A 53,960-nucleotide genomic window follows, 5' to 3' on the forward strand; every position below is an offset into this window, starting at 1 on the left:
ATCCTGGACCTGCACGGCGCTCCCGGCGGCCAGACGCCCAACGACCACACCGGCTGCGCCGGCCAGAACAAGTACTGGACCGACGCCGACGCCCAGGAGCGCACGCGCTGGCTGTGGCAGCAGATCGCCACCAAATACAAGGACGAGCCGGTGGTGGCGGCCTACGACCCGCTCAACGAACCCTGGGGCTCGACGGCCGAGGCCATGGTGACGCGCGTCGAGGACCTGTACAAGACCATCCGCGCCATCGACGCCAAGCACATCGTGCTGCTGCCCAGCCACTACGGCAGCATCGACGGCTATGGCAGCCCGACCGCCAAGGGCTTCACCAACGTCGCCTTCGAGATCCACCCCTACCCCGGCCTGTTCGGCGACCGCCCCGGCGACACGCCCTACATGGTCCACCGCGACTGGCTGCGCTGCGGCCCGACCGGCACCACGGGCGTCTGTGCCTACAACAAGCAGGTCAGCGACCTGAAGATCCCGCTGCTCGTCGGCGAGTTCCAGCCCTGGCAAGGCGCCGGCCTGGACCTGGGCGGCCAGATCGGCCGCGCCACCTACGACACCTATGCGAGCTACGGCTGGGCGTCGACGTCCTGGTCCTACAAGCTGGTCAGCCCGGCCGGCGGCTCGGGCAAGGGCACCTGGGGCATGGTGACCAATGCCGCCAACACCAACTTCGACACCGGCGTCGGCCTGGTGGCCAAGGCCAGCACCTGGGACTGCGCCGGCTGGGACGCCAGCTTCGCCAATGCCTGCGCGGTCAAGGCGCCCACCATCAAGGTCGGCGGCACCGGCCCCAAGACCTATTACTTCGTCATCAAGAGCGGCGCGTCGGGTGGCAGCAATCCTGACGTCAGCTTCGACAAGATCAGCATCACCAACACCGCCACCAATGCCGAGGTCATCACCAACGGCGGCTTCGGCTCCAACGCGGGTTGGACGACCCTGACCGTCAGCGGCAAGCTGGGCCTGGACTTCAACTACGCGGCCGCAGGCAAGACCCCGACCGGCAGCGAAGGCGGCGTGCTGCGCGTGACCCGGCCCGACGGCGTCACCGGCGAGATCAACGGCGGCGTCTACCAGGCCATCACGCTGCAGGGCGGCCAGACCTATGCGCTGAACGGCGTCTTCAAGGACAACGGCAGCGCCAACACCTGGGCCGAGATGTATCTGCTCGACAAGGAGCCGGTGCAGGGCAAGGACGTCATCGACATGAACGGCAAGGTCGACTTCACGGTCGCCACCGTCACCGAGATCGAGAACCTGTTCAAGTCCTACGCCACCCAGACCCTGGAGGTGCACTCCGGCCTGGCGCAGTGGATGACGAGCGCGGCCGCACCGGAAGTCTTCCAGCTGCCGGCCCGCCCGGCCAACCTGAAGCTGGCCGAAGGCGCAGGCGGCAACGCCCTCAGCTGGGACGCGAGCACGGATGCCAAGGTCACGGGCTACAACGTCTATCGTTCCACGGGCGCCGGTGGCAACTACACCAAGCTTGCCGACAAGGTCACGGCCAACAAGTACACGGACAGCACGGCGGTCAGCGGCACCACCTACTTCTACGCCGTCACTTCACTGACCGCCGTCAACGAGAGCTACTACAGCGACGCCGCCAGCACGGTCATCCAGGCCGTCCCGGTGCCTGCGACGCTGCAGGCCGAGGCCTTCACGGCCATGAGCGGCGTCGAGCTGGAGAACTGCAGCGACACCGGCGGCGGCCAGGACGTCGGCCACTTCGATGCAGACGACTACATCGAGTTCAAGATCAGCGTCGCGACCGCCGGTAGCTTCACCCTCGACCTCCGCCTGGCCACGGCCAACGGCAGCACGGGCTTCGAAGTCTGGGTGGATGGCGCCAAGGCGGTGGACGTGATGGCAGTGCCCAACACCGGCGGCTGGCAGACCTGGATCACCAAGACCAGCGCGCCCTTCGCCATGACGGCGGGCAACCACACGCTGCGGCTGAAGTCCGTTGGCAAGGAGTGGAATATCAATTGGCTGAAGGTGAGTGCACAGTAGGCCGGAGGGCAACGCGGCGCGTTGTTGGTTGCGTTTGCGTAGCGCGCGTCTGCCCGGTGCATTGCCGGGAGTCCGTCCCGGCGGCCGGGTAACTTTCTTCTGCGGGGCCAGAAGAAAGTCACCAAAGAAGAGGCCCTGAACCGCACACCAGCACCACGACGCCATGAACGGCGCGCGAAAACATCCGCCGGTATTGCGGGAAGACGCGACCCGCTTCGCTCTCGCTGCTGTCCCTATGAGCAGCACCAAAGATCGGAGCACCAGGCCGCTGAACGCGCGGCTGCACGCCGGGCTCACCAGAAAACCCAAAGACAGCGTCGCTCGGGCGACGCGACGAGCATCACCGTTCGGTACGTCGCCCCAGCGACGCGGTATTCCCTGATGAGCCCGGCGTGCAGCCGGCGTTAACGGGCGTGAAGTGGCGATTAGTGATGCACGTCATAGGGACAGCAGCGAGAGCGCAGCGGGTCGCGTGTAGGCGCGGCCCAGTCCGAGCATCGCGAGCGCATGCCGCCACTCGAGTGCGGATTGCATTCAGCGCTCCTCTTTTGGTGACTTTTCTCTGGCGCGTCAGAGAAAAGTTACCCGCCATCGCGGGGCGGATTCCCGCGGCACTGCATCGAGTCGAAAGGACAAGCGCAAAAGCATCCACAGTCAAAAAGGCTGATCGCCCTGCACCGTCGTTCGATGCAGCCTCCGCCGCAGGTGGTCAGGGCACCCAGCCGCCAAATGCATCACCGACCGGTTGTCCCAAAACACCATGTCGTGCGGCTGCCAGCGATGCCGGTACTGCAACTCCGGCAGCGTGGCATAGCGGAACAACTCCTCCAGCAACGCGCGGCTCTCGCTATCAGGCAAGCCCACGATGCGCGTCGTGAAGTGCTCGCTGACGAACAACCCGAGCTGCCCCGTCTCCGGATGGGTGCGCACCACCGGCTGCACGGCCGGCTTGACCTGGGCCACCTGCTCGTCGCTGAGCTTGGGGCGCCAGGGGCTGCGCTCGCGCAGTTCCTCGTACTTGGCCAGGTAGGAATGCTCGGCCTTCAGGCCCCGCACCCGCGCCTGCAGCTCAGGCGGCAACGCATCCCAAGCCGCATGCTGGTCGGCGAACAGCGTGTCGCCGCCCTCGCTCGGCAGCTCCTGGGCCAGCAGCAGCGAGCCCAGGCTGGGCTTTTCCTTGTACGACAGGTCGGAATGCCAGAAATGGCCGGCATCGCCGAGGCCGACCGGCTGGCCGTTCTCGACGATGTTGGAGACGATGAGGATCTCCGGGTGGCCCTTGAGGTGGAACTGGTGCAGCACATGGATCTCCAGCGCGCCGAAGCGGCGGCTGAAGGCGATCTGCTGCTCCGGCGTGATGCGCTGGTCGCGGAAGACCAGCACATGGTGGTCCAGGTGGGCGCGATGGATGCGGCGAAAGTCCGCTTCATCCAGCGGCTGATTCAGATCCAGCCCAACCACCTCGGCGGCAAAGCTGCCGGGCAGCGGGCGGATCTCCACGCGGGTGACGGTCTCGATGCTCATGCTCTGGCCAGGCGGCGCACGACCGACACGAAATGGTCGATCTCGTCGCAGGTGTTGTAGAACGCGAATGATGGCCGAACGGTGGCCTCCACGCCAAACCGGCGCAGGATGGGCTGGGCGCAGTGATGGCCGGAGCGCACCGCAATGCCCTCCTCCGCCAGCGCCTTGCCCACCGCCGCCGTCTCGTGACCAGCCAGCACGAAGCTCAGCACGCTGGCCTTGTCGGCCGCCGTGCCGATGAGGCGCAGGCCCGGGATGGGGCGGATGGCCTCGGTGGCGTAGGCCAGCAGGTCGTGCTCGTAGCGGGCTATTGTGTTCAGGCCCACGCGCGACACATAGTCCAGCGCGGCGCCCAGCCCCGCGGCATCGGCGATGTTGCCGGTGCCGGCCTCGAACTTCGCCGGTGCCGGCTGGAACACGGTGCGCTCGAAAGTCACGTCAGCAATCATGTTGCCGCCGCCCTGCCAGGGCGGGATGGCGTCCAGCACTTCCTTGCGACCGACGACGGCGCCGATGCCGGTGGGCCCGAAGATCTTGTGGCCGCTGAAGATGAAGAAGTCGCAGCCGATGGCCTGCACGTCCACGGCCAGATGCGATACCGACTGCGCGCCGTCCACCAGCGTCGTCACACCCTGGCGCTGCGCGATGCCGACCAGCTCCTGCACCGGCACCACTGTGCCGAGGGCATTGCTGACCTGGGTGACGGCGAGCAGCTTGGCGCGCGGGCTGCCGAGCAGCTTCTGCGCTTCGGACAGGATCACCTGGCCGCTGTCGTCCACCGGAATCACACGCAGATGCGCGCCCTTGCGGGCAGCGAGCTGCTGCCAGGGCACGATGTTGGCGTGATGCTCCAGGTGGGAGACGACGATCTCGTCACCGGCGCCGACGTTCTGCTCACCCCAGGTGTTGGCCACCAGGTTGATGGCCTCGGTGGCGCCGCGCACGAAGATGACCTCGTCGGCCGAGCGCGCATTGACGAACTTCGCCACCGTCTTGCGAGCACCTTCGTAGGCATCCGTCGCGCGCGCGGCCAGCGTATGGGCGGCGCGGTGGATGTTGCTGTTCTCGTGCTCGTAGAAATGGCTCAATCGGTCGATGACGGCCTGGGGCTTCTGCGTCGTGGCGGCGTTGTCGAACCACACCAGCTGCTTGCCGTTGACGCGCTCCGCCAGGATGGGGAAGTCGCGCCGGATGGCGTTCACGTCGAATGGCACGCGCTGGCTCTGAAGCTGGTGCTTGTTGGGCACCTCGCCGGCGTGATGGCCATTCACGCCGGGGTGGCGCTGCAGGTCCAGCACATACAGCGACGACTGCGCCGCCGGCTCGACGAAGTAGTAGCCCGAGGGCACAGCTTCGCGCTGCGGCGGCGCGATCTGCTGCGGCACCCCCAGCAGCTGGCTGCCGGCGCGGCCGTCGATGCCGGGCACGCTGGTCAGCAGCACATCGGGCACGCCATTGCCGGCCTGCGCATGCGGCGCACGGGCGGGCGACGGGCGCAGCAATGCGGCGACGTGGTCCGGGCCGGTGGGCGCGAGGTTCAACCCCGGCGCCGCAGCGCCAAAGCCGCCGAACTGCGTGGTGGTGGCCTGCGGCAACGGACCGCTGGGCAAGCCGGGCGGCAACGGGTTGGCCGGCACATTGAGGCCGCCAGCCGACTGCACCGGCTGCGCCGAAGGCAGCGAGCCGGCATTGAGGCTGCCGAACAGCTCGTTGGCCAGCCGACCCAGCGCTGCAACGTCGAAAGGGCTCTCGACCACGTCAGCGGTAGGTGTCAGGGTACTCATGGTACTTGCCCACTTCCACGTCTTCGAGCACGGCCAGCGCATCGTCGCTGTGCACCGCCAGCGAGCAATACAGGCTGATCAGGTAGGAGGCGATCGCGTTGCGGTTGATGCCCATGAAGCGCACCGACAGGCCCGGGCCCTGCTCGCCAGGCAGGCCCGGCTGGTAGAGGCCCACCACGCCCTGGCGCTTGTCGCCCACGCGCAGCAGGATGATGCTGGTCTTGCCGTCGTTGACCGGCACCTTGTCGCTGGGGATCAGCGGGATGCCGCGCCAGGTCAGGAACTGGCTGCCGAACAGGCTGATGGTGGGCGGCGGCACACCGCGGCGCGTGCACTCGCGGCCGAAGGCGGCAATGCCCAGCGGATGGGTCAGGAAGAAGGCCGGCTCCTTCCAGACCTTGCTCAGCAGGTCGTCCAGGTCATCGGGCGTCGGCGCGCCGGTGAGGGTCGAGATGCGCTGCTCGTCGGCGACATTGGCCAGCAGGCCGTAGTCGGGGTTGTTGATCAGCTCGGATTCCTGCCGCTCCTTGATCGTCTCGATGACGATGCGCAGTTGCTCCTTGATCTGGTCGTGCGGGCTGCTGTAGAGGTCGGACACGCGGGTGTGCACGTCCAGCACGGTGGCCACCGCATTCAGGAAGTACTCGCGCGGGGCGGCGTCGTAGTCGGCGAAGGTGACGGGCAGCTCGGCCTCGTCGCGCTTGGCGCAGGCGACCTTGACGGCCTCGGGGTCGGCCACCTTGTTGAGGCGGTAGATGCCGGCTTCGACCGGGATCCATTGCAGCAGATGCGTCAGCCAGCGCGGCGTGATGGTGGAGAGCTGCGGGACGGTCTTGGTCGCGTTCGCAAGCTGCCGCGCGGCGGTATCGCTGAGCGCGAGTTGGGGAGAGTCAGCCATGGGGAAAGGGCTCCTGGGGGCGTGGGTGGGGTGAAGAGATCAGGCGGTGAAGGCCTGGAAGGCTGAGTTCGGGTCGGCCTGCGAGGCGGCCTGGGAGATGCGGCTTTCCGGCGGCAGGCTGCGGGTCAGCCAGACGTTGCCGCCGATGACCGAGCCGCGGCCGATGGTGATGCGGCCCAGCACGGTGGCCCCGGCGTAGATGACGACGTCGTCCTCCACGATGGGGTGGCGTGGCTGGCCCTTGTGGGCATGGCCCGCCTCGTCGGTGGGAATGCTCTTGGCGCCCAGCGTGACGTTCTGGTAGATGCGCACCCGCTGGCCCAGCACCGCCGTCTCGCCGATGACGACGCCGGTGCCGTGATCGATGAAGCAACCTGCGCCTATGGTGGCGCCGGGATGGATGTCGATGCCGGTCTGGGCATGGGCCAGCTCCGAGATGACCCGTGCGATCAGCGGCAGTTGCAGCCGGTAGAGCTCATGCGCCAGACGGTGGCTGATCAACGCATGCAGGCCCGGGTAGCAGAGCAGCACCTCGTCGACGCTGCGCGCGGCGGGGTCGCCCTGGAAGGCGGCGATGACGTCGCTGTCCAGCAGCTCGCGCACGGCGGGCAGGCGGGCGGCGAAGCTCGCCACGCGCTCGGCCGCTTCGTTGAAGGGCGGTGCTTCCGTGCCGCGCAGCCGCGCGTCATGGCCCAGTTCCAGCGCCACCTGCTGGCGCAGCCGCGACAAGGCCGCGCCCAAGGTGTGACCGACGTAATAGTCCTCGCCCTCGGGCTGCAGGTCGGGCGGGCCCAGGCGCATCGGGAACAAGGCACCGGCCAGTTGCTGCACAACCACGGCGAGCAGCTCACGCGACGGCAGCTCGCGGCCGCCAGCGTCCCAGCGCCGGTGCTCCTCGCGCCAACGCCGGCGGGCGCCGCGCAGGGCCGAGACGATGCCCGAGAGGTCGTCGATCACGTCGGTCATGTCATTGCTTCCCGGCTTTGCGGGCCGAGTGCCGGGCCGCTCCCAAGCCGGCCCGCGTAGGGCGATGTGCTTGCCGGTCGATCCGGCAAGCATCGCCGTCCCCGCGGGGGACCGACCGGGCTTGCCCGCGTTCAGCCGGGCGAGACTGGGCGAGGGGCAGCATCATTTCAGTCCTGCACCCACGGCAGGCTGTGAAAGCGCCAGCCATTGAAATGGCCGCGCTGCTGCTGGTCGTCGCTGTCGCCTTCGAAGCCTTCCTGCACATTGAAGACGTTCGTCAGACCCGCCTTGGTGGCGGCCTCGGCGGCCAGCGCCGAGCGCTTGCCGCTGCGGCACAAGAGCAGCACCGGCAGCTCGTTGCCCGACTTGGCACCGACCTTGGCGTCCAGCTCCTTGGCGAAGCGCGGATTCCGGTTCAGCGAGGTGCCGGTGGCCCAGGCCACATGCAGGCTGCCCGGCACATGGCCGACGAAATGGCGCTCCTCGGTGCTGCGCACGTCGACGAGGACGGCCCGGCCCGCCTGGACCAGGGCCCAGGCGTCACGCGGCGCGACGCTACCTGCGAAGGGCAGCGCAGCGGCCTGGGCGGCCTCGCGGGCGCGGGCCAGGACTTCGGGTTCTTCAACGGCAAGGGTGCTCATGTCGGCTCTCATGCGAAAACCGAGCAAGGCTAGGGTTCAGCGCTTCATCGGCAAACGAAGCAAAACGCGAACGGTTATGAGATTTGCAAACAAGGCTTCAGGGCAGCACCGCCGCGCCCAGTTCGGGAAAGACCTTGCCGACCTTGCGCAGCAGATAGTCCCCATAAGTGCCGCTGAACTCGTGCACGCTGGCGCCATCCCAGCGCGTGGCGCGGTCATCGGGCGCGGCGGGCAGGCCTTCGATGGCTGCGGGCGTGGAGAAGAAATTGGGGTCGAAGAACAGCGGCACCGAGATGCGGTCGCGGCCCCCAGCATGTCGCCCAGATTGCAGACGAAGGTGCCCGGCAGCGGCGGCGCATCGACCCAACCCTGCGGCGTGTGCACCTCCAGGCCGCCCGTGTCATCCTGGTAGAGCAGGGTCAGGAGGCCGTAGTCGGTGTGCTCGCCCACGCCCCAGCCGGCAGCGTTGGGCGCAGGGCGGCTCGGGTAGTTGAAGAGGCGCAGCAGCAGCAGCGGGTCGCGGGTGTAGCGCTGCTCGAAGTAGTCGGCCGGCTGGCCCAGGCTCAGCGCGATGCCGCGCAGCACCGTGGCGCAGACGGCCGCGCCGGCGTCCAGATAAGCCAGCACCGTCTCGCGCAGTCCAGGTGTGTCGGGCCACAGGTTGGGGCCGTGCAGTGGCGTGCCGGCCTGCACCAGCGGGTGGTCGGGGGGCAGTTCGCTGCCCAGATACAGACCTTCCTTCCAGTCCGGCCGGCCCGACGTCAGCTCGCCGCCGGCACGGAAGTAGCCGCGCCAGGCCCGCCCGCCGGCGCTCATGGGCCAGCGCAGCTTGTCGCTTTCGGCCCGGGCGAAGAAGGCGCGTGCCAAGGCCTCCAGGCGGGCCGTGAGCTCGGCCGGCAGGCCGTGGCCGGTCACATAGAAGAAGCCATGGGCCAGGCAGGCGCGGCGGATCTCGGCGACACAGTGCTGCAGCGCCGCTTCGCCGGCCGACGAATCCCGCAAGGGAGTGAGATCGATGACGGGCAGGCGGTCAGGGGAGGACGGCATGGCGAGTCAGAAAAAAGCCCTTCGACCGGCAGGCCGGCTGAAGGGCTGAATCCACCCATGCGGGAGGAGGAGACCAACGAGGAGCCATGACCTTACCGCTCGCGCCACGCGCTTTCCAATCAAGTTTGCAACTGAAGTCATAACGAAATCGCTGCTGAGGTTTCAGCGGCCGTGGTCTCCCGCCTTGCGGTAGTGCTCGGCCAGCACATCGCGGCCGAAGTCGCCATCGAAATCGCGCCAGACCGAATGGACATGGTTGCCGCCCGAGTTGTCGAACTCGATGAGGAAGGCAGCGCCCTGGATGCGGAAGTAGAAGGGCTGGCCCGGCTGCGTCGAGCCGGCCCAGCCCATGCGGATACCGTCCAGCGGCGCCCTGCGCACCCGCTCCAGGCGGGCCTGGGCGAGATCCGGCTGCAGATGGTCCGCAAACGCGGCGATCAACTTCAGCACCTGGGCCTGCTGGCCGGCCTCCATGTCGGCAAACGGCAGCCCCACCGCGTCCAGCGGCTTGGCGCGCGGCGCGTTGCCGCTGACGATGTCGCCGAAGCTGCGGCTGCTGAAGACGGCGCTTGATCGCTGTGCCGGCGTCAGGCTGGCCAGCCATTGGCGGGCCAGGTCCTCCTCGTGGCCCAGCAGCCGGAAACCCCGCTTGGGCTCGGTCGCCGGGTTGGCGCCGAAGAACTGCGGCAGCGTGGCCACATAGCGCTCGCCGGCCAGGCTGAAATGCAGGGACAGATGATGGCCCTCGATGCGCCAACCCCAGGCCGCGGCGCCAGGCTCGCCGTAGAGGGCGATGGCGTAGTTCTCGGGATCGCGAAAGCTGCTGCCCGAGCCCTCCAGCTGGCGCAGCGCGATCTCCAGCGCCATCAGCGCCCTCACCTTGTCCAGCCCCGACTCGTTGAGCGCCGTGCGCAGCAGTGCCGTCGTCGCCTCGCGCTGGATGGTGGACATGGATTTCCAGGCGATGCCATCGCGGCGGCGCGGTGTGTAGTGCCAGTCGCTGCGTGCGGGATCGGTGAAGGGCTGCAGCAGCTCGTGGCGCTGAGCGGCAGGTGTGGCCTGCAGCAGCTGCCTGGCAGCCCCGACGGGCGATGGCGGCTGTGCGTGCAGCGGCGATGCCGAGAAGGCGGCGAGGGTGGGGGCCAGCAGCAGGAGAAGGCGGCGCTTCATGCTGCCAACATAACGTAACCACCCCGTCGTCGACCAGGGGTCAAGATGCAACTCACGCACAAGGAGCCCCCATGACCGCCAAGAACACCATCTGCCTCTGGTTCGACAAGGAAGCCGTGGACGCCGCGCGCTTCTATGCCGAGACCTTCCCCGACAGCAGCATCGGCGCCATCCACCACGCGCCCGGCGACTATCCCGACGGCAAGCAGGGCGACGTGCTGACCGTCGAGTTCACCGTCTTCGGCATCCCTTGCATCGGCCTGAACGGCGGCCCCGTCTTCAAGCACAGCGAGGCCTTCTCCTTCCAGATCGCCACCGACACCCAGGAAGAGACCGACCGCCTGTGGAACGCCATCGTCGGCAACGGCGGCCAGGAGAGTGAATGCGGCTGGTGCAAGGACCGCTGGGGCCTGTCCTGGCAGATCACGCCGCGCGCCCTGACCGACGCCTTCACCGACCCCGACCCGGCGGCCGCCAAGCGGGCCTTCGAGGCCATGATGACGATGAAGAAGATCGACATCGCCAGGATCGAGGCCGCGCGGCGCGGTTGAAGGGCACCGGCGGGGCTTCAGAATCCCGCTCATGAGATCCACCCTCGCTGCCGGGGCGCTGCTGGCCGGCCTGCTGTCCGGCTGCGCCCATCCCCCGGGCCTCGCGCCCCAGCCTCTCGCCGAGGCCGACGCCGCCGTCGAGCGCTTCATCGCCCAGGGCCAGTTGCCCGGCGCTGCCGTCTGGATCGAGCGCGTTGGCCACGGCAGCCACCACCGCGCCTACGGTCAGCGCGCCGTTGATCCGCAGCCCGAGCCGCTGGATGAGACCACCGTCTTCGACGCCGCCTCGCTGACCAAGCCCGTCGTCACCGCCACCCTGGTGCAGCTGCTGCGCGAGCGCGGCCAGCTCGACGTCGAGGCGCCGTTGCAGCGCTATCTGCCGGGTTGCGGTGGCGAGGCCAAGGCAGCCATCACGCTGCGCCAGTTGCTGACGCACAGCTCCGGCCTGCCATCGGGACTGCCGCGCAACGGCGCCGGCGACTGGGCCGGCAAGGACGACGCGCTGCGCATCGCCTGCGAGCTGACGCTGGCCGCTTTGCCGGGCACGCAATTCCGCTACTCCGACGTCAACTTCATCCTGCTCGGCCTCATCGTCGAACGCGTCGCCGGCCTGCCGCTGGAGCAGTTCGCCGACCAGTCGCTGTTCCAGCCTCTGAGCATGAAGGACAGCGGCTATCTGCCGCTGCGCCGCATGAGCGCCGCCCGCATCGCGCCGACGGAAAGGATGGCCGACGGCCAGGTGCTGCGCGGCGAGGTGCACGACCCGACGGCGCGCAAGATGGGCGGCGTCGCCGGCCATGCCGGTCTGTTCACGACGACGGCCGACCTGGCCCGCTTCGCCCGCATGCTGCTGGCCGGCGGCGTCGCCGCGGATGGCCGGCGCCTGCTGTCGGCTGAAAGCGTGGCCCTGCTGACCACGCCGCAGTCACCGCCGGACATCGCCGAGAAGCGCAGCCTGGGCTGGGACATCGCCTCGCCCTATGCCCGGCCGCGCGGCAGTCTCTACCCGCCCACCAGCTTCGGCCACACCGGCTTCACCGGTTGCGCCTTCTGGCTGGACCCGGGCAGCCACAGCTTCTTCGTGCTGCTGTCCAACCGCGTGCATCCAACAGCGGGCACCAACGTGCTGCCGATGTATGGCGAGCTGGGCACGCTGGCGGCGCGCGCGGCCGGCCTGTAGGCGGGGCTTCAGTCGATGTCGCGCGACGGCAGTTGGGCCGCGGCGCCCGACTGGGTCTTGCCGTCCAGCACGCCGCAGTCGTGGTCCTGCACATCGTGCTCGGCCGAGCCGCTGGTGCGGTCGCTGCCGTCCCAGCGCGTCGCCATCAGCGCAAAGCCCGGCTTGCCATCCTTGAAGACCATGCCGACGACACTGATGCCCACGAGGCTCATGTCGGCGGCGGCGCCCGGCACCTGGGCCACCACCTCGGCGACCGGATTGATGCCGTCCAGCGTCTCGGCGTCCACCCGCCGCACCGACCAGGTGTGGCCCAGCCAGCCGCCCTGCAGCGGTGCCCAGCTCGTCGAAAGGTCGACCTGCGCCAGGCGAGCGCGCAGCTCGGGCCGCACGCAGGAGATGTGGATGTGCAACTGGTCCTGGCTGCGCCGCGGGATGGGGTTGAGGGCCAGCGAGACCGTGTCGCGCGGCAGGGGTTGGCCGTGCAGCCTGTCCAGCAGGTCCCGCGACTGCCAGGCCAGCGCGAAGAAGTTGGGCGTGTCGGCGTTCAGCAGCAACGGGCTCTCGATGCCGGGGATGCGCGCCGTGGGCAACAGCAGGTACTGCAGCACACCGCGGCGATCCTTGATCAGCGCCCAGCCGTGGTCGCGGTCCCCCGGCAGCTCGACCCGGGCACAGGGCGCCGGCATCTTCCCCGCACCGACTGCCGGCACACAGGTCGTGTCGGTGATTCTCCAGAGGGCATCCCGGTCGGCCAGGGCCGGGCTGGACGCGGCGGCAAGCAGGGACAGGGCGGCGGCAAAAAAGGTCGTGCGCATCGTCATGCAGGGAAATTTGACTGAATAGTACAGATCGCCACCGCCGAGGCGAAGTCGCCGCTGTCGCCGCCTAGACTGCCGGCACCCTCCAAGCAAGCAAGGACGAGCCGTGTTCAATCACATCATGCTGGGCAGCAACGACCTCGAAAGGTCGCAACGTTTCTACGACGCCGTGCTCGGCGTCCTGGGTGCCGGCGAGCCCTTGCGCAATACCGCGGCCTCGGGCCACACCCGCCTCTTCTACCGCCACAACGGCAGCACCCTGGCCATCAGCGAACCCATCAACGACGAGCCGGCCAGCTTCGCCAACGGCGGCACCGTCGCCTTCAAATGCGACTCGCCGGAGCGGGTGAAGCAGTTCCACGACGTGGCGGTGGCCCATGGCGGCACCTCCATCGAAGAACCACCGGGGCTGCGCGAGCACAGCCTCGGCAACTTCCACCTCGCCTATGTGCGCGACCCCGACGGCAACAAGCTCTGCGCCATCTACCGCGTGCCGGCGGCATGAGCATGGACAGGCGACTCGTCCTGAAGGGGCTGCTGGCGGCCGGCACGCTGCCCGCCTGGGCGGCCGACACGCCACGCGTTGCCAATCCGGGCGTGCAGCTCTACACCGTTCGTGACGAGCTCAAGCGCGACTTCCGCGGCACGCTGAAGCGCGTCGCCGAGCTCGGCTACCGCGAGGTGGAGTTCGCCGGCTATTTCAACGAAACGCCGCGCGGCATCCGCGCCCTGCTCGACGAGCTCGGCCTGGCCTCGCCTTCGGCCCACGTCGACGACCGCCTGTTCGGGCCGGATGCACAGGGCATCATCGACGCGGCCCTGGCCGTCGGCCACCGCTATCTGGTCTTTCCCTGGGTCGACGAGAAGCAGTGGCGCGACCTCGAGGGCTGGAAGCGCCGTGTCGACAGCTTCAACCGTGCCGGCGAGCTGTGCCGCCGCGCCGGCCTGCAGTTCTGCTATCACAACCATCACTTCGAGTTCGCCAGGCTGCAGGGACAGCGGCCCTACGACCTCCTGCTGGACCGCTGCGATGCCCAGCTGGTGCGGATGGAGCTGGACCTCTGCTGGGCCGTGGCAGCGAGGCAGGACCCGCTGGCCCTGCTGAAGGCCCATCCGGGGCGCTTCCCGCTCGTGCACCTCAAGCAGCTCAAGGCCCTGCCGCCTCTGCAGGGCGACGATGTGCTGAGCCTGAAGATGGAAGACGCCTTTGCCCAGATGACCGAGGTCGGCTCCGGTGCAGTGGACTTTGCCGGCCTGCTCGCCGATCCGGCCAGCCGCGGCATCCGCCACTTCTTCGTCGAACATGACCAGCCGAAGCAGGCGCTGGACAGCATCGCGACCAGCCTGCGCTGGCTGCGCACGCTGAAGGCCTGACGGCGCCAACACAGCCCGCACTAGCTCAGTCGTTTTGCTTCGTTGGCGCGCGGCGGCCCGCTGCCTAGAGTGGCAGGCATGTCCCTGGTCGCCGCTTCGCTCACCCCGCCGCCCGTGCTCATCCTGCAGCGCGTCGGCCAGTCGCGCGGTGCCCGGCCGTTGTTCGAAGGGCTGGACCTGGCCCTGCATCCCGGGCAACTGCTGTGGGTGCAAGGCGCCAACGGCAGCGGCAAGACCAGCCTGCTGCGCCTGATCTGCGGCCTGAGTTCGCCGCGCGCGGGGCGGGTGCATGTGGAGCGCGAGCTGCTCTATATCGGCCACCGCCCGGGGCTCAAGGATGTGCTGACCGTCATCGAGCAGCTGCGCAGCAGCGCGGCTCTCGCCGGGCGGCCCTGCACGGAAGGCGAGGCGCTGGCGGCTCTCGCACCCGTCGGGCTGGACGAAGCCGCCGGCCTGCGCCTGGCCCAGCTGTCCGAAGGCCAGCGCCGCCGCGCTGCCCTGGCCCAGCTGTGGCTGCCGCGCGTGGCGCCGCTGTGGGTGCTGGACGAGCCGCTGGCCGCACTCGACGCCGCCATGGCCGACCGCCTCGCCCAGCGCCTGGACCGGCAGGCCGACGAGGGCGGCAGCGTCGTCTTCACCAGCCACCAGGCCCTGCCGCTCAAGCGCAGCGTTCGCAGCCTGCTGCTCGGGAGGCCCTGATGGGCGCCGCCCTCCAAGCCGCCGCGGCCCTGGCCCGGCGGGAGTGGTCCAGCACCTGGCGCCAGCCGGCCGAATGGCTGACACCGCTGGGCTTCGTCGTCGGCGTGGCTGCCATGTTCCCCCTCGGCCTCGGCCCCGAGCCGGCGCGGCTGCGCGAGCTGGCGCCCGGCCTGCTGTGGATTGCCGCGCTGCTGGCCAGCCTGCTGGCCCTGCCGCGCCTGTTCGCGCCCGACCTCGCCGACGGCAGCCTGGAGCAATGGTGGCTGTCGCCGCTGCCGCGCCCGCTGGCCGTGGCGCTGAAGCTGGCCGTTCACTGGGGCCTGGGCAGCCTGCCGCTGGTCCTGGTCACGCCGCTGCTGGCCCTGGCCTTCGGCATCGAGGACCCGGCACCCCTGGCCCTGAGCCTGCTGCTGGGCACGCCGGCCCTGGCCCTGCTCGGCGGCCTGGGCGCGGCCCTGGTGCTGCATGCACGCGCCGGCGCTGGTCTGCTGGCCCTGCTGCTGCTGCCGCTGGAGGTGCCGGTGCTGGTCTTCGGCACCGCGGCGGCCAACGGTGGCGCGAATGCCGACACGGCCCTGCTGCTGCTCGGCGCCTGGCTGGCCCTGCTGCTGGCCCTGGCGCCCTGGGCCACTTCGGCCGCCCTTTCACTGATGTTGGATTGAATGAGCAAGCCCCATCCGCTGTGGCGTTATGCCAGCCCCGCCCATTTCCTGCCGCTGACCGGCCGGCTGCTGCCCGCCTTGTGGCTGCTGGCCGCACTGGGCATCGCCGCGGGCCTGGCCCTCGGCCTCTTCATCGCGCCCACCGATGCCCAACAGGGCGAGGCTTACCGCATCCTCTATCTGCATGTGCCGGCCGCCTGGATCGCCATGGTCTGCTACGGCGCCATGGCCTTCTGGGCGCTGTGGGGTCTGGCCTGGAAGACGCGCCTGGCCTTTGTGCTGATGCGGGCCCTGGCGCCCACCGGCGCGCTGTTCGCGCTGCTGACCCTGCTGACCGGCTCGCTGTGGGGTCGCCCCACCTGGGGCACCTGGTGGGTCTGGGACGCGCGCCTCACCTCGGCCCTGCTGCTGGCCCTGCTCTACGTCGGCTTCATCGCCCTGACCTCGGCCGTCGACACGCCCGACGACCCGCGCCGCGGCGACCAGGCCGGCGCGCTGCTGGCGCTCGTCGGCGCGCTGAACCTGCCGGTGCTGTACTTCTCGGTCAGCTGGTGGAACACGCTGCACCAGGGCGCCTCCATCAACACCCGCGGCAGCGCCATCGCACCGGAGATGCTGGCCGGGCTGCTGTTGTCGACGCTGGGCTTCTGGGCCTATGCGGGTGCGGCCGTGCTGAAGCGCGCCCGGCAGCAACTGCAGGCGCGTGTCGAGTCCGAGGCCCGCTGGCCGCGGGCGATCGGGAGCCTGGCATGAGTGAGCTCTTCGGCGCCCACGCCTTCTACGTCTGGACGTCGCTGGCGGCCGTGGCCGCCGGCATCGCCATCGAACTCTGGTCCCTGCGCAGATGAAACCCCGTCACGCCCGTCTCGCCGGCCTGCTCGCCATGCTGGCCCTGCTCGCGCTCGCCGGCGGCCTCGTGCTGAAGGCCTTTCGGCAGAACCTGGTGTTCTTCGTCACGCCCAGCGAGATAGCTCGCGGCGAAGCGCCGGCCGGCACGCGCTTTCGCCTCGGCGGCCTGGTGCAGGCGGGCTCCGTGCAGCGTGACGGCAGTGAGTTGCGCTTCACCGTGACCGACGGCGCCCAGGCCATCAACGTCAGCTACCGCGGCCAGCTGCCGGACCTGTTCCGCGAAGGCAAGGGCGTCGTCGCCCAGGGCAAGCTCGCCGGCCTGAACTTCATCGCCGATGAGGTGCTGGCCAAGCATGACGAGAACTACATGCCGCCCGAAGCCGCCGCGGCCCTCAAACAGGCGAGCGCGCGATGACACCCGAGCTGGGTCAGTTCGCGCTGCTGCTCGCCCTCGCCGTCGCGCTCGCGCAGGCCGTCTTGCCGCTGTGGGGAGCCCAGGCCGGCGACACGCGCTGGATGGCGCTGGCGCGGCCTTTTGCCTTCGTCGGTTTCGGCCTCATCAGCGCGTCCTTCGCCGCTCTGGTCTTCAGCTTCATCCAGGTCGACACCTCGGTCGCCTATGTCGCCGCCAACGCCAGCCAGGAGCTGCCGCTGGGCTATCGCATCACGGCCAGCTGGGGCGGCCACGAAGGCTCGCTGCTGCTGTGGGTGTGGGTGCTGTCGGCCTGGGGCGCGCTGGTGGCGGCCCGCAGTCATGGCCTTCCTCCAGCCTTTGCGGCGCGCGTGCAAGGCGTGCTCGGCATCGTCGCGGCCGGCTTCCTCGCCTTCATCGCCTTCACGTCCAACCCCTTCGCCCGCCTGCTGCCCGCACCGCCCGACGGCCGCGACCTCAACCCGCTGCTGCAGGACCCCGGCATGGCGGCCCACCCACCCCTTCTCTACATGGGCTATGTCGGCTTCGCGGTCGGCTTTGCCTTCGCGGTGGCGGCCTTGCTGGAGGACGAACCCGACACACGCTGGACGCGCTGGGCCCGGCCCTGGGTGCTGGCCGCCTGGTCGGCGCTGACCGGCGGCATCCTGCTCGGCAGCTTCTGGGCCTATTACGAACTGGGCTGGGGCGGCTTCTGGTTCTGGGACGCGGTCGAGAACGCGGCCTTCATGCCCTGGCTGCTGGGCACGGCGCTGATCCATTCGTTGGCGGTGGCCGAGAAGCGGCCGGGCTTCCTGCGCTGGAGCCTGCTGCTGGCCCTGCTGGCCTTCTCGCTGTCGCTGCTGGGCACCTTCCTTGTGCGCTCGGGCGTGGTCAGCTCGGTCCATGCGTTCGCCAGCGACCCGGCTCGCGGCCTTTTCATCCTGGCGCTGCTGGCCGTCTCGGTGGGTGGCTCGCTGGCCCTCTATGCGCTGCGCGTCGGCCGACTGCCCGCAGCCGAAGGCTATGCCCTGGGCTCGCGCGAGTCCCTGCTGCTGCTGAACAACCTGCTGCTGGCGACGGCCACCGGCACCGTGCTGCTGGGCACCCTCTACCCGCTGGCGGCCGAGGTCATCAGCGGTACCCGGCTGTCGGTCGGTGCGCCCTATTTCGACACCGTCTTCCCTCCGCTGATGTTGCCCCTCGTGGCTCTGCTCGTCATCGGACCGCTGGCGCGCTGGCGGCTGGCGGCCCTCGATGCCGTCAAGCCGCTGCTGCCGCTGGCCGGAGCCGCGCTCGCCAGTGCGGCGGGTCTGGCCCTGGCGCTGCAGGGTTCGCTGTGGATGGCCGCCGGCATCGCCACCGGCCTGTGGGCCCTGGGCGGCACGCTGGCCCTGGCCTGGCGCCAGCGCGCGGCCTGGCGGCAGGGCCTGCAGCTGTGGCTGGCCCATGCCGGCGTGGCCGTCTTCGTGCTGGGCGTGACCCTGGTGCGCAGCCTGGAACAGTCGCACGACGTGCAACTGGCGCCCGGCGAGCAGGCCCGCGTCGCCGGCCATGTGCTGCGCTTCGAGAAACTGGAGGCCACCGAGGGGCCCAACTACCGTGCGGCTCAGGCCACGCTGAGCTGGCATCGCGGCGGCGCGCCGGTCGTGCTGCAACCCGAGAAGCGCGTCTACGCCCGACGCCAGATGGCCATGACCGAGGCCGCCATCGCCCGCAGCCCCTGGCGCGATGTCTATGCCAGCCTCGGCGACGCTGATGCCGACGGCCGTTGGGCGCTGCGCGTGCAGGTCAAGCCCTTCATGGCCTGGGTCTGGATCGGCGCGCTGCTGATGGCGGCCGGCGGCTTCTGGGGCGTGCTGGCCCGAAGCCGTCGCCCCCGTGAGCAGTCCGCCGCCACCTCGCCCCTCGTCGCTCCCACCTTGTCCACGCCATGAAACTCACCGCCCTGGTTCCGCTTCTCGGCGCCACCGCCCTCGTCGCCCTGCTCGGCCGCGGCCTGCTGCAGCACGACGCGCGGGCCGAGCCAACCTCGCCGCTGGTCGGCAGGCCCGCGCCGGTCCTCGATCTGCAGAAGCTCGACGGCGACGCCGCGCCTCAGCCCGGGCAGGTCTGGGTGCTGAACGTGTTCGCGTCCTGGTGCGGGCCCTGCCGCGCCGAGCTGCCGGTGCTGGGCCAGCTGGCCGAACAGGGCGGCGTGCGCATCGTCGGCCTCGACTACCGCGACACGCCCGAGCTGGGCCTGGGCTTCCTGAAGCGCCACGGCAACCCCTATGCGCTGACCTGGCTGGACGCCCAGGGCAAGGGCAGCCTGGCCTGGGGCATCACCGGCGTGCCCGAGACCTTCGTCATCGACAAGCACGGCATCGTGAGGCTGCGGCACACCGGGCCGGTCACGGCGGAGGACTTGAACCAGCGGCTGCTGCCACTGATCCGGAGGCTGCAAAGTGCGTAGCCTGCTGCTGGGCTTGCTCATCGCGACTGCCGCGCACGCCGACGACCTCGACAGCCGCGTCGAGCGCCTGGCCCAGGAGCTGCGCTGCGTCGTCTGCCAGAGCCAGAGCGTGGCCGAGTCCAATGCGCCGCTGGCCGTCGACATGAAGCGCCAGCTGCGTGAAGGCCTCGCGGCCGGCCGCAGCGAGGAGGAACTGCGACAGGACCTGGTGCAGCGCTACGGCGAGCAGGTGCTCTACCGCCCAGCCCTCCATGGCGGCACCCTGCCCCTGTGGTTCGGGCCGCTGGCCCTGCTGGCCGTCGGTGGCCTCGTCTACTGGCGCAACGCGAAGCAATGACCCTCGCCTTCGTCCTCGCCGCCGCCACGCTGGCCTTGCTCGCCCTGCTGCCGCTAGCCCCGGCCTTGCTCAGCGGCCCCAGCCCCCGCGCCTGGCGCACCACGACTGCCTTGGGCCTGGCACTGCCGCTCACTGCCGGCCTGCTCTACGCCCAGCTCGGCCGCCCCGACGCCATCAACCCGCCGCCCACCAACCCCGTGCAGCAGATGGTGCAGCGCCTGGCCGAGCGCCTGCAGCGCACCCCTGACGACGCCGAAGGCTGGACCCTGCTGGCCCGCGCCTACGAGCAACTCGGCCGCCCGCAGGACGCCCTGCCCGCCTACGCCCAGCTGGAACGCCTGCGCCCCGATGATGCTCAGCCGCTGAGCCAGCACGCCGTCACGCTGGCCCTGGTGCAAGGCAAGGGTTTGGATGGCGAGCCCGAGGCCCTGCTGCAGCGCGCCCTCAGGCTCGATCCCCGGCATGTGCCGACGCTGGCCCTGCTCGGCAGCGCCGCGCACGAACGCGGCGACACCGCGGCGGCCGTCGGCTACTGGCGCCGCGTGCTGGCCGAGGTGCCGGCGGACAGCGACATCGCCGCCTCGCTGCGCGACAGCATCGCGAAGGTTCAGGTGCGGTGAGGAGGGCCTACATTGCGGCTGGTCTTCCCTCCGGAGCCTCCGCCATAGCCACGCCGCCGCAACCCATCGCCTTCTGGCAAGCCCTGCGCTTCTGGCTCAAGCTGGGCTTCATCAGCTTTGGCGGGCCGGCCGGGCAGATCGCCATCATGCACACCGAGCTGGTCGAGCGGCGCCGCTGGATCAGCGAGAAGCGCTTTCTGCATGCGCTGAACTACTGCATGCTGCTGCCCGGCCCCGAGGCCCAGCAGCTGGCCACCTACATCGGCTGGCTGATGCACCGGACCTGGGGCGGCATCGTCGCCGGTGCGCTGTTCGTGCTGCCCTCCCTCTTCATCCTCATCGCCCTGTCCTGGGTCTATCTCGCCTACGGCAAGCTGCCCGTCGTGGCCGGCCTGTTCTACGGCCTCAAGCCCGCCGTGACGGCCCTGGTCGTGCATGCGGCCCACCGCATCGGCACGCGGGCGCTGAAGAACGGCTGGCTGTGGGGCATCGCCGCCGCGGCCTTTGCCGCCATCTTTGCGCTGGACGCGCCCTTTCCGCTGATCGTGCTGGGCGCCGCCCTCATCGGGCATTTCGGTGGCCGGCGGGCCCCGCAGGTCTTTGCGCTTGGCGGCGGCCACGGTGCAGCCCGGCAAAGCTACGGCCCGGCCCTGATCGACGACGACACGCCGACACCGGAGCACGCCCGTTTCAGCCGCGGCGGCCTGGCCCGCGTGCTCGCCGTCGGCCTGGGGCTGTGGGCGGCCGCCATGGCCGGCCTGGTCGCGGCCTACGGCTTGCAAGGGGCGCTGACGCAGATGGGCTGGTTCTTCACCAAGGCGGCGCTGCTGACCTTTGGCGGCGCCTACGCGGTGCTGCCCTATGTCTACCAGGGCGCCGTCGAGCATCACCACTGGCTGACGGGCACGCAGATGATCGACGGCCTGGCCCTGGGCGAGACGACGCCGGGCCCGCTGATCATGGTGGTCGCCTTCGTCGGCTTTGTCGGCGGCTGGACGAAGGCCCTGTTCGGTCCCGACGCCGTCTTCCTGGCCGGTGCGGCGGCGGCCAGCGTCGTCACCTTCTTCACCTTCCTGCCGTCCTTCGTCTTCATCCTGGCCGGCGGCCCACTGATCGAATCCACCCATGGCAAGCTGCAGTTCACCGCGCCGCTGACCGCCATCACGGCCGCCGTCGTCGGCGTGATCCTGAACCTGGCCTTGTTCTTCGCTTGGCATGTGCTCTGGCCCCAGGGCTGGAGCGGGCACTTCGACTGGATCTCGGCGCTGATCGCCGCCGGCGCCAGCGTCGCGCTGTTCCGCTTCAAGATGGGCGTGATGCCTTTGCTGGCCCTGTGCGCCGGGCTGGGCTTTGCCTTGACGCTCGCGGGCGTGGCCGCTTGAAGCCAGGCGCCCGGCCTAGCGCAGCAGCGCCTTCGCCGCCTCGATGCGCAAGGCCAGCTCCACCGTCTCGTCGTTGAGCACCTGCTGCAGGAACCGCCTCGGGTCCACATCCCCCGTGGGCTGCGTGACGAGCATCGGCGCCACGGTCACGGGGCGGACGTCCTGCACCAAGGCATCAAAAGCGTCTGGCTTGATGCCCTCCAGCCGCGCCAGCAGGTCGGCCTGGCCGTCGCCGCCAGGCGGGATGTCCAGCCAGGGCGTGTCGACGAAGACCGGCGCAAGGTCGGGCGCGACAAAGGCCGACCAGTTGCCCGTCTGCGCCTGTTCCGCAGGCACGAGACCCGCGGCAAAGCCGGCGGCCGAAGGGCTCAGGCGCAGCCGTGCCGGCATGGCGATATCCGGCAGATAGCGCGCCTGCAATTGGGCCAGGGCCGCCGCGGCACGGTCTGCACTCACCGGCTGCCGCAGCGAGAACCACAGCTGCAGTCCGTCGAGGCCCGACACCGCGATGGCGGGAGCGGGCCACCCCAGATCGAGCTGCACACCACGCCAGACCTTTGACAACGCCTCCCAATCGGCCGGTGCGGCCAGCTCCAGCACCATGGCCCGCACCTGGCCGGCCTCGTCCATCAGGCGGCCGCCTTCCTCTGGCGAGGTCAGCAGGTACAGGCGATGCAATTCGGACTGCAGGCGGTTCATGTCGCAAGTCGGTTCAGGGGCAGCCAATCTACCGCAGCGGCGCCTCAAGAAGAGACGGCGTCTGCAAACCCAGCGCCTGGGTGTCGGCGCCCATCGCCTCGGCAATCAGCCGCATGTCGTGGTCGCTGATGGCAAACAGACCAAAGCGGAAGGTATAGCCCCAGCGGGCGCGGTCCTGGATGAACTCGAAGCGGTCGAGCAGCGGCGCGATGGGCGCTTCGGTGGCGGGCACATAGTCCACGTCCTTGCGGAAGGGAACAAAGCCCCCGCCCATGTCGAAGGCGTAGGGCTCGCCGGCCTTGACAACGCCCAGGGACACGAAGGCCTGCAGCTTGTCGCTGCCCCCCATGGTGACGGTGGGCGCGTAGTAGGCCACCCGGTCGCCCGGCTTCACGCGCCGCAGCGGCGCGACCTTGCCATGGCACACCTGCATATAGCCGGCGCCCCGCTCCGCACAGCCCCGGCGTGCATGGGTGGCACTGGCCACGGCAATCCAGTTGCCACGAGGGGCGATCGCGGCGGGGGCGGCCAGTTCGGCCCACAGGGCGGCCTGCATGGAGGTCTGGCCCTCGGGGCCACTGGTGGCGTTTCTCATGGGATCACCCGGCATTCGATGGAGAGGCCGAAATGATGGCCAGGGGCACGACAAGCGCGTGTCAGCAGGCGAAGGCCAGGCGCCTCAACCCGCCTCCGCTCCCTAGGGTCAACACCGAGCCAGCTATGCCGGATCGGGCCGGAGCCCTGCCGCTGCCGGCATAGCGGATCGCTTTCGCTGCCACACATCCGAAAACAAGATAGCTGCGGGCAAATAAGTCATACGTTTGGCATGTAACCGCTCCGTACCATTTTTTAGCCGGTCCCGCAGAGGGCCGTCTTCATTAGAAAAGTCCTACGGAGACCTCATGCTCAAGACCCATTTCAAGCCGAACCGGCTGGCCCTGCTGCTGCCTGCTTTCGTGCTGCTGCCCGCCGCCGCCCAGACCACGCCCGCAGACAGCGACGCCAAGCTCGACACCGTCGTCGTCAGCGGCATCCGCGCCTCGGTGCGCAAGGCCCTGGACACCAAGGAGGCCTCCAACAGCATGGTCGAGGTCATCGCCTCGGAGGACATCGGCAAGCTGCCCGATACGACCATCGCCGAATCCCTGGCCCGCCTGCCCGGCCTGTCCGCCGGCATCGACCGCGGCAACGCCAGCCAGATCGTCGCCCGGGGCCTGGGCCCGCGCTTTGTCGGCGCGACGTTGAACGGCCGCGAGTTCGCCTCCTCCGAGCCCGACCGCGCGGTGCGCTTCGAGATGTTCCCGGCCGAATCGGTGTCGGGTGCCACGGTCTACAAGACGCAATCGGCCGAGATCGTCGAAGGCGGCATCGCCACCACCATCGACCTGCAGACCGTGCAGCCCCTGGCCTACCGCGAACGCACCGTGTCGCTGAAGGCCGATGCGCTCTACTACCAGCTCGGCAACGACATCCAGGGCGCCAAGAAATACGCGCCGCGCCTGGGCGGCATCTATGTCGACCAGTTCCTGGACCGCACGCTGGGCGTGGCCCTGGCCTTCAGCTACTACGACCAGCCCTCGCTGGAGGACCGCGTCGACAACTGGGGCTTCAACGAGGACCACTCCGCCGACGTGACCGGCGACGGCAAGGTCGACAAGACGCCCTGGGGCTTCCAGAACGGCGTCAAGAAGGGCACCGACAAGCGGTCCAGCCTGCTGGGCAAGGTCGAATACAAGCCGAGCGGCGCCGTCGCCCTCACCGGCGACGTCTACGCGGCACGCTCCAACATCCTGGAGCCGACGCTGGTGCATGTGGAAGGCAATGTCGGCAACTGGGACGGCTGGCAGAGCGGCAACTTCAGCAAGGTCACGACCGACGGCGGCTATGTGACCGGTGCGACGGTGTCGGGCGTCAACCTCGACAACCTGAACGCGCGCTGGAAGCAGAACATGCGCAACTTCGCCGCCGGCCTGAACGGCAAGTTCAAGCTCGACGACTGGCAGCTCGATGCCGACCTCGCCCGCTCCACCGCCGCCCGCGACACCATGTGGACCGCTGTGCAGATGAGCATGCTGCAGCCCGGCAGCGTGACCTGGAGCTTCCCGCGTGACGGCTGGATGACCTATGGCTTCAGCGGCGACTCGGGCAACCCATCCGCCTTCTCCACCAACGTCACCGAGCAATGGGGGCCGAGCTACGTCGGCAAGCTGAACGACTCGCTGAACTCCCAGCAGTTCAACGCCAGCCGCAGCGTCAAGTGGGGCGATGTCAGCAAGCTCAAGTTCGGCCTGCGCGCCACCCAGCGCGACAAGTCCTATGCCCAGACCTCGTGGAACTACGCCGGCGCGGCCACCATCCCGACCAGCGCCTTCCAGCGCGTGACCGTCGCCGGCCGGCCCGACTTCATCGAGTTTGCCGAAGGCTTCGACAGCGCCGTGCCCCAATACTTCGGCGCCAGCACCCTGAACGCCGACGGTCGCAGCCCGACCGCCAGCGACCTGGTGCAGAACAGCTGGCGCGCCAAGGAGAGCAGCAGCGCCGCCTTCGCCCAGGCCGACCTCAACGGCAGCGTCTTCGGCGACCTCAGCTACCGCGGCAATGTCGGCCTGCGTGCCGTGCATACGAGCCAAACGGGCTATGGCATGGAGCAGGTCAACGGTGGCGCGCCCACGCCGGTGTCGGCCGGCACCCGCTACACCCGCTTTCTGCCCAGCCTCAACCTCATCCTCAACCTGGATGCGGAGGACGTGAACCAGCTGCGCTTCGGCGTCTCGCGCGCCATGGCCCGCGCACCGCTGGACGTGATGAACGCGGCCCACACCGTCAGCATCGACCCCAATGGCGTCAACCCGACGACGGTCTCGGGCGGCAACCCGCAACTCAAGCCCATGATGGCCAGCCAGGTCGACCTGACCTTCCAGCGCTACTTCGACAAGGACAGCCTGGTCTCCGTCGGCCTGTTCTACAAGAACCTCAGCGACTACATCGGCATCGCCTCGGTGGCCGGCACCTTCAATGGCAAGGCGGCCTACTACACGAGCCAGGTCAACCGCGACGGCGGCAACGTCAAGGGCGTGGAGCTGGTCTACCAGCAGGCCTTCACCGCCCTGCCCGCGCCTTGGAACAGCCTGGGCCTGATGGCCAACTACACCTACAGCGACAGCAACATCAAGGAGAACGGCGACCGCAGCGGCGGCACGTTCACGCCCATCGCCACCAACGGCCTGATGAAGAGCAACGGTGGCCTGACGCTCTGGTACGCCCGCAACGGCTTCGAGGCCCGCCTGGCCGCCAACCACCACTCGGCCTACAACCGCGCGCCGACCTGGGACTCGACGGCCTTCCAGCTCAACGGTGCCGAGACCTGGGTGTCGGCCAATGTGTCGCAGCAGATCACCTCCCAGCTGCAGGTCCGCTTCGGCGTCGAGAACGCGACCAACCAGCGCGTCACCTACACCGACCCGCTCAACCCCTGGCACCAGAGCAATTTCCAGTTCGGCCGGCGCTTCAATGTGGGGGTGACGTACAAGCTGTGATGACGCCGGGCCGGGCAGCGCCGGCATGCCTTAGCCTTGCTGCATGTTGAGAACGCTCGCCCTGGCCCTGCTGGGCCTCTGCCTGACACAGGCAGCCCGCTCCGAAGAGACGGAGCCGCTGGAATGCCCCCAATGCGGCACCTGGGCCATTCACATGGCTTCTCCCTCCGGCTACATCGGCGATGAGATGGTGGTTTCTGCCACCCAGGTCTCATTGCCGGGCTGCGGCCAGTTCGATGCGGAAGTGCAGAACTCCCAGATCACGATGGAAGGCCCGCACCGCAGCTACAAGCTCACGCTGGCTCTCAGGCCGACGAGCTGGACTCCGCTTTGCGAGGTCGAGGAACGGAGCACCCTGAAGATGGAGGCCACCATTTCCGTGGGCTACCTGGCAGACGGGAGCCTGGGGGAATTCAGCGTCTACAACGACAAGTCGCCACAGGCCGTCTACAGCGCGATGGCCTGGAACTACGCACGCTACAGCCCCTGCGACTCCGGCGCGGCGTATGGTTCCAGCGCCTGCCTGGAGCTCGCCAACGCAAGGCTCATCAAGACGCTGGCCTACGAATCGGTCTCGGTCTTTTCGGGGAAGAAGTCTGGCAGCCAATTCAACGCGGCGCGATTTGCCGCTGCCGTCTTCGACTTTTGCTTGATCCGCGAGCGAGAGAGTGGCTTGGGCGGCTGGCCTACCGTCTGGGCCCTCAGCTGCCAACATGAGCGTCTGCAGACCAAGCTCAACGAACTGCGGGTATGGAATGACTGCCGCTTCAAATCGAAGTCATCCACCTGCAAGCCCGTGGACGAGCGTTTCGACAAGTCGCCCAAGCAGGATCGATAGCCGCCGCCGCGATAGTATTGACTCTCCTAACGCCGTATCGGGACGCCATGAAACGCCCTCTCGTGACCGCCCTCCTGCTCGTCGCCGCCCTGGCCTGCTACGGCTTGGGCCTGGGGGCCGAAATTGCCTTGCTGCTGTTCGCCGGCGCCGTGCTGGAGTTGTGCTTCTGGGCCCGCATGGTGCCGGGTTTCGGCTTGCTGTCGCGCAAGCCCGGGCAGCGCAAAACGCCCTAGCCCGAGCCCAAGGTCTGAATGGCCCGCACCAGGGCCGAGAACTCCACCGGCTTGCGGAAGTGCGCCTCGAAGCCGGCCGCCAGCGCCTTGCGCTGATCGACGTCACGCGCAAAGGCCGTCAGCGCGAAGGCGCGGATCTGGCCGCCCTCGCTGGCCGGCAATGCGCGGATGTGGGCCAGCAGCTCGAAGCCGGTCATCTCGGGCATGCCGAGATCGGAGATCAGCAGCTGGGCGCCCGAGGTCGGCAGCAGCTCCAACGCCTGGGCGCCGCTGGCCGCCGCCAGCACCTGTGCCCCCTGAAGCTCCAGCGCGCGCGTGACCATGTCGCGCACCGCCTCGTCGTCGTCCACCACCAGCACGCGCAAGCCGGCCAGCGAGGTGCGATCGACCGCGCCGGCCTCCGGCGAGGCACTGGCGACATCGCGCGTGCTGATCAGCGGCAGGGTCACGCTGAAGCGTGCGCCCCGACCCTCGCCTTCGCTGTGAGCCCTCACCTGCCCGCCATGCAGCTCGACGAGATTGCGCACGATGGACAGGCCCAGCCCCAGGCCGCCGTGGCGGCGCGCCATCGAGCCGTCGGCCTGGCGGAAGCGGTCGAAGACAAAGGGCAGGAAGGCCGGCGTGATGCCGATGCCGCTGTCCTCGACGCCGATCTCCACCGCGTCATCGATACGGCGTAGCGTCACCCTCACCTCGCCGCCGCGCGGCGTGAACTTGATGGCGTTGGACACCAGATTGGCCACCACCTGCTGCAGCCGGGCGGCGTCGCCCATCACGGCCGCACCATCGTCCAGCGCGACATCCGTGCTCAGGCGCGCGCCGGCGCGCTCGGCCGCCGGCGCCAGCAGCTCCACCGCTGCCAGCGTGAAGCTGGCCGCCGACACCGGCGCCACTTCCAGGGCCAGCTTGCCGGTGGTGATGCGGCTCATGTCCAGCAGGTCTTCGATGAGCTGGGTCTGGGCCTTGGCGCTGCGCTCGATGACGTCGATGCCCTTCTTCAGGTCGGCATCCTGGTCGCCGAACTTGCGGCGCAGGATGTGCACCCAGCCGGTGATGGCGCTCAGCGGCGTGCGCAGCTCGTGCGACAGCGTGGCCAGGAACTCGTCCTTCACCAGGCCCGCCTGCTCCGCGGCCAGACGCGCCGTGCGCTCGCTCTCCAGCAGTTGGGTGCGCTCATGGGTCGCGGCCAGCGAGGCCGTGTACAGGCGCGCGTTGTCGATGGCAATGGCCGCCTGGGCCGCGATGCCCTCGGCCAGGCGCTCGTGACGCTCGGTGAAGACTCCCACCTCTTCATGCCCGAAGAAAAGCCCACCCAGCACCTCGCCCGAGCGGCTGGTGACCGGCACGGCCAGGTAGCTGCGCACCGGCAGATGGCCGGCCGGCTTGCCGTGATGCGGCCCCCACTGGCCGTAGCGCGGGTCGGCCATCACGTCGTCCAGGCGGATGGTGGGCTCGCCGCGGAAGGTGGGACCGAACAGCGGCGTGGGCCGCGGGTGGCCGAAGTTCTCGAACTGCTTGCGCTCGGCACCCGACAGCGAATACAGCAGATAGGCCTCGCCGTCGTCGTGCACGCCGTTGTAGAAGAAGGCGCCGAACTGCGCCCCCGTCAGTTCGGTGGCCGCATCGGTCACACGTTGCACCAGGGCCTGGATGTCCAGCTCCGCGGCCAGCGCCGCCCCGGTGCGGTTCAGCGTCTCCAGCGTACGCGCCTCCTCGCGCAGTGCGGCCTCTGCGCGGGTGCGCTCCAGCGCCTCCCAGCAACGCGCGACGACGGTCTTGACGAGGGCGATCTCCTCGGCCGTCCAGTGGCGCGCCTCCTTCTGATGCACGGCCATGCCGGCGACAAAGCGGCCGTCCTTGTGCAGCGGCACGCAGATGACGGACTGGATCTGCGTGAGTCGGTAGGCAGAAAGATCGGTGCCGGCTGTGGCCGGGTCGAGGTCCACGTCGTGGTTGACATAGGCCTGGTCGGCCCGCATCAGTTGCAGCACCGTGTCGCCGAAGTCGCTGAAACGGTAGCTGCCGACGATGCTGGACACGCCGTCGTTGAAATCGCCGATGAGGTCGAAGCTGTCCTGGTCGTCGCGTACCGTCGCGTAGGCACAGCGGTTGGCGCCCAGGTGCCGGCACAGACTCTCCGCGGTCGCGTTCATGACCTCGGCCGGGTCGGTCATGCCGCGCGTTGCCTGGGCCAGGGTGTCCAGGAAAGCCAGCCGGCGCGAGGTCAGTACCTTCTCCGTGGTCTCGGCGAAGGTCACCAGCAGGCCGCGGGCCTGGCCGTCCTCGTCGCGCACGGCGCTATAGGAGAAATTGAAGTAGACGTCCTCGAGATAGCCGAACCGGTTGATGGTCAGCTTGAAGTCGTCGAAGCCGACGGGCTGGCCGGTCAGCACCTGCTGCCACATCGGCCCGATGCGCGGCCAGATCTCGGCCCAGGTGTCAGGCGCCCTGCCACCCAGGGCCGTGCCGGCCTTGTCACCCAGGATGGGCCGGTAGGCATCATTGAAGATCTGGATGAAGTCATCGCCCCAGGCCAGGTACATGGGCAGCTGGCATTCCAGCACCGTGGCCACCGAGATGCGCAGCGAGAGGGGCCAGCGAGCCATCGGGCCGAGCGGCGTCGTCTCCCAGGGGAAGGCTCGCACCTGGGCGGCCATGTCGCCGGGAATATGGGCCAGCGCTTGCATGGCGGGAGACGGGTCCATGAGGCTCCAGGGTCGGGCCCTTGCGGGGTCAGGGTCGGACGAGTGTAGGTGGCGCTCGCGGCGATCGCCGCAAAGGCATCAGTAGGTTCGCTCCAGTAACGGGAAGCGTCGGCGCGGCTGGCAATCGAGGAAATCGGGCATCTGAATTGCCCCCGTTTGCAGGCCAGCGGCGGCATCGGCACGGCCCTGCTGGCCAGCACCTTCAGTGCCTGAACAGCAAGGAGCAAGTCATGAACATGCGTCGATTCACTTCATGGCAGACCCCGGTCCGCACCGCCGTTGCAGCCGCAGCCGTGGTCGCCATCGTCTTGCCCATCACCGCGCAAACGCAGACGGCCACCGAGATCTACCAGCAGGAACGCGCCAATTGCCTGGCCGGCAAGACCCAGCAGTCGCAGGCCGACTGCCTGTACGAAGCTCGCTCGGCGCTGCGGGACAGGCGTGCCGGCGGACTGGAGCCCGGCGAGTCGAACGCGACCGCCATGCCCTCCAGCAACCCCGACAGCACGGATGCCTTGCCGCCGCGCGCGGACCGTCACTGAGCCCTTTTGTCCATCCTGCACGCGCCGCGATCGCTCAACGCCTTGGGTGCTACGCGGCCGGCGCGGCCCTAGAGTTGCTTCCAACCCTGGAGGCAAGCAAGCATGTGGAAGACGCTTGATGGATGACACTGATGCTGGCCTGGCTGGTCGGAGCCATCCCCTACAGCGCGACGGCTAGCATTGCGCTTCCTAATGGCAGGTCAGTCCGTGGAAGAAAACGAATTTCCATTTCAAGCGCAATCCGAGCAAGAGATGCAGCGAGTCCGCGAGCAGCTCAACCTCGCCGCGGGCGACATTTATGAAGACTGCGCCTACCACCCAGTCCTCTGTGTGAACGTGGACTACACAACCGACGACATCCAGGGCATCTCACTCGTTGACGGAACCCACCCACGCTCGTGCAGCTTGCGCCACTGCGGTATTCGCAAACTGACCGTCGAAGAGGCTTGGCACATTCGTCAGCACGGGCCGCATGACCCGGCCGCTCGCGAATCGATTGCCGCTGAGCGGAGGTGGTGGCGTGGCTAGGCAAACGCGATCTTTGACCGTCTCCGATGTGTTGACCCTCGCAAATTTGCGCGCTGCCTGTGTTCTTGCCGCGAGCATCCTTGTCTCTGGGTGCAACGAATCGCTGCCACTCAGCCTCGACAAGGGGACAAGCGCCCACGCGTACTGCCTTTCCGGAGTCCGCCGAGATGTGGGCATCCAGCCCGGAACTGAAACCCATCAAGCGCTTGCGGCCTGGATTACCGAGAACCGGGGCGGATGGGAGCCCTATCTCGCCACACCACCAGCGCTTGGGGTCATCGTGCGTGCTGACGGCTTCAGCCTACAGTTCGTCGGCTCGGTCGTCATCGCGCATGTCGAACAAGGCGTCCTGACAAAGACCGCGCAAGAGAGCAGCTACGCCTTTCTCAGCTCACAGTGCGGCAACTGAGCAGACCCCGGGGTCTCAGCTCCCCGGCCTGTCCGCCTGCACCTTCGGATTGATCTTGTAGCTCTTCACATCCTCCGTGATCGGCAGCATGGTGGCGTCCCAGGCGACCCAGTCGGCGCGCAACTTGGCCAGCCTCTCCGGTTCACGCTCCGCCAGGTTCGCGCGTTCGCGCTGGTCCTGGGCGAGGTTGAACAAAAACTCGTTGCCGTTGATCTGCAGATACTTCCAGTCGCCCTCGCGCAGCGCGCGCTGGGCGTTGGACTTGTAGCGCCAGAACAGCTTGCGCTCGACAGTCGCGGCCTGGCCGAGCACCTGCGGCAGCACGCTCACGCCGTCGCTCGGGTAATCGGCTCGCGGCGCGGTGCCGGCGGCGGCGAGCAGGGTGGGCAGCCAGTCCATGCTGATGACGACTTGGTCGCTGACCTGGCCCGCCTTCACACGCGCCGGCCAGCGCAGCAGCGTGGGCACGCGGATGCCGCCTTCCAGCAGCTCGGACTTCTGGCCGCTGAAAGGCCAGGTGTTGGAGAAGCGCTCGCCGCCGTTGTCGCTGGTGAAGACGACGATGGTGTTCTGCGCCAGCCCCTGCGCCTCCAGAGTAGCCAGCACACGGCCGACGGCGGCGTCCAGCGCGCCGACGATCTCGCCGTATTTCTTCAGGCTGCCGCCGTCGCTGTGGTTGAGGGTCTTCAGCTGACGCGACACGGGCTCGTCGCCTGGCCCCTCCCAAGGCCAGTGCGGCGCGGTGAAGTGCAATGACAGCAGAAACGGTTGGGCCGCGGTCTGCCTGCGCAGAAAGGCCTGGCCATGCTCGGCGATGAGGTCGGTGTAGTAGCCGGCCTTGTCGACGCGCACCTCGCCTTCGAAGAGGTCGGGCGACAGGTTGGCGCCGACGCCGGCCTTGTGGGTGAAGTAGTCGACCGCGCCGCCGGTGTTGCCGAAGAACTCGTCATAGCCGCTCTTCAGCGGGCCGTACTTGGGCAGGGCGCCGAGATGCCATTTGCCGAACAGCGCGGTGCGGTAGCCGCGCGCCTTCAGCAGCGAAGGCAGCGTGGGGTGGTCGGGAGGCAGGCCGAGCTGGTCGCCGCCGACGGGTTCCTCCAGGCCCCCACGCAGCCGGTACTGGTAGCGCCCGGTGATGAGGCCGAAGCGCGTGGCCGAGCAGACGGCCGAATTGGCATAGCCCTGGGTGAAGCGGATGCCCTGGGCCGCGAGCTTGTCGAGATTGGGTGTGGCGTAGTCGCGCGCGCCGTAGACACCAAGGTCGGCGTAGCCCATGTCGTCGGCCAGGATGAAGAGGATGTTGGGCGGCGTGTCTGCTGCGCGCGCCGTGGCCGGCAGCAGGGCGAGTGCACCCAGGCCTCGAAGCAGGCCGCGTCGGGAAGGAGAGCTCATCGGGTCAAGAGAAGATCACCGGCAGGGAGACTTGGACTTCATCGGCGCCACCGGCCGTGCAGCGCATGCGCTTGACCGCCGCCTGGACGTATTTGTGGTACTCCTTGGGGCCCGAAGTCGGCGTGACTTCGACGACCTGGTTGCCGCGGATCTTGATCAGCGTCTGCACCGTGCCTTTGATGCCGACGCGGTCGATGGCTTCCTCCAGCGCCGAAGCCAGCACGGCCTCATAGCCGGGGCAGGCCAGGCTGATCTCGCGCTTGACGATGGCCGGTGCCGGCGGCGGCGCGGGCACCGGGGCAGGCGCGGGCGCTGCCGCGATGACGACGGGCTCCTTGGGCGGCGTGGCCTGCACGACCTGGATGGGCGGCGGTGGCGGCGTCACGGCGGGCACGATCTCGGGCGGCGGCGCATAGGCCGGCGGCGGCACCACCTTCTGCACCGGCTCGATCTTGACGACCTTGGGCGGCGGCGGGGGCGGTGGAGGCGGCAGCACCTCGGGCACCAGGGCCATGTCGATGGGCTTCTTGATCGCTTCGATGGCCTTGGACGCCAGGCCGCTGCTGATGCCCCAACCCAGCACGATGTGCAGGCCGATGACGAGCGCGATGCCGGTGCCGCGGTTGGCATTGGCCGGCGGCTTGAGCTGCGAACGCAGCGGTGCCGTGGTGGCCAGCGGCGCAGGGGCGACCAGGCGGCGCGGAGCGGGGCGCGCGTCATCCAGCGTCAGGCCGCCGGAGATGCCGGGAGAGAGAACTGCACTCATGGATGGAATCTCCTACTGCGAGTCGTCCAGGAACTGTTCGCTGCCGGTCACGCCGAGCTTGGTCAGGCCGGCCTGGTGGGCGGCCGTCATGACGGCAGCGAAGTCGTCGTACTTGGCGCCCGGCTGCGGGCGCACATGCACCTCGGGCTGCGTGGCCTGCTGGCCGGCGGCGTTGAGGCGCTCACGCAACGCGGCTGGGTCGGCGACAGCCTCGCCGTTCCACAGCACCACGTCGTTCGGCGCGATGTCCAGCCGCACCACCTCCGGTGGCACGGGCGGCGGCACGCTGGGCGGCGCGATGGGCAGGTTGAGCTTGACGCTGTGCAGCTGGACCGGGATGGTGATGATGAGCATCACCAGCAGCACCAGCATGACGTCGATCAGCGGCGTGGTGTTGATGTCGGGCACGGGCAGGGCCGACGTGATCTGGCGGCGCGCACGGGCCGCCTTGCGCAGGGGGCCCGCACTCACAGCGCCCTCGCCGGCGGTTCGGTGATGAAGCCCACCTTGGCGATGCCGGCACGCTGGGCGGCCAGCAGCACGCGGCCCACGGGTGCGTAGTCGCTGCCGGCGTCGCCGCGCACATGCACCTCGGGCTGGGGCTGCTGCTGGGCGATGCCCTTGAGCCGCTCGAACAGCGCGTCCTTGTTGGCCACCGGCGCATCGAACCAGTAGAGCTTGCCCTCACGCGACACCGTGATGACGACGTCCTTGGGCTCGCTCTCGCGCACCTCGTTGCGCTGCTTGGGCAGCTCCACGGGCACCGAGAAGTTCACGACCGGGATGGTGATGAGGAAGATGATGAGCAGCACCAGCATGACGTCGACCAGGGGCGTCGTGTTGATGGACGAGACCGCCTCGTCGGCGCCTTGGGCAAGCTGGATGGCCACGGCTTGTTCTCGTTTCTGCTCAGGCCAGCGCGGGCGTCAGGCCGACGGGCTGTTGCTCGGTGGCGGCAGGCTCTTCATGACCCGAGCCCAGCAGCACCGAATGCAGCTCGCCGGAGAAGTCGCGCACCTCGTCCAGCACCAGGGCATTGCGGCGCAGCAGCGCGTTGTAGCCCAGCACGGCCGGCACGGCGACGGCCAGGCCGATGGCCGTCATGATCAGCGCCTCGCCCACCGGGCCGGCCACCTTGTCGATGGAGGCCTGGCCGGCCACGCCGATGGCAGTCAGCGCGTGATAGATGCCCCAGACCGTGCCCAGCAGGCCGACGAAGGGCGAGGTGGAACCCACGGTAGCCAACAAGCTCAGGCCGGTGGACAGCTGGCGCTGCACGCGCTCGGTGGCGCGGTGCAGGGACAGGTCCACCCAGTCGGCGAAGTCGACCTTGGCGCGCAGGCCGTGGTGGCGCTGCGTGGCCTCCAGGCTGGCTTCGGCGATGTAGCGGAAGGGGCTCTTCTCGGACAGCTTCTCGGCGCCCGCCTTGACGGTGCCGGCGCTCCAGAAGTCCTTCTGCGCGGCACGCGCCTGGGCGCCCAGGCGGGCCTGCTGCAGCAGCTTGGTGATGATGACGTACCAGCTGCCCGCGCTCATGGCGACGAGGGTGAAGAGCACGGCCTTGGTGATGGCGTCGGCCTTCTCCCAGACGGAGGCGATGCCATAGGGGTTGTCGCCCTGGGCATGGGCGGCACCGGCAACCAGGAGCAGGGCAAGCGGCGCGAGGACGCGACGGGCAAAGATGGAGGTGTTCATCGGCTTTGGTGGGATTGAATCTGGGGGACCGGGGCAGTGTGCGCAGCGCCCGCCGGAGCGCGAACTAAGCTTTTCGCGTTAGCTCATGCTGCGGCGTGAAGACGCACGTCCTGGTGGCTGGGCTCGTGCGCCACCTCGTGCACCACGTCGTGCACCACATCGTGAGAGATGCGCGCAGGCGTGGCGCGCGGCAGGGGCAACAGGTCCAGGCGCTTGAGATGGGTGCGCAGCACATTGCGCGTGATGCCGAGCAGTGCCGCCGTGTGCACCTGGTTGTGGTGGCAGTGGCGGTAGGCCGCGCGGATCAGCGCAGACTCGACACGTGCGTGCAGGGCCTGCGGCGCCTCGTCGAACAGGCGCTCGAAGACGCGCTCCAGCACCTCCTCTTCGTCGACGACCGGGGCAGCCACCACGGGCGCTGCGATCTGCGGACGCGCCACCGCATGCAGCTGCAGGTCGTCGCGCGTCACGCGGCCGTCGCGGCAGATGATGAGTGCGTAGTGGATGACGTTTTCCAGCTCGCGGATATTGCCGGGCCAGGCATAGCTCAGCAGGGCCTCGCGCGCGTCGCTTCCCAGCCGCACATCGGCCAGGCCCAGGCGGCGGCTGTAGACCTCGATGAAATGCTCGGCCAGCGCCAGGATGTCGCCCGGGCGCTGGGCCAGCGGTGCCAACTGCAGCGTGGCGACGCTGAGGCGGTAGTAGAGGTCGGCGCGGAAGTGGCCGGCGGCCACGGCCTGCTCCAGGCGGACGTTGGTCGCAGCCACCAGGCGCACGCGCACATCGATGGGCTTGCGCGAACCGATGCGTACCACCTGGCGCTCCTGCAGCACACGCAGCAGCTTGACCTGCACCGACAGCGGCAGGTCGCCCACCTCGTCCAGGAACAGCGTGCCGTCGGCCGCGGCCTCGAACCAGCCCGCGCGAGCGCTCGTCGCTCCGGTGTAGGCACCAGCCTCGTGGCCGAACAGTTCGGCCTCGACGAGCTGCTCGGTGAAGGCGCCGCAGTTGACCGCCAGGAAGGGGCCGCGCCGGCCGCTGCTGTTGTGGATGTGGCGGGCGATCAGCTCCTTGCCCGTGCCGGTCTCGCCGATGATGAGGACGGTGGCGTCACTCGCCGCCACGCGTTCGGCCTGGGCCAGCAGCGCGCGCGACGCCGGGTCGTCGAACACCAGCGCCTTGGCGCGGATCGACAGCACCTGGTGCTGGGAGTCGGGGAAGGTGAGCAGGCGTGTCATTGGCCGGCACTCTAGGCAGCCACCCGCAAAGAGGGAACGCCGCTTTGCGCAGATGCATATGCGCTTGGCGCGGTGACCTGCGGCATGGGCGAGCGCAAGCGTCACACTCAGCCCCATGACCCGTCGCTTCGTCGCCATCGCTGCCCTGCTGGTTGCCGCCGTCTCGCTGGCCACCTGCACCGTCCTCAGCCGCATCTCCGACGGCCATCTCGACATCGAGCGGGCCGAGCTGCAGGAACGCATCGCGCCGCGCTTCCCGACCCACCACTGCAAGCTCCTCATTGCCTGCCTGGACCTGTCCAACCCCGTCGTCGTGCTGACCGAGGGCGACGACCACATCGGCATCACCGCCGACGCCAAGGTCGTGCTGGGCACGCGCGAGCGCATCGGCCGCGTCGGTTTTGCCGGCCGGCCGCGCTATGTGCCGGAGCAGGGCCAGCTGTTTCTCGACGACCTGCAGATCACGACGCTGGAGCTGGCCGGCTTTCCGGAGGAGTACGCCGCCCTCGTCAAGCTGCGCGGGCCGAGCCTGATCAGCGCGCAGCTGAAGTCGCACCCGGTCTACACCCTGGACACCCACACCACCAAGGGCGCGCTGGCCAAGTTGACGGTGCGCGACGTGAAGGTGGTGAATGGCAAGCTGAGGATCAGCTTCGTCCCCTGAGAGTCCCGGCGATGGCGTTTCGCCACAGGCTCCCGGCCCCGGTTGTCTTCCCGCCGCCTGCTGGGCATCATGGGCCTCAGCGACCGCCAGTCGCGGCGGACGCATGGCAGCCACCTGAGGGAGACCGATATGGGAATGAACATTGCAACGATGCCGGGCAGCGGCGATGCCGAGACTCTGATGGACGTCAACACGACGCCCTTGATCGACGTGATGCTGGTGCTGCTGGTGATGTTCATCATCACCATCCCGGCCCAGCTGCATTCCATCGGCCTGAACATCGGGCCTGGCGACAAGACCCAGGCCCGGCCCGTCGTGCACATGGTCGCCATCGATTTCGACGGCACGGTCTACTGGGACAACCAGGTCCTGGCCAGCCGCGCCGAGGTCGACGCCCGGATGCAGCAGGTGGGCGCCCTGGCCGAGGCCGCCCAGCCCGAGGTGCACATCAAGCCCAGCAAGCTGGCGGACTACGGCGCCTTCGCCGCCGTGATGGCCTCGGCCCAGAGCCACAACGTCAAGAAGCTGGGCGTGGCGGGCAACGAGCAGTTCCGCAGCTAGGCGTCCACCTACTGGCCGCGCCTCTGCTGGCCTTCGCGGTACAGCAGGGCGCCCACCTCGCCCAGCACCGCGATGTCCTCCTCCGACAGGCGGCTGCGACATCGCTCTATCCAGGCCGCCAGGTGCGCGATTGCATCGTCCAGCCCGGCGGGGTCGCCCTGCGCTTCAAGCCGTTGAGCCTTGGTGGCGAACAACTCGATGATGGGATGAAGCATACGGAACTCCGTGTCGTGCAGGCTCCGCCCAGACTTGTTCGCCGCGGCAGCGCCAGAGGCGCCTATGGCAACATGAATGAGAGCAAATCTCCAGCAAATGTTGTGGATAGACAGACCGCATGAAATCCAGCTATGTGCTCGACGCGCTGAGCGCCGCCTTCTTCGCCCTGGCCGCCCTGCCCTCTGTGGCGCAGCCGGTCTCCAACCTGAAGTTCCCGAAGCCGGATGCGCCGCCCAAGCTCATCGACGGCACGTGCGGAACCGCGACCTATCCCAAGGCGGCCGAACAGGCCGGCCATGAAGGCGTCGTGCTGCTGTTGCTGACCATCTCCAACCAGGGTGTGGTCACCGGTGCCGAAGTGGTGCGCTCGAGCAAGTCGGCCATCCTCGACACCGAAAGCCGCTTCATCGCCGCCCAATGCCGCTTCGTGCCGGCGCTCAAGGACGGCAAGGCCGTCTACAGCCAGAAGACACGGGAGTTCGTGTGGCGGCTGGAGACGGTGGCGCCGGCGGCAAGTGGGGCGAGCGGCGGCGGTTGAGCCGCACCCCGTTGTAGCCACCGGGCGGGCTGATCAGCCCCCCGTCGCGGCGAAACGATCGCGCAGCGGATCGAGCAGCGCGCCGTAGCGCAGCCCCGGCGTCGACGCGACGCGCATCGGCTGTCGCACCTGCAGCGCGCTCGGCGTGCGGATCGCGCGCGCCGTCTCGTGAAAGCGCAGGCAGGCCGGCTCGAAGTCCAGGCCGCAGGCGGCCAGCAGCGCGTGGATGCCGGCGTTCGGGTCGGCAACGAGGTCTTCGTACCGTTGCACGACGAAGCGGCCCGGGTAGCGCTCGGCCCAGAAGCGGGCCAGCCCATCGTAGGCGCGCCAGTACGCCGCGAGCCCGTCGAAGCTGTACGTGAAGTGCACCATGCCCGGCCCGAAGAGCTGCTTGTAGCAGGACCACGCGGTCTCCACCGGGTCGCGGCGGCAGTCGATGATGCGAGCCCCGGGCAGCATGCGCATCACGGCGCCGGCATAGAGCCAGTTCTCGGGCAGCTTGTCGGTGGCGATCGGCTTGGTGGCACGCCAGCGCGCGCTCGCCCGCAAGTAGGCGTCGCCGAGCCGCCGCCAGTCAGCGTCGCTGGCATCGGCCACCCAGGCCGGGAACGGCTTGCCGCGCCGCCGGGATTCGGCGTCGAGCAGCTGCGGCAGGTAAGGCAGCTCGCTCGCGCCTTCGACCTGCGAGTGGCTCGCCAGAATCTGCTCGACCAGCGTCGTCCCCGACCGCGGCAGTCCGACGAGGAAGATGACCTCGCGCCCCGGCCCGTCCTGCGGTGGCGGCGGTGCGCCGGCGAACGCGGCGCGGATCGAGTCGACATAACGCGCGAACGCCGCGGTGTCCCACGGCCGCGACGCGCGCGCCGCATCGTTCGCCGCGCACAGGACCCGGAACGCGTCGGCGTGCCGGCCCGCGCTCTCCAGCGCATGGCCGAGGGCGAAGCGCAGGAGCAACCGCTCCTCCGCCTGCATCGTTGCCGGCGGCGCGGCGGCCTTCGCCTCGAGCTGCGCCAGCTCGTCGGCGGTCATCGGCACGACCTTCAGGTCGGCCAGCATCCACCACGCGTGCGCGACCAGCTCGCCGCGCGCGATCAGGTGCCGGCAATCCGCGGCCGCGACATCGCCATGGCCAAGCGCCGTGGCGCAGCGTGCGCGTTGCAACCGGGCGAGCGGCGCCGCCGGGTCCAGCGCGACGGCGCGCTGCACGGCGCCATACGCCGCCGCCGGCTCGCCGGCGTTGTCGTGCTCGAACGACAGCCCCAGCCAGTCGGCCGACGTCGTCGCGTAGGCCTCGCCTTCGCGCAGCGTCGCAACCACCGCAGCATGGTCGTGCGCGTGCTCCTGCGCGGCCGCGAGCTGCGAGCGGAGGTCGAAGTCCTCGGGCCGCTGCGCGAGTGCGCTCGCGAGGTCCTGCGTTGCACCTGCCCAGTCGTCGTTGCCGGCGCGGCAGACCGCGCGCAGACGCAAGACCTCCGGGTGATCCGGCGCGCTGCGCGCCAGATCGAGCAGCAGCAGCTCCGCGTAGGTGCGGTCGCCCGCCTCCAGCGCCTGCGTGGCGCGGCGCAGCTGCTGCACGTCGGCAGGCTTGAGCCCGCGCAGCGGATCGCTCGACACGGGGCGATTCATGCCAGTCTCGCGACGAGACGCGCCGCTGCCTGCTCGGCCGGCTCGTCGACCGTACGGACGACGATTTCGGGGGCCGCCGGCGGCTCGTAGGGGCCGTCGACGCCCGTCAGGCCCGCAAGCGCGCCGCTGCGCGCAAGCCGGTAGAGGCCCTTCGGATCGCGCGCCTCCGCCACCGCGAGCGGCGTGTCGACGAAGACCTCGACGAAGCGCCCCGGCTCGAACCTCGCACGGGCCCGGTCGCGGTCGGCCTGGAACGGCGAGATCAGGGCGACGACGACGGTGATGCCTGCGTCGGTCATGAGCCGCGCGACCTCGGCGGCGCGGCGCACGTTCTCGGCGCGATCGCGGTCGGAGAAACCGAGGTCGCTCGACAGGCCGCGGCGCAGATCGTCGCCGTCGACGACGACCGCCGCCTGCCCAGCGGCGCGCAGCTGGCGGCACACCGCCTGTGCGATCGTGGACTTGCCGGCGCCGGGCAGGCCGGTCAGCCAGAGCACTGAGGCGCGCGGCGATGGTTCGCCGCCGCGGTCATCGGGTATGGGTCGTGACGTCATGCGGCGGATTGTCGGGCAGCGCGCGGCAGGCTCGGCGGCCATCGCCGCGACGCGTCTCACCGCGCCGGCGGTGCTGTCTGTGGGCGTGGAGTTCGATGCCACCAAGGCCGCAACGTCGCTGCGCGCTGTGGCCTGAGCAACGGACTGCTCTCAGGCCTTCGGCGAGCCCTCGTCCGTACGTATGGCGGGCTTGGTCCACAGAGCGATTCCGCCTGCAACCGCACCAATGCCCAAGAGCCCGACCACCGCGCCGGCCGCATAGGTTCCGTAAGGCTCAGGCAGCCATGAAAGCAACGCGGCGATTGCGTCCAACTGCGGCGGCAGAAAGAACGGCCAAATGCCGGAGAAGGCTCGCGCGGCTCCGGCAAGCAGATAGAGCCCGATGGCAACGCACAGCAGGCCGCCGCCGGCGGTGCTGGTTGGTGGCGGCCGGGTATCGTCAGGCTGACTCATGCTGGCGCGAGGAGCTAAGACGCGTCGCTTTCCGCCTGGCGCTCGCGCGCTGAAAGGATTTCCAGCAGCCAGGCCCTCGCGGCGCTCGGAAGCGCAATGAATGTCATGGCCAGCGCTCCGAGCGTAAATACAAGACTCAGCCCCGGATGCTTGATCGCAACATCAATGGCCACAAAGAAGCCGCTCAGGACTGCGCTCCCAGCGAAGAATTGCAACCACTCCATGGGAGTGCGTGGTCCATCGTCCTTGCCGAAGAAGTTGCCATGCCAGGCAGAGATCGCGAACGGCACGGTAAAAAGGCACCCAGCGATTGCTAGAAACCAAAAGCCTTTGCCTGAATCGACGATGGCCGCCACAACGGTCACTAGAGCGACGAGAAGGGTGACGCCAAATATTGAAGCGATGACCCGCAGCCGCTGCGTTGGAGGGACTTTGTCCACGTGGGGCAATTCAATGGTCAAGGTGTGTAGCCAGTACGGGGATGGCGGCCCTAAGCCTAGATGCCAGCCGAAGCACGGCGCCGACAAACGCCACCACGAGCACAAACAGAGTGGTGACCGCAAAGAATGCCAGCAGCAGAGCTTCTTTGAAGAACAAGGCAATGAACCCCAAAACGTCAGGGTACTTCCCATTGGGGAACGGGTACGACCAGTAGCCAACCATGCAAGCAACCATGACGAGCAAAGCGGCAACGAGTACCAAGACGCCCTTGGCAGTGCTCACGCCATGTGTCGATGAATCGGGCATGGGATGGGTGTAGGGCCTAGCGTTTGAGCTGAGCCGCGAGCGCCGGTATGAAACTTGGCCTGTGAGGCGGATGATGAACCACAGCGCCTCGCGGGCCATGTGCCATGCCGGCGTGAGTCGGCTCCAGCGAAGGGCTAGGCATCTGGTTGCTGGTTCCAGTACAGAACATCGAGCTCGTACCGATGTCGGCCTTTGCGCTTGGAAACTGCGAGCGCGTTTGCCTGTAGCTCGGCGCTGAGGGCCGGGGAGAGGGTCTTGATCTTGAATGTCTTCGCGTGTTTAGTTCCGCCAGCGGCGTCGAGCTTTGCGACCACTTGACGATCAAGTGGCACCTCTAGAAATGGCTCCACGGCTGCGAGCTTGAAGGCCGGGTGCAAGTCCTTGTTCATCACGCACATGCGGAGGTAGATGTTTAAGACCTTCCGTGCAGCACCCCAGTTCGGCTTTCCATCGTCCGGCCTTGGCAGATCCTTTGCGAGTGCGGTGGTCTTCGCGTTCAGAGCTTGAGCGAACTCGTCCGCTGAGAGTGAGGCTAGGTTTGCTAGCGGCATATGCTTCAAGAGGAACAAGCGTGCGCGGTCAACTCGGCCTTCGCCAGACTGACTCATCAACGTGGATCCGCCAACAGCAGCGATGGCGAAGTGCCCTCTGACGCTCTCAATCCAGTCGTTTTGCAGCAACTTCGCCTCCTCAGATGCCAAACGTGCTCTATGCGGACCGTGAATGATTTCTGCTCAACATTTCAGCACGCAAACTGATGATGGCGGCGACCTCAAGGGCAAGTTGGCCATCGAGAGCGCCAAGCGCGTCGAGGCTTGGTGCGCCCCCTGGGGCATTCGGCAGTTCCAGTCCATCGGCTGCCCTCCCGTGGGCGTTTGGCGCGAGCTGCGACGCATTCCCTGCTTGCCGAAAGAAGCCCCGGAGCATTTGCAGCGCGCCCATCGAGCCGCCAACAAGCAAATTCAACGCGAAGGTGACGCGCGCGAGACCGTGGCTTGGGAGGCGTACTGCCGCGCGCAGGGCGGCATGGGCATCGGGCGCGAAGCCGCAATCAAGCTCGCCATGCGCGCGCCCAGCGACCTGGGACGTTATGGCGATGCCATGCAGCCCCGGCCTTTCGGGGTCGAGACGCTGGGCGCTTCGACGCAAACCGCAGACCTACGCACGTGGATCGTTGAATACGTGCGCCATGTTTGGAGCAGTGAGCGGCCGCAGGTCCAGGCCCGGCGCTTCGACTGGCGGAGCCAGATCGCGGAGACGGCGCAGCCGGCTTCGCCTCGGACTCGTGTCAATAACTGTACGAATCGAGTAGTCCCGCTCGCTCATGGCGACGAGCATCGGATGCCCGAGTCGAATGCACAACTGCTAGTCGAGCCGCCAGGCCGGGTATCGAGCACGATCCCTTGAAGCGACGGATCAACGAAAGCAGGCTCCTACCTGCTTAACGCCTCGGGTACCGAGCACTTGCAATCATCGGCTCTGGCTACGTCTTCGCGTAGATTGCAAGGTCGCAACCCTACTTCAGTGGTAGAGGGCGTTCCTGTTTCGCATACGAGAGGAGCTAGAAACTTCAGCATGGCGGCAAAAGTTTCAACATGGCCGTGGCGAACTCCCGTAGAAGCGATCTATCTACCGAGAAACCCATTTTCCCGTCGATTAGTCTTTCGGATGATCTCGGAGAGGCGCCTGCAGGAACCCATTCGGTCAATATGCAGTTTTCGGTGGTGCCATTCAGCCTAACCACTATAACGTGCGCTACAGCCAAAACACTCGGACTATAACGGTCGAAGACATCCCAGTCGCCGGAAAAGCCCGGCGACCCGAAGGGCGCTATAACGAAGTTGATCTGATTTGAACTGACTTGGCCATCCTCACCAAACAACAGCTTCGTAGCTTTTATGATGAGGTGATCAAAAAGATAATGAGTTGATGTTATGAGCGTTGGAAACTGAGGGCCATACACATTCGCGCCGTCTACTTGCGCGTCCCAAAGCTGAATAGAGTAATCGGAGAAATGGCGGAATTTTTCTCCGTCGAAATACGCGATTTCGTATCCGCCGCCGTACCGCTTAGCCAATGACATAGCGCTGTCACCTTGCCGGTGCTCGGACATTGTCATTAAACCGAGCATGCGAGTGCACATCGCTTCCCAGTTGGCTCGTTTAACCTCCTCGGTAGAGGGCGTGTACTGAGGGACTGAAGAGTTTTCAAACTCAGCGGCTTCCGACGCCTCGAGCATACCAAGTAGGTTGATAAAGTGGTTCGTACCACTGCCAGCCACTACAACATTAGCGAAGGTTTTAAATCTCTCCGCGGGCGGGCTGTATGCCTCGTAGTTACCCGTCACCAACTTGCCATCAACAAAACGTTGAAATATTAGGGTAAGTCGATCCTTGTCTGAATTCTCGTTGGAGTCGATCGCGTCGCTTATAGAATCCCATGTGAGGGTTCCGTTTCTATCAAGTTCCTTTATCTTGGCGATAACTTGATGAGCGGTCCTTACATCGTTACAGGCCCACGCCAACGCAAAATGGTCATTAATCAAAACTATTTTGCGCTCAAGGCCCGCCACTGTGAAATTGTGTTGCGGGCGAAAGTTGTCAACTCGACTCGGCAGGGTAGCCGGTGGGTTTCCCCATTTTCCGTCCTGCGTTAGCAGCAAGTCGCCTATCAACGCTGATTGACCGTGGAACTCGAACGCAGCAATCAAAGTCATACTTCCCTCCTTTAAAGACTCAGGTTCCCCCCAATTCTGACGACGTTCGATACGGCGACCACCTCAGCAAACTCTCGGCGTTATGGCCTAGTTGATTCGGCCCAGGGACGTCCAAATCGATCAAGGTCCTCCCCTTTTTGCGGGGTCAGGCGGAATCTGGAGGATTCCAGCTTCGAGCTGGCTCCTGGCACGGAATCAAGGTGGCGAAAGACGGTTGCGTCTTCGTGACATGGTGCTTTCTTAGATGTGGCGACCAATACATCAACACCAATGACGGAGCCACCGAGCCGCTATACCGCATCCACCATGCGGTGGGTGTGGAGGGAAACGATTATGGGGAAGTAGCGACGGTTCTCGCGCATTCGAAGAACCGCTTGAACCCCATAGCACTCAGTCTCAGTCCGATTGTCGAAGGACTCGGGTCAGCCTGGAGCGGATGCTTGATTTCCGGAGGCAAGTACGGCCGTGGCCGAGGGGCGTTTGAAGTTCGCATCCGCCCTGCACTCAATCGTCGCCCAAGTGGGGCAACTCGACAGAAAGCGGGCGCTAGACGAGGGCAAGTTCACCCGGCGCTCCCAAGCAATGTACGAGCGCTGGACAATTTGGCTACATGGCGGCTACATGGCGCCAGACTCACGACTCGCGACAACTGAAAAACATGCGCAAGTCTTTGATTTTGTTGGTAGGCCGTATTGGACTTGAACCAATGACCAAAGGATTATGAGTCCTCTGCTCTGACCAACTGAGCTAACGGCCCCCGGGGAGGAGGCGCGGATTCTAGTCAGCCCGGGCTCAGCGCTGGGACAGCGCCTGCCCGACCATGCGCGACGTGATGTCGACGATCTGGATCATGCGGTCGTAGGCCATGCGGGTGGGGCCGATGACGCCCAGGGTGCCGACGACCTGGCCGTCGACCTCGTAGGGCGCGCTGACGATGGACAGTTCCTCGTAGGGCACGACCTGGCTTTCGCCGCCGATGTAGATGCGCACGCCCTCGGCGCGGCTGGAGGTGTCCAGCAGGCGCATCAACTGGGTCTTCTGCTCGAAGAGGTCGAACAGGCGGCGCAGACTGCCCATGTCGTGGCTGAAGTCCTGCACGGTCAGCAGGTTGCGCTCGCCGGAGACGACGACGCGTTCTTCCTGCTGCTGCATGGCCTCGGAGCCGACCTGCACGGCGGCGCTCATCAGCCCGGCGATCTCCCCGCGCAGCGCGTCGACCTCGTGGCGCAGGCGCTCGCGCACGGCCTCCAGCGTCAGGCCCGCGTAGCCGGCGTTGAGACGGTTGCTGGCCTCCTGCAACTCGCCCTGGCTGAGGTCCTGCGCCGTGAAGACGACGCGGTTCTGCACATCGCCGTCGGGGGCGACCAGGATGACCAGCACCCGGCGCTCGCCCAGGCGCAGGAATTCGATGTGGTGGAAGACGCTGGGCTTCTTGGGCGCCGTGACGACGCCGACGAAGCTCGACAGGTTGGACAGCATCTGCGCCGCGCTGGCGATGACGCGCTGGGGCTGGTCGGGCTGCAGCTGGGCCGTCTCGACGCCGATCAGGCCGGGCTGGGCCGTCAGCATGGTGTCGACGAACAGGCGGTAGCCGCGCGCCGTCGGGATGCGGCCGGCGCTGGTGTGGGGGCTGGCGATCAGGCCGAGCTCTTCGAGGTCGGCCATCACGTTGCGGATGGTCGCGGGGCTGAGTTCCAGGCCCGAGGCTTTGGACAGCGTGCGCGAGCCAACTGGCTGGCCGTCGGCGATATAGCGTTCGACCAGGGTTTTCAGCAGGGATTTGGAGCGCTCGTCGAGCATGCCCGCATTCTATGGACAGCGCTGTTCCACCCCGGATATGCAAACCCCCTGTGGTGTAATTTGCCGCATGGCCGAGCGCTTCAGACATGTCGCCATCGTGGGCAAGCATCAAGCGCCTGGCATCAGGCCGGTGCTGGAGGAGATTGCCCAGTTTTTGTGCAGCCAGGGGCTGGACGTCTCGCTGGAAGCGGACACCGCCCTCAACACCGGCCTGACCGACTACGACGCGCTGTCCAATGACGAACTCGGCCGGCAATGCGACCTGGCGGTCGTCATCGGTGGCGACGGCACCATGCTGGGCTTTGCGCGCGACATGGCCCGCCACGGCATTCCGCTGGTGGGCATCAACCAGGGGCGCCTCGGCTTCATCACCGACATCCCGATCGAGCGCTGGCGCGAGTCGCTGGCGCCGGTGCTGGCGGGCGACTACGAAGTCGAGTCGCGGGCCATGCTGGAAGGCGCGGTCTGGCGCGACGGCGAATCCATCTTCTCGGGCCTGGCACTGAACGACGTGGTCGTCAGCCGCGGCGGCACGTCCGGCATGGTGGAGCTGAAGGTCGAGGTCGGCGAGCAGTTCGTCGCCAATATGCGCGCCGACGGCCTCATCGTGGCCTCGCCCACCGGCTCCACGGCCTATGCGCTGTCGGCCGGCGGCCCCATCCTGCACCCCAGCATCGCCGGCTGGCTGCTGGTGCCGATCGCGCCCCACACCCTGTCCAACCGACCCATCGTGCTGCCCGACCTCGGTGAAGTGCGCATGGAGATCGTCGCCGGGCGCGACGCGTCGGTGAACTTCGACATGCAAAGCCTGGCCAGCCTGCTGCACGGCGACACCATCGCCGTGCGGCGCAGCCAGCACCAAGTCCGCTTCCTGCACCCCAAGGGCTGGAGCTATTACGCGACCCTGCGACGCAAACTGCGTTGGTATGTTTAGTTAGAGCCTGACCCATGCTGCGGCACTTGAGCCTGAAGGATTTCGTCATCGTCCCCGCGCTGGAGCTCGACTTCGAGCCCGGCTTTGCCGTGCTGACCGGCGAGACCGGCGCCGGCAAGTCCATCCTCATCGACGCCTTGCAACTGGCCCTCGGTGGCCGCGGCGACGCCGGCGTGGTGCGCGAGGGCGCGGCCAAGGCCGAGATCTGCGCCGAGTTCGACACGCCGGCGCATCTGCGCGCCTGGCTGGACGAGGCCGGCTTCGAGGCCGACGCCACGCTGCTGCTGCGCCGCGTCATCGATGCCGCGGGAAAGAGCCGTGCCTGGATCAACGGCGGTGCAGCCACGCTCACTCAGCTGCGCGAGCTGGCCGACCATCTGCTGGACATCCACGGCCAGCACGCCTGGCAGGGCCTGACCCGGCCGGCCGCCGTGCGCGAGCTGCTGGACGGCTTTGCCGGCCTGGACACCGCGCCGCTCGCCCGCGCCCACGCCGCCTGGAAGCAGGCCGCCGAGGCGCTGCAGAAGGCCCAGGGCCAGCAGGCCGACGCGCTCCGCGAACGCGAGCGCCTGGCCTGGCAGATCGGCGAGCTGGACGGCCTGGCCCCTGCCGAAGGCGAGTGGGACGAGCTGAACGCCGAGCACGGCCGCCTGTCGCACGGCCAGTCCCTCATCGATGCGGCCAAGTCGGCCCTGGATGCATTGGACGAGGCCGAACCCAGCGCCCAGTCCCTGGCCGGCGGCGCGCTGGACCAGCTCGAGCGCGTGCTCGACCACGACGCCCGCCTGCTGCCCGCCGTGCAGGCCCTGCGCGACGTGCAGGCCCAGCTGCAAGACGCCAGCCACACGCTGTCGGCCTATCTGCACAAGACCGATCTCGACCCGAACCGCCTGGCCGACCTGGACGAGCGCGTGTCGGCCTGGATGACGCTGGCCCGCCGCTACCGCCGCCAGCCCCAGGAGCTGCCCGCGCTGTTGGCGCAATGGCGGGTCGAACTGGCCCAGCTCGATGCCGCCAGCGACCCGGCCCAGCTCGAAGCCGCATTGGCCGCCGCACGCCAGGCCTTCGACACCGAAGCCCAGGCCGCCAGCCGCGCGCGCAAGAAGGCCGCACCTCAACTGGCCAGCGCCGTCACGGCCGCCATGCAGCAGCTCGGCATGGCCGGCGGCCAGTTCGACATCGCGCTGAACGCGACGGACGGCCCGCAGAGCTTTGGCGCAGAGTCCGCCGAATTCCTCGTTGCCGGCCATGCCGGCAGCACGCCGCGGCCGCTGGCCAAGGTGGCCTCGGGTGGCGAGCTGTCGCGCATCGCGCTGGCCATCGCCGTGACGGCCAGCCAGGCCGCGACCGACAACGCACCCGGCACGCTGATCTTTGACGAGATCGACGTCGGCATCGGCGGCGCCGTGGCCGAGACCGTGGGCCGGCTGATGAAGCAGCTAGGCCACTCGGCCACCGGCCAGCGCCAGGTGCTGGCCGTCACCCACCTGCCCCAGGTCGCCGCCTGCGCGGACCGCCATCTCGTCGTCGCCAAGGCCATGCAGGGCACGAGCACCGTCAGCTCGGTCGCCCCGGTGGCCGGCGAAGCCCGCGTGGCCGAGATCGCCCGCATGCTGGGCGGCGAGCGCCTGTCGTCCACCAGCCTGGCGCATGCACAGGAGATGCTGGACGCCTCCACGGCCACCAAGCCGCGCAAGGCCAAATCATGAGCACGGATACCGACCTGCACGGCGACGTGGTGCTGCTGACCGGCATGTCCGGCGGCGGCAAGTCCGTGGCCATGCATGCGCTGGAAGACGCCGGCTATTTCTGCGTCGACAACCTGCCCGCCGAGCTGCTGCTGGACTTTTTGCGCCTGGAGCAGCAGCGCGGCGAGCGCCGCGTGGCCATTGCGGTGGACGTGCGCTCGGCCAGCTCCCTGCCCATGCTGTTGCCGCTGCTGAAGGACTTGCGCGCAACCGGCGTGCCGGTGCGGTCCATCTTCCTGGACGCCAACAACGAGGCGCTGATGCGGCGCTTCTCCGAGACGCGCCGCCCTCATCCGCTGCGCGAGGACCGCGACACCGGCTTCGGCAACCTGGACGGTGTCGCCGAGGACGGCCACCGCCTGCTGCTGGACGCCATCAAGCTGGAGCGCGAGCTGCTCTACGGCCTCAAGGCCGAGTCCACCGTCATCGACACCAGCCAGCTGCGCCCGGCCCAGCTGCGCGCGTGGCTGGCCGACCTCGTCGGCCCCAACGCCGGCGTCAAGCTGACGCTGGTGTTCGAGAGCTTTGCCTTCAAGCATGGCGTGCCCAGCGACGCGGACTTCGTCTTCGACGTGCGCGTGCTGCCCAACCCCTATTACGACCGCGAGCTGCGCCCGCTGAACGGCCGCGACGCGCCGGTGGCGGCCTATCTGGCGGCCCAGCCGGAGGTCGGCCTGATGATGGGCCAGATTGCCGGCTTCCTGTCGCGCTGGCTGCCCAACTTCGCGGCCGACCAACGCAGCTACCTGACCGTGGCCATCGGCTGCACCGGCGGGCAGCACCGCTCGGTCTATTTGGTCGAGATGCTGGCGCGCCAGTTCAGCCACCACGGTCACGTGCTCAAGCGCCACCGAGAACTCGACGCAAGGTAGCGAAGCCCCTCGTCCAAGGAGTACCTTGGCCGGCCCCCCCGAGGGGACGGCGATGCTCGCCGGATCGGCCGGCAAGCACATCGCCAGAGCGGCCCGGCTAGGGAGCGGCCCGTCGCCCGGCCCGCGAGAAGATCAGAACAAATATTCTAGACAATGAGTTCTAGAACGTTTATTCTGAATCCATGAGTTCTCCTTCTTCCACGAAGCCGACCGCGGCCGAGCTGGATTTGCTGCAGGTGTTGTGGCGCCTGGGCCCGGCCGATGCGAAGGCGGTGCACGAGGCCCTGCTGCCCGACCGCCCCGACGCAACCTACGCCACCGTGCTGCGCCAGTTGCAGGTCATGCACGGCAAGGGCCTGCTGAGCCGCGACGAGAGCCAGCGCCCGCAGCGCTACGCGCCCATTCACGCCCAGGACAAGCTGCAGCAATCGCTGATGAAGGACTTCATCAGCAAGGCCTTCGCCGGCTCGGGCAAGGCCCTGGTGCTGGCAGCCTTGAAGAGCCACGTCAGCGCCAAGGAGCGCGCCGAGATTCGCCAGTTGCTGGCCGGCAAGGGAGACGAAGCCTGATGAGCCTCGATCTCGCCATGAATGCCTGGGGCTGGGCCCTCGTCAATTTCGTCTGGCAGGGCGCCATCGTCGGCACGGCCGTCGCCCTGCTGCTGGCGCTGATGCGCGGCGCCTCGGCGCGCTGGCGCTATGCCGTCTGTGCGGCCGGCCTGGGCCTGTGCCTCGGCCTGCCGCTGGCGCAATGCCTGGACCTCGCGCCCACCGAGGCCGAGTTCATCGGCGAGCTGCCGCCGCTGGCCGAGCAGATGCAGGCCCTGGTCTCCGCATGGGCACTGGGTACGGCGCTGATGCTGGGGCGACTGGCCCTGGGTCTCGCCTGGGTGCGGCGTGCGCGCCAACGCAGCATGCCGGCGCCGACCGAATGGCAGGCCCGACTGGATGCCCTCGCTCGCCGCCTTGGCCTCAAGCGTGCCGTGCCGCTGCGCCTGCTGCCCGAGCTGGCCGGCCCCATCGCCCTGGGCCTGCTCAAACCCTGCGTGCTGCTGCCGGCCGCCCTGCTGTCCCGCCTGCCGGTGGACCTGGTCGAGGCCCTGCTGGCCCACGAGCTGGTCCATGTGCGGCGCTGGGACTACCTCGCCAATCTGCTGCAGAGCGCCGTCGAGGCCCTGCTCTTCTTCCATCCCGTGGTCTGGTGGCTGTCGGCTCGCATGCGCCATGAGCGCGAGCTGGTGGCCGACGAGATCTCCGCCGAACTCCTCGGGGACTCGCGCCGCCTGGCGCTGGCCCTGCACGCCCTTTCTGAACTGGATACCTCCGACATGACACCCTCTCCCGCACTCGCCGCCCGCGGCGGCGATCTGCTCGCCCGCATCGAACGCCTGCTCGCCCCCCGCCCCCAGGCCACCGGCTGGAAGCTGGCCCTGCCGGCCCTGCTGATTGCCGCCACCAGTTTCGTCGTGCAGGCCAAGGGCCGCGATCCGGTCGAGCCGGCGCCCGCTGTCCAGGTGGTCGCCGCCGACGAAGCGCCGCCGGCCCAGCAGCTGCGTCTGCCCGTCAACGCCAAGCATGTCGTCGTCATCGACGACGCCACCGGCAAGGTGCTGATGGCCCGCGACGCCGATGCCGTCGTGCCCATCGCCTCGCTGACCAAGCTGCTGACGGCCATGGTGGTGCTGGACGCCAAGCTGGACCCGAACGAGAAGCTGCGCATCACCAACGACGATGTCGACACCCTCAAGCACAGCAAGTCGCGCGTGCGCGTCGGCACCCAGATGAGCCGCCAGGCCGCGCTGGAGCTGGCGCTGATGGAGTCGGAGAACCGCGCCGCCGCGGCGCTGGCGCGCACCTATCCCGGCGGCGAGGCCGGCTTCGAGAAGGCCATGCAGGCCAAGATCCGCACCCTGGGCCTGAAGCACACCGCTATCAGCGACCCCACCGGCCTGTCGCCGGCCAACACATCCACCGCCAACGAGATGGCGGCCATCACCGCGGCGGCGGCGCGCTATGGCGAGATCGAGCGCATCACCAGCGTCAAGAAGACCAAGGTGCCGGTCGACGGCCGCCAGCGCGAGGTGCGCAACACCAACCGCCTGGTGGGCGCCAAGGGCTGGAACATCCGCGTCTCCAAGACCGGCTACACCGAGGAGGCCGGCCGCTGCCTGGCCATGCGCATCCTGAACGGCAAGCGCCCGGTCACCGTCGTGCTGCTGGACGCCGACGGTTCAGCCAACCGCCTGCGCGACGCGGCGCTGATCCGCAAGTCGCTGGCAAAGCAAGCCTCGTAATGCAGCGCCGCCACCTGCTTGCGGCGGGCAGCGCCACGCTCGCCCTGCCCGCCTTCGGCCTGGAGTTCGCCGCACCTCGCGCGCCGGTCGCGATGCGCGCCAGCACCGACCGCATCATCGACATCGCCGTCGGCATCCGCCCCTTCCGTGCCCAGGGCCCGCGCATCGAAGCGCAGCGCCTGCATGGCAAGACCGTCGTCCACCACTACGGCCACGGGGGCAGCGGTTGGTCGCTGTCCTGGGGTTCGGCGCAGCGCGCCCTCGCGCTGCTGCAGGCCAGCGGCGTGAAGCCCGGCCAGCACATCGCCGTCATCGGCTGCGGTGCCATCGGCCTCACGACGGCGCGCACGGCCCAGCAGGCCGGCTACAAGGTCAGGCTCTACGCCAAGGACAGGCCGCCGCGCGTGCATTCCTCGGCCGCCACCGGGCTGTGGACGCCGGACTCGCGCATCGTCACCGAGGAGCACGCCAGCGAGGCCTGGACGGCCGATTGGGAAGCCACGGCCCGCGCCTCGTTCAAGGTGCACCAGAGCTATCTCGGCCTGCCCTCCGGCCCGGTCGAATGGCATGACGGCTATGTCGTCGGTGACGAGGGCTTCGACCAGCACCTGCCCAGCTACGCCGCCAATGGCAGCGAGCCCGACTACCCCGAGCTGTCATCGCGCATCGCCGACCTGCGCCCGCAGGGCAAGGAACTCACGGCCGACGAGCACCCTTTCCGCAAGCCGCATGTGCGCCGCTTCACCCAGCTCGTCTTCAACATCCCGGCCTACCAGCGCCTGCTGCTGGACGACTTCGCCCGCGATGGCGGCGAGCTGGTGCAGCGCGAGTTCCGCGAGCCGCGCGATCTGGCTCGACTGCCCGAGCGCGTGGTCGTCAACTGCATGGGCGACGGCGCCCGCAAGCTGCTGAACGACGCCAGCATGACGCCGGTGCGCGGCCAGACGGCGCGCCTGATCCCCCAGCCCGAGGTCGACTACGCGCTGATCTACCGCGGCCACAACCTCGTGGTGCTGCCGCGCCGCGATGGCCTGCTGGTGGCCGCCATGGGCGAGAACGACTTCGGCAGCGACGACCTGCGGCCCGACCGGGCTCAGAGCGAAGCTGCCGTGCAGCGTCTGGCCACGCTGTTCTAACCCCACACGCCCCCATGCACCGCTTCATCAAAGCGCGTCTCTTCGCCAGCGCCCTGCTGGCGCCCGTGGGTGCGTCCGCCGCGGACGACAGCCACACCCGCGCCGCCGTCGAGGGCACCATCCTGCCGTTGATGTCGCGCCATGACATCCCCGGCCTGGCGGTGGCCCTGACGGTGGACGGCCGCGCCTACGCCTTCAACTTCGGCGTCACCGCCAAGCAGGACGGAACTCCCGTCACGGACAGCACGCTGTTCGAGATCGGCTCCGTGACCAAGACGATGACGGCGACCCTGGCCGCCTATGCGCAGAGCACCGGCAAGCTGTCGCTGGACGACCATCCCGGCAAATACCTGCCTGCGCTGAAGGGGACGGCCGTCGACAAGGCCACGGTGCTGCACCTGGCGACCTACACCGCCGGCGGCTTGCCACTGCAGTTTCCGGACGCGGTGGAAGGCGACGCCGCGACCTGGGCCTACTTCCGCGACTGGAAGCCGACCGCCCGGCCGGGCAGCTTGCGCAGCTATTCCAATCCCAGCCTGGGCCTGCTGGGCGCGGTCGTGGCGAAGGCGCTCGACCAGGACTTTGCGACAGCGCTCGAGACGCGGCTGTTTCCCGCCTTCGGCATGGCCCACAGCCACGTGCGCGTGCCCGAGCGCGCCATGCAGGACTACGCCTGGGGTCACCGCGATGGCAAGCAAGTCAGGATGCAGCCGGGGCCGCTCGCCGAGCCCACCTATGGCGTGCGGACGACGGCTTCGGACCTGCTTCGCTTCGTGCAGATGAACATCGACCCCAGCTCGCTGGAGCCGGCGATGCGCCGCGCCGTCGAGGCCACGCAGGTGGGGCACTTCCGCTCGGGTCCGCTCGTTCAGGGCCTGGGTTGGGAGCAATACCCCTATCCCGTCTCCCGCGAGTGGCTGCTCGGCGGCAATTCAGCGGAGATGCTCCTGGACCCACAGCCCGCCTACCGGCTGCCCGACGCTACGCAAGCCGGACCGCGCCTGTTCAACAAGACGGGCTCGACGGGTGGCTTCGGTGCCTACGTCGCCTTCGTGCCCTCCAAGCGCGTCGGCATCGTCATGCTGGCGAACCGCAACTATCCAATCCCGGCTCGCGTCGAAGCCGCCTGCGCCATC

Annotated in this window: 59 protein-coding genes and 1 tRNA gene (2 of these 60 only partly in view); 33 read left to right on the forward strand and 27 right to left on the reverse strand. The window is 68.3% G+C overall.

All coding sequences use genetic code 11. The features are described 5' to 3' along the window. On the forward strand, positions 1-2,019 hold the 3' portion of the coding sequence (locus tag ACS5PN_RS30295; RefSeq protein ID WP_439467747.1) for a cellulase family glycosylhydrolase. The gene continues 576 nt to the left of window position 1, outside the view; only the last 2,019 of its 2,595 coding nucleotides appear in the window; its start codon lies off the left edge, out of view; it ends in the stop codon at positions 2,017-2,019. A 654-nt stretch (positions 2,020-2,673) separates the two neighbouring features. Here ACS5PN_RS30295 and ACS5PN_RS30300 read toward each other — a convergent pair. From ACS5PN_RS30300 to ACS5PN_RS30330, 7 genes are all read right to left on the reverse strand, one after another. Further along, complete coding sequence (locus ACS5PN_RS30300; protein WP_439467748.1) at positions 2,674-3,543, reverse strand: TauD/TfdA dioxygenase family protein; 870 nt, start codon at positions 3,541-3,543, stop codon at positions 2,674-2,676. Next, positions 3,540-5,327 (reverse strand): family 2A encapsulin nanocompartment cargo protein cysteine desulfurase, encoded by a 1,788-nt coding sequence (locus ACS5PN_RS30305; protein WP_439467749.1) that lies wholly within the window; start codon positions 5,325-5,327, stop codon positions 3,540-3,542. The genes ACS5PN_RS30300 and ACS5PN_RS30305 overlap by 4 nt, the downstream gene beginning before the upstream one ends. Further along, complete coding sequence (locus tag ACS5PN_RS30310) at positions 5,302-6,225, reverse strand: family 2A encapsulin nanocompartment shell protein (protein WP_439467750.1); 924 nt, start codon at positions 6,223-6,225, stop codon at positions 5,302-5,304. Before ACS5PN_RS30310 ends, ACS5PN_RS30305 begins: the two co-directional genes overlap by 26 nt. A 39-nt stretch (positions 6,226-6,264) precedes the next feature. Next, positions 6,265-7,191, reverse strand: coding sequence for a serine O-acetyltransferase EpsC (epsC, locus tag ACS5PN_RS30315; protein ID WP_439467751.1), 927 nt, complete (start codon positions 7,189-7,191; stop codon positions 6,265-6,267). Positions 7,192-7,358: 167 nt separating this feature from the next. Continuing rightward, on the reverse strand, positions 7,359-7,832 hold the full coding sequence (locus ACS5PN_RS30320) for a rhodanese-like domain-containing protein (protein ID WP_439467752.1): 474 nt from the start codon (positions 7,830-7,832) through the stop codon (positions 7,359-7,361). Positions 7,833-7,868: 36 nt separating this feature from the next. Then, the gene (locus ACS5PN_RS30325) at positions 7,869-8,879 is read right to left on the reverse strand and encodes an isopenicillin N synthase family dioxygenase (RefSeq protein ID WP_439467753.1); all 1,011 of its coding nucleotides are present in this window, start codon (positions 8,877-8,879) and stop codon (positions 7,869-7,871) included. 162 nt (positions 8,880-9,041) lie between these two features. Continuing rightward, positions 9,042-10,049: a DUF3500 domain-containing protein gene (locus ACS5PN_RS30330; protein ID WP_439467754.1), complete on the reverse strand. Its 1,008-nt coding sequence runs from the start codon at positions 10,047-10,049 to the stop codon at positions 9,042-9,044. 71 nt (positions 10,050-10,120) lie between these two features. Here ACS5PN_RS30330 and ACS5PN_RS30335 point away from each other — a divergent pair, with 71 nt between their 5' ends. Beyond that, positions 10,121-10,600 carry a VOC family protein gene (locus ACS5PN_RS30335; protein WP_439467755.1) on the forward strand — a complete coding sequence of 160 codons (480 nt, stop codon included), beginning with the start codon at positions 10,121-10,123 and terminating at the stop codon, positions 10,598-10,600. Positions 10,601-10,631: 31 nt separating this feature from the next. Then, the gene (locus tag ACS5PN_RS30340) at positions 10,632-11,780 is read left to right on the forward strand and encodes a serine hydrolase domain-containing protein (protein ID WP_439467756.1); all 1,149 of its coding nucleotides are present in this window, start codon (positions 10,632-10,634) and stop codon (positions 11,778-11,780) included. A gap of 8 nt (positions 11,781-11,788) precedes the next feature. On the opposite strand, the gene ACS5PN_RS30345 is transcribed toward ACS5PN_RS30340, so the two are convergent. Further along, complete coding sequence (locus ACS5PN_RS30345; RefSeq protein ID WP_439467757.1) at positions 11,789-12,595, reverse strand: CDP-diacylglycerol diphosphatase; 807 nt, start codon at positions 12,593-12,595, stop codon at positions 11,789-11,791. A 109-nt stretch (positions 12,596-12,704) separates the two neighbouring features. Here ACS5PN_RS30345 and ACS5PN_RS30350 point away from each other — a divergent pair, with 109 nt between their 5' ends. The 12 genes from ACS5PN_RS30350 (at position 12,705) to chrA (ending at position 21,385) form a co-directional block, all read left to right on the forward strand. Then, a complete protein-coding gene (locus ACS5PN_RS30350; protein ID WP_439467758.1) occupies positions 12,705-13,103 on the forward strand; it encodes a VOC family protein in 399 nt (132 codons plus the stop codon). Between the two features lie 2 nt (positions 13,104-13,105). Continuing rightward, the gene (locus ACS5PN_RS30355) at positions 13,106-13,972 is read left to right on the forward strand and encodes a sugar phosphate isomerase/epimerase family protein (protein WP_439467759.1); all 867 of its coding nucleotides are present in this window, start codon (positions 13,106-13,108) and stop codon (positions 13,970-13,972) included. Positions 13,973-14,050: 78 nt separating this feature from the next. Further along, complete coding sequence (gene ccmA, locus ACS5PN_RS30360; protein WP_439467760.1) at positions 14,051-14,671, forward strand: heme ABC exporter ATP-binding protein CcmA; 621 nt, start codon at positions 14,051-14,053, stop codon at positions 14,669-14,671. Next, the gene (ccmB, locus tag ACS5PN_RS30365) at positions 14,671-15,333 is read left to right on the forward strand and encodes a heme exporter protein CcmB (RefSeq protein WP_439467761.1); all 663 of its coding nucleotides are present in this window, start codon (positions 14,671-14,673) and stop codon (positions 15,331-15,333) included. Before ccmA ends, ccmB begins: the two co-directional genes overlap by 1 nt. After that, complete coding sequence (gene ccmC / locus ACS5PN_RS30370; RefSeq protein ID WP_439467762.1) at positions 15,334-16,086, forward strand: heme ABC transporter permease CcmC; 753 nt, start codon at positions 15,334-15,336, stop codon at positions 16,084-16,086. Then, on the forward strand, positions 16,083-16,181 hold the full coding sequence (gene ccmD / locus ACS5PN_RS30375) for a heme exporter protein CcmD (RefSeq protein WP_439467763.1): 99 nt from the start codon (positions 16,083-16,085) through the stop codon (positions 16,179-16,181). The genes ccmC and ccmD overlap by 4 nt, the downstream gene beginning before the upstream one ends. Beyond that, a complete protein-coding gene (ccmE, locus tag ACS5PN_RS30380; RefSeq protein ID WP_439467764.1) occupies positions 16,178-16,597 on the forward strand; it encodes a cytochrome c maturation protein CcmE in 420 nt (139 codons plus the stop codon). Before ccmD ends, ccmE begins: the two co-directional genes overlap by 4 nt. Then, a complete protein-coding gene (locus ACS5PN_RS30385) occupies positions 16,594-18,528 on the forward strand; it encodes a heme lyase CcmF/NrfE family subunit (protein WP_439467765.1) in 1,935 nt (644 codons plus the stop codon). Before ccmE ends, ACS5PN_RS30385 begins: the two co-directional genes overlap by 4 nt. Then, a complete protein-coding gene (locus ACS5PN_RS30390; RefSeq protein ID WP_439467766.1) occupies positions 18,525-19,046 on the forward strand; it encodes a DsbE family thiol:disulfide interchange protein in 522 nt (173 codons plus the stop codon). Before ACS5PN_RS30385 ends, ACS5PN_RS30390 begins: the two co-directional genes overlap by 4 nt. Continuing rightward, on the forward strand, positions 19,039-19,383 hold the full coding sequence (locus ACS5PN_RS30395; protein ID WP_439467767.1) for a cytochrome c-type biogenesis protein: 345 nt from the start codon (positions 19,039-19,041) through the stop codon (positions 19,381-19,383). The genes ACS5PN_RS30390 and ACS5PN_RS30395 overlap by 8 nt, the downstream gene beginning before the upstream one ends. Beyond that, positions 19,380-20,003, forward strand: a complete 624-nt coding sequence (locus ACS5PN_RS30400; RefSeq protein WP_439467768.1) for a tetratricopeptide repeat protein — start codon at positions 19,380-19,382, stop codon at positions 20,001-20,003. The genes ACS5PN_RS30395 and ACS5PN_RS30400 overlap by 4 nt, the downstream gene beginning before the upstream one ends. A gap of 44 nt (positions 20,004-20,047) precedes the next feature. Then, positions 20,048-21,385, forward strand: a complete 1,338-nt coding sequence (gene chrA / locus ACS5PN_RS30405) for a chromate efflux transporter (protein WP_439467862.1) — start codon at positions 20,048-20,050, stop codon at positions 21,383-21,385. Between the two features lie 15 nt (positions 21,386-21,400). Here chrA and ACS5PN_RS30410 read toward each other — a convergent pair whose 3' ends face one another. Then, positions 21,401-22,084 carry a hypothetical protein gene (locus ACS5PN_RS30410; protein ID WP_439467769.1) on the reverse strand — a complete coding sequence of 228 codons (684 nt, stop codon included), beginning with the start codon at positions 22,082-22,084 and terminating at the stop codon, positions 21,401-21,403. Positions 22,085-22,112: 28 nt separating this feature from the next. Beyond that, positions 22,113-22,640, reverse strand: coding sequence for an EVE domain-containing protein (locus ACS5PN_RS30415; protein WP_439467863.1), 528 nt, complete (start codon positions 22,638-22,640; stop codon positions 22,113-22,115). A 346-nt stretch (positions 22,641-22,986) separates the two neighbouring features. On the opposite strand from ACS5PN_RS30415, the gene ACS5PN_RS30420 reads away from it, so the two are divergent. From ACS5PN_RS30420 to ACS5PN_RS30430, 3 genes are read left to right on the forward strand one after another with little or no spacing between them, the layout of a single operon-like run. Continuing rightward, positions 22,987-25,620, forward strand: coding sequence for a TonB-dependent receptor (locus ACS5PN_RS30420; protein WP_439467770.1), 2,634 nt, complete (start codon positions 22,987-22,989; stop codon positions 25,618-25,620). A gap of 43 nt (positions 25,621-25,663) precedes the next feature. Beyond that, positions 25,664-26,458: a hypothetical protein gene (locus tag ACS5PN_RS30425; protein ID WP_439467771.1), complete on the forward strand. Its 795-nt coding sequence runs from the start codon at positions 25,664-25,666 to the stop codon at positions 26,456-26,458. Positions 26,459-26,505: 47 nt separating this feature from the next. Beyond that, positions 26,506-26,691 carry a hypothetical protein gene (locus ACS5PN_RS30430; protein ID WP_439467772.1) on the forward strand — a complete coding sequence of 62 codons (186 nt, stop codon included), beginning with the start codon at positions 26,506-26,508 and terminating at the stop codon, positions 26,689-26,691. On the opposite strand, the gene ACS5PN_RS30435 is transcribed toward ACS5PN_RS30430, so the two are convergent. Continuing rightward, positions 26,688-29,396 carry a GAF domain-containing protein gene (locus ACS5PN_RS30435; RefSeq protein ID WP_439467773.1) on the reverse strand — a complete coding sequence of 903 codons (2,709 nt, stop codon included), beginning with the start codon at positions 29,394-29,396 and terminating at the stop codon, positions 26,688-26,690. The genes ACS5PN_RS30430 and ACS5PN_RS30435 overlap by 4 nt on opposite strands. A gap of 230 nt (positions 29,397-29,626) precedes the next feature. Between ACS5PN_RS30435 and ACS5PN_RS30440 the strand changes: the two genes are divergently transcribed. The 3 genes from ACS5PN_RS30440 (at position 29,627) to ACS5PN_RS30450 (ending at position 30,875) form a co-directional block, all read left to right on the forward strand. Further along, positions 29,627-29,938: a hypothetical protein gene (locus ACS5PN_RS30440; RefSeq protein WP_439467774.1), complete on the forward strand. Its 312-nt coding sequence runs from the start codon at positions 29,627-29,629 to the stop codon at positions 29,936-29,938. A 207-nt stretch (positions 29,939-30,145) separates the two neighbouring features. Continuing rightward, positions 30,146-30,466 (forward strand): hypothetical protein, encoded by a 321-nt coding sequence (locus ACS5PN_RS30445; RefSeq protein WP_439467775.1) that lies wholly within the window; start codon positions 30,146-30,148, stop codon positions 30,464-30,466. Between the two features lie 13 nt (positions 30,467-30,479). Beyond that, a complete protein-coding gene (locus ACS5PN_RS30450; RefSeq protein WP_439467776.1) occupies positions 30,480-30,875 on the forward strand; it encodes a hypothetical protein in 396 nt (131 codons plus the stop codon). 15 nt (positions 30,876-30,890) lie between these two features. On the opposite strand, the gene ACS5PN_RS30455 is transcribed toward ACS5PN_RS30450, so the two are convergent. The 6 genes from ACS5PN_RS30455 to ACS5PN_RS30480 all read right to left on the reverse strand — a co-directional run bounded on the left by ACS5PN_RS30455 (position 30,891) and on the right by ACS5PN_RS30480 (position 35,966). After that, complete coding sequence (locus ACS5PN_RS30455; protein WP_439467777.1) at positions 30,891-32,267, reverse strand: sulfatase family protein; 1,377 nt, start codon at positions 32,265-32,267, stop codon at positions 30,891-30,893. A gap of 4 nt (positions 32,268-32,271) precedes the next feature. Further along, positions 32,272-33,033: a hypothetical protein gene (locus tag ACS5PN_RS30460; RefSeq protein ID WP_439467778.1), complete on the reverse strand. Its 762-nt coding sequence runs from the start codon at positions 33,031-33,033 to the stop codon at positions 32,272-32,274. A gap of 12 nt (positions 33,034-33,045) precedes the next feature. Beyond that, positions 33,046-33,489: an ExbD/TolR family protein gene (locus tag ACS5PN_RS30465; protein WP_439467864.1), complete on the reverse strand. Its 444-nt coding sequence runs from the start codon at positions 33,487-33,489 to the stop codon at positions 33,046-33,048. A gap of 11 nt (positions 33,490-33,500) precedes the next feature. Next, positions 33,501-33,923: an ExbD/TolR family protein gene (locus ACS5PN_RS30470; RefSeq protein WP_439467779.1), complete on the reverse strand. Its 423-nt coding sequence runs from the start codon at positions 33,921-33,923 to the stop codon at positions 33,501-33,503. A gap of 19 nt (positions 33,924-33,942) precedes the next feature. Continuing rightward, on the reverse strand, positions 33,943-34,728 hold the full coding sequence (locus tag ACS5PN_RS30475) for a MotA/TolQ/ExbB proton channel family protein (protein WP_439467780.1): 786 nt from the start codon (positions 34,726-34,728) through the stop codon (positions 33,943-33,945). 83 nt (positions 34,729-34,811) lie between these two features. Continuing rightward, positions 34,812-35,966, reverse strand: a complete 1,155-nt coding sequence (locus ACS5PN_RS30480) for a sigma-54 interaction domain-containing protein (protein ID WP_439467781.1) — start codon at positions 35,964-35,966, stop codon at positions 34,812-34,814. A gap of 115 nt (positions 35,967-36,081) precedes the next feature. Here ACS5PN_RS30480 and ACS5PN_RS30485 point away from each other — a divergent pair, with 115 nt between their 5' ends. Together ACS5PN_RS30485 and ACS5PN_RS30490 are read left to right on the forward strand one after the other, a co-directional pair. Further along, positions 36,082-36,630, forward strand: a complete 549-nt coding sequence (locus tag ACS5PN_RS30485) for a DUF1439 domain-containing protein (RefSeq protein WP_439467782.1) — start codon at positions 36,082-36,084, stop codon at positions 36,628-36,630. Positions 36,631-36,759: 129 nt separating this feature from the next. Further along, positions 36,760-37,191: an ExbD/TolR family protein gene (locus tag ACS5PN_RS30490; RefSeq protein WP_439467783.1), complete on the forward strand. Its 432-nt coding sequence runs from the start codon at positions 36,760-36,762 to the stop codon at positions 37,189-37,191. 8 nt (positions 37,192-37,199) lie between these two features. On the opposite strand, the gene ACS5PN_RS30495 is transcribed toward ACS5PN_RS30490, so the two are convergent. Continuing rightward, positions 37,200-37,406: a hypothetical protein gene (locus tag ACS5PN_RS30495; protein ID WP_439467784.1), complete on the reverse strand. Its 207-nt coding sequence runs from the start codon at positions 37,404-37,406 to the stop codon at positions 37,200-37,202. Positions 37,407-37,525: 119 nt separating this feature from the next. Between ACS5PN_RS30495 and ACS5PN_RS30500 the strand changes: the two genes are divergently transcribed. Further along, a complete protein-coding gene (locus tag ACS5PN_RS30500) occupies positions 37,526-37,945 on the forward strand; it encodes an energy transducer TonB (RefSeq protein WP_439467785.1) in 420 nt (139 codons plus the stop codon). A 33-nt stretch (positions 37,946-37,978) separates the two neighbouring features. On the opposite strand, the gene ACS5PN_RS30505 is transcribed toward ACS5PN_RS30500, so the two are convergent. Then, complete coding sequence (locus tag ACS5PN_RS30505; protein WP_439467786.1) at positions 37,979-39,571, reverse strand: sulfotransferase; 1,593 nt, start codon at positions 39,569-39,571, stop codon at positions 37,979-37,981. After that, on the reverse strand, positions 39,568-40,125 hold the full coding sequence (gene cysC, locus ACS5PN_RS30510; protein ID WP_439467787.1) for an adenylyl-sulfate kinase: 558 nt from the start codon (positions 40,123-40,125) through the stop codon (positions 39,568-39,570). The genes ACS5PN_RS30505 and cysC overlap by 4 nt, the downstream gene beginning before the upstream one ends. Here cysC and ACS5PN_RS30515 point away from each other — a divergent pair. Then, positions 40,124-40,261 (forward strand): hypothetical protein, encoded by a 138-nt coding sequence (locus ACS5PN_RS30515; protein ID WP_439467788.1) that lies wholly within the window; start codon positions 40,124-40,126, stop codon positions 40,259-40,261. The two genes, cysC and ACS5PN_RS30515, sit on opposite strands and share 2 nt — an antisense overlap. 14 nt (positions 40,262-40,275) lie before the next feature. On the opposite strand, the gene ACS5PN_RS30520 is transcribed toward ACS5PN_RS30515, so the two are convergent. From ACS5PN_RS30520 to ACS5PN_RS30535, 4 genes are all read right to left on the reverse strand, one after another. Further along, a complete protein-coding gene (locus ACS5PN_RS30520) occupies positions 40,276-40,578 on the reverse strand; it encodes a hypothetical protein (protein WP_439467789.1) in 303 nt (100 codons plus the stop codon). Positions 40,579-40,592: 14 nt separating this feature from the next. Further along, positions 40,593-41,039: a hypothetical protein gene (locus ACS5PN_RS30525; RefSeq protein WP_439467790.1), complete on the reverse strand. Its 447-nt coding sequence runs from the start codon at positions 41,037-41,039 to the stop codon at positions 40,593-40,595. Then, positions 41,029-41,325 carry a hypothetical protein gene (locus ACS5PN_RS30530; protein ID WP_439467791.1) on the reverse strand — a complete coding sequence of 99 codons (297 nt, stop codon included), beginning with the start codon at positions 41,323-41,325 and terminating at the stop codon, positions 41,029-41,031. The genes ACS5PN_RS30525 and ACS5PN_RS30530 overlap by 11 nt, the downstream gene beginning before the upstream one ends. Before the next feature lie 134 nt (positions 41,326-41,459). Then, a complete protein-coding gene (locus ACS5PN_RS30535; protein WP_439467792.1) occupies positions 41,460-42,005 on the reverse strand; it encodes a hypothetical protein in 546 nt (181 codons plus the stop codon). Between the two features lie 43 nt (positions 42,006-42,048). Between ACS5PN_RS30535 and ACS5PN_RS30540 the strand changes: the two genes are divergently transcribed. Continuing rightward, positions 42,049-42,732 carry a hypothetical protein gene (locus ACS5PN_RS30540; protein WP_439467793.1) on the forward strand — a complete coding sequence of 228 codons (684 nt, stop codon included), beginning with the start codon at positions 42,049-42,051 and terminating at the stop codon, positions 42,730-42,732. A 163-nt stretch (positions 42,733-42,895) separates the two neighbouring features. Here the strand turns inward: ACS5PN_RS30540 and ACS5PN_RS30545 are convergent, their stop codons facing one another. From ACS5PN_RS30545 to hrcA, 3 genes are all read right to left on the reverse strand, one after another. Continuing rightward, positions 42,896-44,041, reverse strand: coding sequence for a hypothetical protein (locus ACS5PN_RS30545; protein WP_439467794.1), 1,146 nt, complete (start codon positions 44,039-44,041; stop codon positions 42,896-42,898). 680 nt (positions 44,042-44,721) lie between these two features. Continuing rightward, positions 44,722-44,798, reverse strand: a tRNA-Ile gene (locus ACS5PN_RS30550). A gap of 35 nt (positions 44,799-44,833) precedes the next feature. Further along, positions 44,834-45,841 (reverse strand): heat-inducible transcriptional repressor HrcA, encoded by a 1,008-nt coding sequence (gene hrcA, locus ACS5PN_RS30555; RefSeq protein ID WP_119046847.1) that lies wholly within the window; start codon positions 45,839-45,841, stop codon positions 44,834-44,836. A gap of 67 nt (positions 45,842-45,908) precedes the next feature. Between hrcA and ACS5PN_RS30560 the strand changes: the two genes are divergently transcribed. The 7 genes from ACS5PN_RS30560 to ampC form a co-directional block, all read left to right on the forward strand. Further along, positions 45,909-46,775 carry an NAD kinase gene (locus ACS5PN_RS30560; protein WP_439467795.1) on the forward strand — a complete coding sequence of 289 codons (867 nt, stop codon included), beginning with the start codon at positions 45,909-45,911 and terminating at the stop codon, positions 46,773-46,775. 14 nt (positions 46,776-46,789) lie between these two features. Then, the gene (recN, locus tag ACS5PN_RS30565; RefSeq protein WP_439467796.1) at positions 46,790-48,484 is read left to right on the forward strand and encodes a DNA repair protein RecN; all 1,695 of its coding nucleotides are present in this window, start codon (positions 46,790-46,792) and stop codon (positions 48,482-48,484) included. Then, on the forward strand, positions 48,481-49,395 hold the full coding sequence (gene rapZ / locus ACS5PN_RS30570; RefSeq protein ID WP_439467797.1) for an RNase adapter RapZ: 915 nt from the start codon (positions 48,481-48,483) through the stop codon (positions 49,393-49,395). Before recN ends, rapZ begins: the two co-directional genes overlap by 4 nt. Before the next feature lie 182 nt (positions 49,396-49,577). Continuing rightward, positions 49,578-49,964 (forward strand): BlaI/MecI/CopY family transcriptional regulator, encoded by a 387-nt coding sequence (locus ACS5PN_RS30575; RefSeq protein WP_439467798.1) that lies wholly within the window; start codon positions 49,578-49,580, stop codon positions 49,962-49,964. Then, entirely contained in the window at positions 49,964-51,688 is a 1,725-nt protein-coding gene (locus tag ACS5PN_RS30580) for a M56 family metallopeptidase (RefSeq protein ID WP_439467799.1), read from the forward strand. Before ACS5PN_RS30575 ends, ACS5PN_RS30580 begins: the two co-directional genes overlap by 1 nt. Continuing rightward, positions 51,688-52,824, forward strand: a complete 1,137-nt coding sequence (locus tag ACS5PN_RS30585; protein WP_439467800.1) for an FAD-dependent oxidoreductase — start codon at positions 51,688-51,690, stop codon at positions 52,822-52,824. The genes ACS5PN_RS30580 and ACS5PN_RS30585 overlap by 1 nt, the downstream gene beginning before the upstream one ends. Before the next feature lie 14 nt (positions 52,825-52,838). Further along, positions 52,839-53,960 carry the 5' portion of a class C beta-lactamase gene (gene ampC, locus ACS5PN_RS30590; protein WP_439467801.1) on the forward strand. 30 nt of this gene lie beyond the right edge of the window, so 1,122 of the gene's 1,152 nt are visible here — the first part of the coding sequence; the start codon lies at positions 52,839-52,841; the stop codon falls past the right edge of the window.

This window comes from Roseateles sp. NT4, from assembly GCF_051857475.1.
Classification (GTDB): domain Bacteria; phylum Pseudomonadota; class Gammaproteobacteria; order Burkholderiales; family Burkholderiaceae_C; genus Pelomonas.

Coding starts and splice junctions, on each gene's coding strand:
- ACS5PN_RS30425 (WP_439467771.1), top strand. CDS start 25,664: ATGTTGAGAACGCTCGCCCTGGCCCTGCTGGGCCTCTGCCTGACACAG.
- ACS5PN_RS30475 (WP_439467780.1), bottom strand. CDS start 34,728: ATGAACACCTCCATCTTTGCCCGTCGCGTCCTCGCGCCGCTTGCCCTG.
- epsC (WP_439467751.1), bottom strand. CDS start 7,191: ATGACCGACGTGATCGACGACCTCTCGGGCATCGTCTCGGCCCTGCGC.
- ACS5PN_RS30575 (WP_439467798.1), top strand. CDS start 49,578: ATGAGTTCTCCTTCTTCCACGAAGCCGACCGCGGCCGAGCTGGATTTG.
- ACS5PN_RS30300 (WP_439467748.1), bottom strand. CDS start 3,543: ATGAGCATCGAGACCGTCACCCGCGTGGAGATCCGCCCGCTGCCCGGC.
- rapZ (WP_439467797.1), top strand. CDS start 48,481: ATGAGCACGGATACCGACCTGCACGGCGACGTGGTGCTGCTGACCGGC.
- ACS5PN_RS30515 (WP_439467788.1), top strand. CDS start 40,124: ATGCGGCGGATTGTCGGGCAGCGCGCGGCAGGCTCGGCGGCCATCGCC.
- ACS5PN_RS30400 (WP_439467768.1), top strand. CDS start 19,380: ATGACCCTCGCCTTCGTCCTCGCCGCCGCCACGCTGGCCTTGCTCGCC.
- ACS5PN_RS30440 (WP_439467774.1), top strand. CDS start 29,627: ATGAACATGCGTCGATTCACTTCATGGCAGACCCCGGTCCGCACCGCC.
- ACS5PN_RS30460 (WP_439467778.1), bottom strand. CDS start 33,033: ATGAGTGCAGTTCTCTCTCCCGGCATCTCCGGCGGCCTGACGCTGGAT.
- recN (WP_439467796.1), top strand. CDS start 46,790: ATGCTGCGGCACTTGAGCCTGAAGGATTTCGTCATCGTCCCCGCGCTG.
- ACS5PN_RS30540 (WP_439467793.1), top strand. CDS start 42,049: ATGATTTCTGCTCAACATTTCAGCACGCAAACTGATGATGGCGGCGAC.
- ACS5PN_RS30560 (WP_439467795.1), top strand. CDS start 45,909: ATGGCCGAGCGCTTCAGACATGTCGCCATCGTGGGCAAGCATCAAGCG.
- ACS5PN_RS30345 (WP_439467757.1), bottom strand. CDS start 12,595: ATGCGCACGACCTTTTTTGCCGCCGCCCTGTCCCTGCTTGCCGCCGCG.
- ACS5PN_RS30505 (WP_439467786.1), bottom strand. CDS start 39,571: ATGAATCGCCCCGTGTCGAGCGATCCGCTGCGCGGGCTCAAGCCTGCC.
- ccmE (WP_439467764.1), top strand. CDS start 16,178: ATGAAACCCCGTCACGCCCGTCTCGCCGGCCTGCTCGCCATGCTGGCC.
- ACS5PN_RS30490 (WP_439467783.1), top strand. CDS start 36,760: ATGGGAATGAACATTGCAACGATGCCGGGCAGCGGCGATGCCGAGACT.
- ACS5PN_RS30435 (WP_439467773.1), bottom strand. CDS start 29,396: ATGGACCCGTCTCCCGCCATGCAAGCGCTGGCCCATATTCCCGGCGAC.
- ACS5PN_RS30325 (WP_439467753.1), bottom strand. CDS start 8,879: ATGCCGTCCTCCCCTGACCGCCTGCCCGTCATCGATCTCACTCCCTTG.
- cysC (WP_439467787.1), bottom strand. CDS start 40,125: ATGACGTCACGACCCATACCCGATGACCGCGGCGGCGAACCATCGCCG.
- ACS5PN_RS30485 (WP_439467782.1), top strand. CDS start 36,082: ATGACCCGTCGCTTCGTCGCCATCGCTGCCCTGCTGGTTGCCGCCGTC.
- ccmC (WP_439467762.1), top strand. CDS start 15,334: ATGAGCAAGCCCCATCCGCTGTGGCGTTATGCCAGCCCCGCCCATTTC.
- ACS5PN_RS30545 (WP_439467794.1), bottom strand. CDS start 44,041: ATGACTTTGATTGCTGCGTTCGAGTTCCACGGTCAATCAGCGTTGATA.
- ccmB (WP_439467761.1), top strand. CDS start 14,671: ATGGGCGCCGCCCTCCAAGCCGCCGCGGCCCTGGCCCGGCGGGAGTGG.
- ACS5PN_RS30430 (WP_439467772.1), top strand. CDS start 26,506: ATGAAACGCCCTCTCGTGACCGCCCTCCTGCTCGTCGCCGCCCTGGCC.
- ACS5PN_RS30340 (WP_439467756.1), top strand. CDS start 10,632: ATGAGATCCACCCTCGCTGCCGGGGCGCTGCTGGCCGGCCTGCTGTCC.
- ACS5PN_RS30390 (WP_439467766.1), top strand. CDS start 18,525: ATGAAACTCACCGCCCTGGTTCCGCTTCTCGGCGCCACCGCCCTCGTC.
- ACS5PN_RS30580 (WP_439467799.1), top strand. CDS start 49,964: ATGAGCCTCGATCTCGCCATGAATGCCTGGGGCTGGGCCCTCGTCAAT.
- ACS5PN_RS30385 (WP_439467765.1), top strand. CDS start 16,594: ATGACACCCGAGCTGGGTCAGTTCGCGCTGCTGCTCGCCCTCGCCGTC.
- ccmA (WP_439467760.1), top strand. CDS start 14,051: ATGTCCCTGGTCGCCGCTTCGCTCACCCCGCCGCCCGTGCTCATCCTG.
- ACS5PN_RS30320 (WP_439467752.1), bottom strand. CDS start 7,832: ATGAGCACCCTTGCCGTTGAAGAACCCGAAGTCCTGGCCCGCGCCCGC.
- ccmD (WP_439467763.1), top strand. CDS start 16,083: ATGAGTGAGCTCTTCGGCGCCCACGCCTTCTACGTCTGGACGTCGCTG.
- ACS5PN_RS30495 (WP_439467784.1), bottom strand. CDS start 37,406: ATGCTTCATCCCATCATCGAGTTGTTCGCCACCAAGGCTCAACGGCTT.
- ACS5PN_RS30305 (WP_439467749.1), bottom strand. CDS start 5,327: ATGAGTACCCTGACACCTACCGCTGACGTGGTCGAGAGCCCTTTCGAC.
- ACS5PN_RS30310 (WP_439467750.1), bottom strand. CDS start 6,225: ATGGCTGACTCTCCCCAACTCGCGCTCAGCGATACCGCCGCGCGGCAG.
- ACS5PN_RS30420 (WP_439467770.1), top strand. CDS start 22,987: ATGCTCAAGACCCATTTCAAGCCGAACCGGCTGGCCCTGCTGCTGCCT.
- ACS5PN_RS30520 (WP_439467789.1), bottom strand. CDS start 40,578: ATGAGTCAGCCTGACGATACCCGGCCGCCACCAACCAGCACCGCCGGC.
- ACS5PN_RS30415 (WP_439467863.1), bottom strand. CDS start 22,640: ATGCAGGCCGCCCTGTGGGCCGAACTGGCCGCCCCCGCCGCGATCGCC.
- ACS5PN_RS30410 (WP_439467769.1), bottom strand. CDS start 22,084: ATGAACCGCCTGCAGTCCGAATTGCATCGCCTGTACCTGCTGACCTCG.
- hrcA (WP_119046847.1), bottom strand. CDS start 45,841: ATGCTCGACGAGCGCTCCAAATCCCTGCTGAAAACCCTGGTCGAACGC.
- ACS5PN_RS30480 (WP_439467781.1), bottom strand. CDS start 35,966: ATGACACGCCTGCTCACCTTCCCCGACTCCCAGCACCAGGTGCTGTCG.
- ACS5PN_RS30355 (WP_439467759.1), top strand. CDS start 13,106: ATGGACAGGCGACTCGTCCTGAAGGGGCTGCTGGCGGCCGGCACGCTG.
- ACS5PN_RS30585 (WP_439467800.1), top strand. CDS start 51,688: ATGCAGCGCCGCCACCTGCTTGCGGCGGGCAGCGCCACGCTCGCCCTG.
- ACS5PN_RS30455 (WP_439467777.1), bottom strand. CDS start 32,267: ATGAGCTCTCCTTCCCGACGCGGCCTGCTTCGAGGCCTGGGTGCACTC.
- ACS5PN_RS30335 (WP_439467755.1), top strand. CDS start 10,121: ATGACCGCCAAGAACACCATCTGCCTCTGGTTCGACAAGGAAGCCGTG.
- ACS5PN_RS30530 (WP_439467791.1), bottom strand. CDS start 41,325: ATGCCCGATTCATCGACACATGGCGTGAGCACTGCCAAGGGCGTCTTG.
- ACS5PN_RS30330 (WP_439467754.1), bottom strand. CDS start 10,049: ATGAAGCGCCGCCTTCTCCTGCTGCTGGCCCCCACCCTCGCCGCCTTC.
- ACS5PN_RS30500 (WP_439467785.1), top strand. CDS start 37,526: ATGAAATCCAGCTATGTGCTCGACGCGCTGAGCGCCGCCTTCTTCGCC.